The sequence below is a fragment of the Marinobacter flavimaris genome, from assembly GCF_002933295.1.
GTDB lineage: Bacteria > Pseudomonadota > Gammaproteobacteria > Pseudomonadales > Oleiphilaceae > Marinobacter > Marinobacter flavimaris.
The window spans coordinates 1-52,514 of record NZ_PSSW01000004.1 but is presented as its reverse complement, the minus strand read 5'-3'; the positions used below and the strand labels follow the sequence as shown (position 1 = coordinate 52,514).

Genomic DNA, 52,514 nt, shown 5'->3' with positions numbered 1-52,514 from the left:
TCTGTAAAGTTTGATTGGAACCGGGCTCGAGCCTTTCTCGTGACTGCCGAGGAAGGATCCCTCTCTGCTGCAGCAAAGGCTCTGGGGGTTTCGCAGCCGACCCTCGGAAGGCAGGTTGCGGCGTTGGAAGAGGAACTTTCTACGGCGCTGTTTGAGCGGGGAGGTCGTGGGCTGGAATTGACTCGGAATGGCCTCGAACTGCTTGCCTATGTCCGAGCGATGGGAGAGGCCGCAAGCAGCCTCTCACTTGCGGCAACGGGTCAGGCGAACTCCATTGAGGGCGAGATTGCGATTTCGGCATCTGAAATCACTGCCGCTTACATTCTGCCTCCAATTCTTCAGAGGCTTCGGTACCAGTATCCCGGAATACGTATCAACCTTGTTGCCTCCAATGAGGCCAGCGATCTTCGCCGCCGTGCTGCGGACATTGCCATCCGGAACTTTCGACCCACAGAACCCGATCTGATTGCCCGCAAGGTGGGGGAATTCTCGGCGACTCTCTACGCCAGACCCGAAATCCTGGCTGATCTGCCATCGCCGTTGACCGACGGTCTTTGTAAGGCTCCATTCATAGGCTTTCTTTCAAACAATGAGAGATACGTGGGAGCCCTGGCGCAGCGTGGCCTCAAGCTGCGGGAAGAGCAATTCGTTGCCAGGACGGACAGCCATCTGGTGCATTGGCAAATGGCTCGGGCTGGTATCGGTATTGGCATGATGCCCGTTGAGTTGGGTAATGCAGAGGCTGAAGTAGAGAGAGTCTTCGAGGATAAGGTTTTTGGCGGCGATGTCTGGCTCGTCTCCCACCGGGAGCTCAGGATGAACCTTCGGGTTCGGACGGTCTTTGATTTCCTCGCTGCTGAACTTACCGAGTACTTTGAACCACAAAAATAACCGATTGCGGCAATTGGCCCCCGGTTGAAGGTTCCCTGATCTCTCCCAACGTCAATCCCGTTTTCGTGAACAGGTTCAGCCAACTGGCGAGCGTTCGGAAGTACCAGGGAGCCGGATCGCCGAAATCGCCGGGAAGGCCAGCCCAGGTTCCGGGCTTCCAGCCAGTGGCGTATTCTCCTTCATGGAAAAAGGCGACAGGGTGGAGAGTCTGGATGACGCACGCACCACCGGGATTGAGAAGTTTGGGCAGGGCCTTGAGAAACGCGTTCACCGAGGTGTCTCCCAGCAAGGCAAAGTTGTTCACAACAAGATCAAACGTGCCCAGATCGGCATTTTCCAGTTGTTCGTAGTCGAGGACCCTGAAGTCTTCCTCTCCCTGTTGCCGGGCATATTCGATCAATTCCGGCACGGCATCTGTTCCGGTGCCTCGGTAGCCAAGGCGCGTTACTTCTCTGATCAACCAGCCCTCGCCACATCCTGCGTCGAGAATTGAGCCACCCGAGGGGGCGTAATCTTCAATCACTCTTAAAACACTGCTGCTGGAGAGGTTCCCCGGCGCTCGAATGCCCGCTTGTTCCACGGCCCTGATCCAGGGCGAGGCATTTGAGTTCCATGCGGTAAGAATCTGTTTTTCGTACTTTGATGTCATGGTTTGGTGAGCCCCGATCGCAGGGTGTTGACGCATTCTCTGATCTCGCGCTCGTTGGCGCTCGCAAATCCCATTACGAGGCCGGTTCTGGAGGAATCTCCCAGAAAGTGCGCGCTTAGCGGTGTACTGCCAAATCCCCTGGCTTTCAACCATTGGCTGAGCGCCAGGTCGTCAAAATCTCCTTCAAGTACCAGATGCATCCCCGCGCTTTCCGCCACCGGTTGAGCAAGCCCGCCGAGCTTTTCCGTAACCTCGCGCTGGAAGAGTTGCCACTTGTCCCGGTATAGCTGGCGCATGCGCCGCAGGTGGCGTGTGAACTGACCACTCTCAATGAATTCGGCGATGGTTGCCTGGGAAAGAAGGGGCGTCTCGCCACCTCTAATCTGTTTTGCCCAGAGTAAGGGTTCGACCACCGGCTCCGGGACCACCAGATAGCCAACGCGCAATGCGGGTAGCAGCGTTTTGCTGAAACTGCCCATGTAGAGCACGGGCGCATTCTCGAACAGGCCCTGGATGGCGGCGAAGGGCTTGTTATAGAAGTGGAACTCGCTGTCGTAGTCATCCTCGATGATCCAGCACTCATTGCGCTGGGCCCATTGAACCAGCGCCATTCGCTGGGACAGGTCCAGGATGCCGCCCATGGGGTATTGGTGCGTGGGCGTGCAGAACAGGAGTCTGGCTCTGGCAGGCTCAAGGCCTGGCAACGCTTCCACATCCAGGACCTGGTTCCTGAGGGGAATTGGAATCACAGGATTGCCTAGACGGCCCAGCGCGTTCCGGGCGCCACGGTATCCGGGATTTTCGCAGAGGACACTGTCGCCCCGTTGCAGAAAAACGTCGGCAAGCAGCGAGAGGGCCTGTTGTGCGCCGTTGGTGATGATGACTTGATGCTCTTCGCAGCGAACACCGCGGGAGGTTCGCAGGTAGGTGGCGATGGCGCGTCTCAGGGGCTTATACCCCTGGATGCTGTCATATCCTCGCAGTGTCCGCCGGCTTTCCTGGTGGTGCAGAATCCGGTTCCAGCTTCGGATGGGAAACGCATCCAGATCTGGCAAGCCCGGCTGAAATGGCAAACTGGCGTCTTCTACAGGCTTCGACTTTCCCCGTGGAAGTGCAGGTAGTGGTGGCAGTTTCATGGAATCGCCAACGGGGTTGTTCAGGCCTGGCCCTGAGGGGTTCACGGCTGATTTGATGTCTTCATGGACAAAGACACCCTTGCCGGCACGGCTTTGAAGAAAGCCCTCCGCTTTGAGCTGTTCATAAACAGCGTTCACCGTGTTGCGGCTTATGCCCAGGTCCTGAGCCATCTGGCGGCTCGGTGGCATCTGACGCCCGGGTGGGTAGCGCTGATCGAGTATCCGTTCGGACAATCGTTGATACAGCTGGTGTTGCAGCGGATCCGTGCTGTCTAGCCGGATATCGTCGATCACATCAACTGGTCCCATTAAAAGTCATAATCTGGATCTTTCGATGGTATCAGAAGTGCCTTTCAATAGAAGTACATTTTGTGAAGTGCAAGACCGGAAAGGAGCTTCTGATGACAACGACTGATTTGGCCGGGCCCAGCGCCTCCCCGCTGACTTTCTGTCCACGCAGCAGGGTGCAGAGGGCGGTAAAGCGAGCCAGCTATGACAGGGAAACAGCCTACCGGCTGATTGATCGGCTCAAAACGGCGCATCTAGGATTTGTGGAAGATGGCGAGCCTCGCATCATCCCGATCACGGCCTGGCGACTGGGCGACGACCTCTATGTGCACACGCTCAATGGTGGACGATTGTCCCGGCGTCTGGAATCGGGCGTATTGCTCTGCATTTCCTTCGCCGTGACAAATGAATGGGTGATGACAAAATCGGCGTTCAATCACAGTGCCAACTATGAATCACTGGTGTTGTTTGGCCATGCGGTTCCGGTAACCGATGATGCCGACTTTGATGCCGCGTTCCGCGCGATTATCAACCAGATTGAGCCAGGACGGTGGGAACAGGTGAGGTCACCGAATGACAAGGAGCGAAAAGCAACGGCGTTATTCCGGATACCGATTGAAGAAGGGGCGTTCAAAAGCCGTACCGGCGGTCCGAATGACGATCCGGAAGATATGGCTCTGCCCGTGTGGCACGGATTGATACCGACCGGTGTTTAACCTGTCGATGAAACTATAACTCAAGGGCCAGCCTGGTCTTTGGGAGCCATCTTCAAAAACAGGCCCAGGGATGCCAGCAGCAGGGCGGTGCTGACGATGATGGCAACGGGATAATAGAGGTTGCCGGCGAGTTCCAACTGACTGTATTTGATGATCATGATCAGCCCTTCAAGCGACATTGCAACACACACTGTTCCAATAAAACGCGGCAGCGTTCGTCTCATCATAGTTATGACGTCGTGGGATTCTGAACGCCCGCTGTATTCGGATCGGATAACCATTGCCAGCTCGTAGACAGCGAGAGCGATGATGCTGCCGTTAACGCCCTTGATCAGCGCCTGCATAAGCTGCTGGCCAGATTGAAGCGCGCTGATCACCTCCATTACAGTGGCACTGACCAAAGTGAAAGCAAGCACGAAAAAAACGAGTGAAAATAGTCGGGCGAATAGTGCCCTGACTGGAATAGCGGCCAGCATGTTGACCATATCGGTTAACCCTCAGCGTTGAGCAATTCAGGCGCAGGCTACTCATAAGAGAGGCAGATTTCGCTTAAGGATTGCTCATTCTCTGGTAATCTGGCTGAGCAAAGATGACAACCCTCGGAGCGAATCGGCCCCAATGTCTGAAGATCCCCTCAAAACCCTGTCCGACCTTGCCAGCGATGCCCATGCCCGCATTCAGGCCACCCACCAGCACATCAATCCGGTAGTGGAGGTTCGCCGGGGTATGCGTGATGCAGGTATACCAGCGGATGTGATGACCATTGACTGTCTGCGCACTCGCCGAAGAATTACGCTGATACTGCACGATGAACAGCCCGGCATTCTTCTGTACCAGTTCGTGACCATCGAAGATGAAGTGGGGAGCGACTTCCAGCAGATGGCGTTTGGCGATATGTCAGCAACCAAACTGTTCGAGTGGATTCAGGAGTATTTTGCCTGACTTACGCAGACTCTGGCCGACTCTGGAGTAAACTTGGGTTAACCAATAACAACAGCTCGATAGGTTCCCCGCATGCCTTCAGCCGTGAAGATTCTCCTTGTTCCTCTGTTAGGTATTGCGCTGGCCCTGACCGGGTGTGATTCCGGTCCGGATTCATCGGTAGCCAACAGTGCCGGACACACTGGGCCAACGGCCAGTACCGGCCAGGCAAATCGGCAGGTGCTGGACCAGCGGCCCTTCGACAATCGTGACGACTTCGAGAACGCCCGAAGGGGACTGATTGCCCAGGATCCGGAGCTGGTCATTGATCATCTTGACGGCGGCCAGGTCTGGAACATGCCGGCCTACGACTTTATCGATGAGAACGGAGAAAACGCTCCGGCTTCGGTCAATCCAAGCCTTTGGCGTCAGGCTGCCCTCAATAACATTCATGGTTTGTTCCAGGTTACCGACGGGCTTTACCAGATCCGGGGTTACGATCTGGCGAACATGTCGATTATCGAGAGCGATACCGGCTGGATTCTGGTGGATCCTTTGACCGCCCGGGAGACTGCCAGCAAAGCCTTCCTGTTTGCCAGGGAACACCTCGGCGAAAAGCCGGTGCGCGCGATTCTCTATACTCACAGCCACATTGATCACTTTGGTGGCGTGCAAGGCATTCTTCAGCACCTTTCGGATGAAGAAAAAGCCAATCTGCGCATTATCGCGCCAGCCGGATTCGAGGAAGAAGCAACCAGTGAGAACATCATCGCCGGCCCCGCGATGACGCGCCGGGCGATGTTTATGTATGGCAAACGCCTGGAGCGGGATGAACGCGGCCATGTTGGCACTGGCCTGGGTAAAGGGCCCGGGTTCGGCACCTTTGGTTTTGCGCCGGCGACGGATCTGATCAGCGAGACAGGCACTGAGCTGACGGTGGACGGCGTGCCGATGATTTTCCAGATTGTCTCCGGTTCCGAAGCGCCTGCAGAGTTCACCTTCTACCTCCCCGAACAAAAGGCCTTTTGCGGTGCCGAGCTGGTCAGCCGCAATATGCACAACATCTACACCCTGAGGGGCGCGAAGGTTCGGGATGCCCGTCTATGGAGCAGCTTTATCGACGAAGCAAAGACTCTGTTTGCCGACGCCGATATCTACTTCGGCAGCCATCACTGGCCGCTGTGGGGGCAAGAGAATATCCAGGACTTCCTGGCTGTTCAGCGGGATACCTACAAGTTCATTCACGATCAGACGGTGCGTTTGATGAACCAGGGTGCGACGCCCAGGGAGATCGCCGATCAGCTCAAGCTGCCGCCGGAGCTGAATCGGGCGTTCCATAACCAGGGGTACTACGGCACCGTGTCTCACAACGCCAAAGCGGTGTATCAGCACTACCTGGGGTGGTTTACAGCGAACCCGGCTCAGCTAGACCCACTTCCGGAAAGTGACTCGGCCCAGCGTTATGTGCAGATGATGGGTGGCGCTGAAAAGGTTCTGGAAAGCGCCCGCGAGGATTTCGAGGCGGCCTCTGCCATGGGGGCCAGTGAAGGGCGCGACACCTACCGGTGGCTGGCGGAATTGCTCAATCAGGTGGTCTTCGCCGAGCCGGGGAATGACGATGCAAAACAGCTTCTGGCCAACGTCTATGACCAGCTTGGCTATCAGGCGGAATCCGCACCCTGGCGGGACTTCTACCTGACGGGGGCATACGAGCTGCGCCATGGTTCGCCGAAAGAGGGCATCAAACCGGCGATGATGAGAGAAGTGCTGCTGAACACGCCGGTATCCCTGTTCTTCGACAGCATGGCGGTGCGGCTGAAGGCCGAAGACGCAGAAGGGGAGAGCGCCGTCATCAAGATTACCTTCACGGATCTCAAGGAAAGTTATCTGCTGACTTTGAAACATTCCGTGCTTCACAACCGTCTGGTTAATGAGGACACTCCCGCTGACGCCACATTGAATCTGACGCGGTCTTTGTTTGTGGATCTGTTGATCGGCCGTGCGGGGCTGAAGGAACTTCTGTTCAGCGACGAGATCAGCTTTGAGGGAAGCCGGCTCGACCTGATAGGCTTTTTCAGTATGCTGGACAAGCCTCAGGGCCGGTTCAATATCGTTACACCCTGATGAGTACTTTATGAAATCTGTTGCACTTCTCGATGGCGGCCTGGGCCAGGAAATCTACCGCAGGGCCATGAATGTTACGTCACTGCTCTGGTCAGTGGCGGTAATGCGGGAGCAGCCGGACGTGGTTACCGATGTCCATGCTGACTTTATCAGGGCGGGCGCCCGTACCCTGACACTGAACACCTATGCTGCAACGCCCACGCGACTGGCCAGAGAAGGCCTTGGTGACGAGATTGGTGCAATCCATCAACGGGCGTTTGAGGTGTTGGAGCGCGCCATCGCGTTAACGGGTGCCGACGTTGATATCGCCGGCTGCCTGCCGCCCCTGGTCGGAAGCTATCGGAGCCAGCCTGACCGGACGTTCGAGGATCTGAAATCGGAATTCGACATCCTTGTTAAATTGCAGAGTGGGGCGGACGTCTTCCTCATCGAAACCATGACCAACTCGCTGGAGGCGAAAGCCGCCTGTGCTGCCGCCAGTGAATCAGGCAAACCCTTCGGAGTGGCATTCAGACTGGAAGCCGATGGCAAGCTCCGGTCAGGGGAGACCCTCGCCGAGGCTGTTGAAGCGGTGAGGGCGTCAGGGCCAACGGCGATTATGCTCAATTGCTGCGATCCGGAAGTGATTTCGCAGGCAATGCCTGAATTGGCCGGCCTTTACCCCTGCACGGGTGGCTACGCAAACGCGTTCAAAACAGTTGAACCAATGGCCGGCGGAGCGCTCGTGGATGAACTGGAAGCCAGGCAGGACGTGTCACCCGGGGTGTATGGGCTTCAGGTGAAACAGTGGTTGGATGACGGCGCAGGTGTTGTTGGCGGCTGCTGTGAAATCACGCCTGAGCACATCAGCCACCTGGCCGATGTGCTGACAGGCGAGTATAACCTGATACGGTTCTCGGAATTGCCGCGCGGTTAGCCGGCGAGCCGAGGAGCTTTGGCTCTGCGCGCTTCCACAGCACGTCTGGAACGACGTGCCTCGATGTATTGCATTGCATCGTTCCGGATGGGAAGGTGCAAGGCGCCTTCCAGATCATGGCGGTCGTAGCCAAGATCTGAAAGCGTATCGTCTTTTTCTTTCAGCAATGACTCTGCCATACGGCGGAATTGCTGGCGTCTGGAATATCCCTCAATCCAGGAGGTGATCGGCTGCATTGCGGAGTGTGCCTGATGCTCTGTGCTCTTCAACATGTCTACGGCCCCGACTGTTGGTGAATGACTTGCAGCAGCTCGTTTGGAGACGTCTTGTAACTCGCCTACGGGTGCCTACAGCCGCTATTCTGGTATTCTCTCTGCCTTCAATCAAACGAAAAGAATTTAAGATCTTGTTCAGTTATGCTTAAGGCAGTTGCCGGCCATAAATCTATCCGTAGGGTCCGCCCATGAACATGCCTCTGCTTGATAACGATGTGCTCCGGAGTTTCGTTGCCATTGCGGAACATGGCACGTTTACCAGTGCCGCCAAAGCCGTTCACCGAACACCTTCCGCCCTGAGCATGCAGATCAAACAGCTTGAGCGGAACCTCGGGAAAACCCTGTTTGTTCGCGAACCCAGGCGTGTCACGTTGACCGCAGAAGGGGAGGTTCTTCTTGATTATGGGCGCCGATTGCTGCGCCTGAATGAAGAGGCCGTGCAGTATTTCGTTTCGCCAACCCTTGAGGGGAAAGTGGGTATTGGCACGTCTGACGATGTGGGTACCCGGATTCTGCCGGAAGTTCTGGCAGAATTTGCCAGATCCTATCCCGCCGTGCTGGTGGATGTCGTGGTTGGTTCGAGCAAACAGAATCTCGCTCGCCTGGACGCCGGGGAACTGGATATGACCCTGGTAACTGTGGCCGATGAGGGGCGTATTCCCCGCGGTGAGGTGGTGCACGAGGAACCGCTGGTCTGGGCCGGGCGAGAGGGCTCATCGGCCTATCAGCGTTCCCCGCTCCCGATTGCCATGGCCCATGAGGGATGTGCCTGGCGGCGTATGACCCTTCGGACACTGGACAAAGCGGGTATACCTTACAGGATTGCCTACACCTGTGAGCATTGTTCCGGCCAGGAGGCGGCAATGCTGGCGGACTTGGCCGTGGCCCCGTTTCCGCAAAGCCTGATCCGCCCGCCTCTGAAAGAGGTAGTCGGTGATACCCTCCCGCAAATCGGATTCTATCAGCTGGCTTTGGTACGGCGGGGTTCAAACCCCCTGAATGATGCGCTCGCGTCTCATGTGAAAGAAGCGTTCCAGGGTCTACGCTAAACGAAGGCGCCACGAATGGACCGTTGCGCACCCCTGGCCCCCGATTTTCAATCAAGGAAACCATAGATGACAGTATATTTCGTCCAGGCGTTTATCTACCTGGTCGCAGCGGTAATTGCCGTGCCCCTGGCAAAACGACTGGGGCTCGGCTCGGTCCTCGGCTACCTGGTGGCGGGTGTGGTGATTGGTCCTGTCACCGGGCTGGTAGGGCAGGAAGCCAACACCATCCAGCATTTTGCCGAGTTTGGCGTCGTTATGATGCTGTTTCTGGTAGGCATGGAGCTCGACCCCAAGGCGCTGTGGGCCATGCGGGTCCGTCTGGTCGGTCTTGGCGGACTGCAGGTGGTGTTGACCGCGGCCGCCGGTATGGCAGTGGCTGCCTGGCTCGGGCTTCAGTGGCAGACAGCGCTTGCGGTCGGCCTGATTTTCGCCCTGTCGTCCACGGCGATTGTCCTGCAGACACTCAACGAAAAGGGATTGGTTAAAACTGAAGGCGGTCGCAGTGCCTTCTCGGTATTGCTGTTCCAGGATATTGCGGTCATTCCCATGCTCGCACTGATTCCGCTGCTGGCGTTGCCGGAACTGATGGCGGCCGGTGGGGCTGCTGAAGACCATGGAAGCCGCTTGAGCCTGGTAGACAGCCTGCCAGGCTGGGCCCATGGGCTGGTTGTGGTGGCGGCCATCGCCGCCGTGGTTGTGGGTGGCCATTACCTGAGCAGGCCCCTGTTTCGGTATGTGGTGCAGTCCGGTTTGCGTGAAGTCTTTACTGCCACCGCGTTGATGCTGGTGATCGGAATTGCGGCCCTGATGAGCCTGGTGAATCTGTCTCCGGCGCTTGGGGCCTTCCTGGCCGGTGTGGTGTTGGCTAACAGTGAATTCCGGCATGAGCTGGAAGCGAATATTGAGCCGTTCAAGGGACTGCTTCTGGGCCTGTTCTTTATTACCGTGGGCGCGGGCATCAATTTTGACGTTCTGGCTGAGCAATGGGGCACGGTGGTGTCCCTTGCGGTGTCCGTGATTGTCGTCAAGGCCGCGATTCTGCTGGGCCTGGCGTTGCTGTTCAGGGTTCATGGCAGTAATGGCTGGCTGTTCACGCTATCTCTGGCTCAGGCTGGTGAATTTGGCTTTGTGCTTCTGACCTACAGCGTCCAGAACAACGTGATTCCTGTGGAAACCTCCCAGATTCTGTCCCTGGTAGTCGCGCTGTCCATGTTCCTGACACCGTTGCTGTTTATTGTCTATGACCGGCTGGTGTTGCCGCGCTACCGGCGATCCCAGAACGATGAGCGGGAGGCGGATACCATCGACGAGCAGGCGCCGGTTATCGTCGCCGGAGTTGGTCGTTTCGGCCAGATAGTCTGCCGGTTGTTGCGGGCCAACAATGTCCCGATTGTTGCGCTGGACCATGAGATTGAACAGATCGAGAACCTCCGGCAAATCAATATCAAGAGTTTCTTCGGTGACGCCAGCCGGCCGGATTTGCTGGAGACCGCCGGCATCGAACAGGCCCGCTTGCTTGTGGTGGCTATCGACGATCGGGACCGTTCGGTCCAGATGGTGGAGCACGTAAAGCAGTTTTTCCCCGGTGTCTGGGTGTTGGCACGGGCTTTCGACCGGGGGCACGGCTACCGGTTGAGGGAAGCAGGTGCCGATGATGTCGTGAGTGAAACCTATCATTCGGCACTTGAACTCGGTGGTCATGCCCTGACCGCCATGGGTGTGCACCCGATGCGTGCCCGTCAGATGACCTGGGCCTTCCTCGACAATGAAAAAGCCCACGAGGATGAGCTGTTCGACGCCTGGAAGGAAATCGAGGAGGGCATCCGGTTCAGCCCCCGCTACGGTGAGTTATTCATGAAGCTGGAAGAAGCACTCAGCAGTGCCATGCAGAGTGATTGGGATGAGCCGAAGCAGGAGGATGTCCCTGTCTGGAGACCGCCTGAACGCTGACATGGAGGCATCGCTGGGCTAAATTATTGTCTGGGCGCCTCGAGAGGTCAGTATGGTTTCCAGGAAAACGCTTGTTGTCTCGGGAATGGTTTTTGCCGGATCCTGCCTGGCCGCCGAATCGGGCCAGGGCGATTGTATTGCCAGCAGTATCCAGCCGGAAGCCATTGATCTGGACAAGCCGAGAGATCAGCTCGCCCGCCAGAGCGATCTGGTGATTCCCGAGGATGCACGCATCGCCAGCATCCGCGTTCTTCGCCGTCCCATCTTTGATACCACCGATCCTGAGCAGGACAACGCGCTCTATCGAACTCTTAACGCGCTCAACACGCCTACCTGGGAGTCCGCCCTGCGTGCCCAGTTGGTGTTTGAAGAAGGAGATGTCTTCAAGCCCGAGCTTATCTCCGAATCCGAGCGGGTGCTGCGCCAGCGTGAGTATTTGACCGCTGCCTGGGTAGGCGTAACCCGGGTTTGTGGCAACGAGGTTGAGGTAAGCGTGCTTACCAGGGATACCTGGACATTGTTCCCGAGCGTTGGGGTATCCCGATCCGGGGGCGAAAATACCACCAACTTCGGGTTGTCTGATCCCAATTTTGCCGGGTCAGGCAAGAGCCTCGGCATCGGCTATGCGAAGGACCCGGACCGCACCGAAACCAGTCTGTATTTTGATGACCCGAACGTACTGGGTTCGCATTGGCAGGCGGGGTTCTCGTTCGATGAGAGAAGCGACGGCCGGGGCCGAGGCGCCTACCTTGAGAGGCCTTTCTTCAGCGAGACCACCAACTGGCGTTTTGGGTTGAGCGGCATCGATGACGTAAGGGAAGAATCCCGCTATGTCGGCGCGGAGGCTATTGCCGATTATCGGCGCAGCCAGGAGTTCTTCAGTATCGATGGAGGCTGGCGCCTGGCCGAGAGGAACGATCGGCAACTGAGGTTGCTCGCCGGCTACCGCTACAATGCACTCATGTTCGACCGTTTGCCCAACGAACCCGATCTCGACATCTTTCCAGACGACAGGACCCTGAGTTACCCCTGGATTGGCTTTGATTACCGCCAGAACCGTTTCCGTGAAATGACCAACCTGACCCGGCTCCAGCGGGTGGAAGATGTGCGGGACGGTTTCGTTTGGCGGACCGAGCTGGGCTACTCGGGCAGCGGGTTGGGTGCCACGGAAGACCGGGTGGTTCTGAATATGGATTTCCAGGATGCGCTGCATGCCTCGGAGACCAACTACGCCAGCTATTCCCTCAGCCAGAGCGGCACCTACCGTCTCGACGAGGATCGGGTGGAAAACCTGCTGGGCACAGTGAGCGTTCAGTACTTCCATGGCGGCTCGGAGCGCTGGAACAGCTGGTACACCAATCTCGCGTTCACCGCAGCGCACAATCTGACAGCCGATCAGCAACTGCTGATTGGCGGGGAGAACGGCCTGCGTGGCTATCCCAGCGAATACCAGCAGGGTAACCGCAGGCTGCTATGGACCCTGGAGCGGCGCTATTTTCCGGACTGGCATCCGTTCAAGCTGTTTCGGGTTGGTGGTGTAATCTTCACCGACGTCGGCCGGGCCTGGTTCACTGACGAACGGAACAGTGGGCCGGACGAAGGTGTTCTGAAGGATGTTGGCTTCGGCATGCGGCTGGCGTCCAGCCGCATTGAGGTGCAGCGTATGCTGCACCTCGACTTCGCCTTTCCCCTGGATGGCGACGACAGTATTGATGATTTTCAGGTTCTGTTGCGGGGCAGAAGCCAATTCTAGAGCCCCCGCTCACCAGGTATCGACGAATTTCCCGCCTTCCCCAGACTGAATGCCGGAAGTGGAACTGAGCCCGCGTATCAACCACGCCCGCGTTTCCTGCGGGTCGATCACCGCATCAATCTCCAGATAACTGGCCACGTTGAGCGCCTTGCCTTGCTCATAGGCTTTGGCGACCAGAGTATCGAACATCTTCTGCCTTGATTCCTCATCAGGCTGGGCGGCCAGTTCTTTGGCAAAGCCCAGGCGCACGGCGCCTTCCCAGCCCATGGGCCCGAACTCACCGCTGGGCCAGGCGGCCGTGAAGAAGGGGGTGAGCATGCTGCCCGCTGCCATGGCCTGGGCGCCAAGACCGTACGCCTTACGCAGAATCACGGTGAAGAAAGGCACACTGAGCTTGGCTGCCGCCACGAACATACGCGAGATGTGGCGAATGGTGGCCTGTTTTTCGGCGTCAGGCCCCACCATGAAGCCCGGTGTGTCACACAGTGACAGGATCGGAAGGCTGTGGGCATTACAGAGCTGCATGAAGCGGGCAGCCTTGTCACCTGCGCTGGCATCGACCGCTCCGCCCAGGTGGGCCGGGTTGTTGGCGATCAGGCCCATGGGACGACCTTCAATACGGACCAGAGCCGTGATCAGGCCTGGCGCAAATTGGCTGCGGAGTTCCAGGACACTGTCCTGATCGGCCAGGGTTTCGATAACCTGACGGATATCGTAGACCCGCATGCGGTTTTCCGGAATCAGGTGGCGTAGCCGTCGTTGATCGTCGCACTGCCAGCCTTCCAACGTGCCCTGAAAGTAAGACAGATATTTCTTCGCCACACTGACCGCTTCAGTTTCGTCCTCGACCAGGACATCAATCACACCGTTGGGCCCCATGACGGACACCGGCCCCACTTGTTCCGGGCTGAACCGCCCAAGCCCGCCGCCTTCGATCATGGCGGGTCCCGCCATCCCCAGATTGGCGTCTCTGGTGGCAATGATGGTGTCGCAGCAGCCAAGCAGTGCAGCGTTGCCCGCATAGCAACGGCCGGACACAATACCGAGCGTGGGCACGACGCCGGAGAGCCGTGCCATGCTGACAAAGGTATGACAGTCCAGAAACGAAACGCCGTTGGCGTCGGTGTCGGATGGGCGACCCCCACCGCCTTCCGCGAATAGAACCAGGGGGATTCGCCATTGCTCGGCCAGAGCGAGAATTCGGTCTGCCTTGCGGTGATTTGCCAGCCCCTGTGTGCCTGCGAACACCGTGTAATCGTAGGCCATGGTGGCGCAACGCCCGGCTTCGGGGCCAAATGCCGGCGCGTTCACGGTGCCAATGGCGGTAATCAGGCCATCCGCCGGGCTCATTTCAGCCAGCTTGTCCGCCGAACGTCGGCGTCGCTGTGCCGCCAGTGCAAGAGCTCCGTATTCATTGAAGCTGTCGGGGTCGAGCAGGTCTTCAACGTTCTCACGAGCGGTTCGCTGAGCAGTTTTACGCCGCTTTGCGACCGCCTCCGGTCGGCGCTGGTCAGTCAGCAGGTCATGACGCTCCAGAACCTCGGCGAGATCGGCCCGGATGTATTCCAGATCAACCGTCTCTTCATTCTGAATGCCGCCGGCCTCGACATTGGCTGGTTCCAGATAGACCAGTGCCTGCCCGTCGTTCACCGTTGTCCCTGGTTCTGCGGCAATAGCGTGGATGATGCCGGAGTTGGTTGCCTTGACCACAAACTCCATTTTCATGGCTTCAAGCACCGCCACCGGGTCGCCGATGGCGACGGAATCTCCTGGTGTCACATCGATACTGACAACCGTGCCTGAACTGGGCGCCTCAATGCCGATGGTGCCCGCCGGTGCGGCGATGGCGCCCGGGCTTTCGTCGACCGCCGAGGCAGATGCGTTGCCAAAGTGCAGGTGCGGGTGAGCGGTTTTGGTCGCTTCCGGGATCAGGTGTTTCAGGTTGTCTTCGACAAAGCGGGTGGTAACAGCCCAGGTTTCCACGCCGGAATGGCGGACCAGATTCTGCAGCAGACCAATATTGCTGCTGACACCGGTTAGCCGGAATTCGCACAGGGCGCGATACAGCCGCCGAAGTGTTGAAGGGTAATCGCCGCCATGGGCAACCAGCTTGGCGAGCAGGGAGTCAAACGAAGGGCTGATGGTGTAACCGGTGTAACCGTAGCCATCGACCCGTAAACCCGGGCCAGACGGTGGCTCGTAGGTGCTCAGTGTGCCGGTGGAGGCGGTGGCATGACCATCGGCGTGGAGCGTTTCGCAGTTGATTCGCGCCTGAATCGCGAAGCCCCGCACGGTGGGTGCCGAATCAAGAGCCAGATCAGTGAGGCTTTGGCCGCCAAACAATTGCAGCTGGGTTTGAACGAGATCAACGCCGGTAATCTCCTCGGTGATGGTGTGCTCTACCTGGATGCGGGGATTGGCTTCCATGAAATAGAAACGGCCGGGGTGGTCCTCGTCCACCAGAAACTCAAAGGTGCCGAGACCACGGTAGTTAACGGCGCCGGCCAGTTTCAGGGCGCTGTCGATCATGGCATCCCGGATCGAGGCGTCCAGTAAAGGACTCGGTGCAATCTCGATCAGCTTCTGATTTCGCCGTTGCAGGCTGCAGTCGCGTTCCCAGAGGTGACTGACGGCTCCGGTACCGTCGCCGACTATCTGGATTTCGATGTGCCTTGCCCGAGCGATCAACTGCTCAACGTAAAGTGAGCCGTTGCCGAACGCTGCCTGAGCCTCGGACTGGCAGCGCTGGAAGGCCTGCTCAAGTTCTGTTTCGGCGTGAACCGCCCGCATGCCGCGGCCGCCGCCACCGGCAATCGCTTTGATCATAAGAGGCCCGTGCTCGTCCAGGAAGGCGCGGGCCTCGGTGAGGCTCACCGATCTGTTGATTCCCTTTATCAGGGGAACCTCGCAGCGCTCTGCCAGGGCCCTGGCAGCCGACTTGTCACCAAACCCCTCCAACACGTCGAGCGAAGGGCCAATAAAGATCAGCCCGGCCTGTTCGCATGCGCGGGCAAAACCGGCGTTTTCCGCCAGGAATCCGTAGCCAGGATGGACCGCCTCGCAGCCATGGGCCTTTGCGACGTCTATCAGTTGCGCTCCATCCAGGTAAGCCTTTACGCCATGGCCCGTTAAAGCCACCGCCTCATCGGCCATACGGGTATGCAGGCTGGCGTCGTCGTCTTCAGAGAATACGGCCACAGACCGCAATCCCAGTTCGCTGCAGGCTCGGGCAATGCGGATCGCGATTTCGCCGCGATTGGCAATCAGTACGGAGCGAAAAGTCATGGTGCCTTGTTCCCCGGGGTGTGATTTTTATTTTGGGCGACAGAAGCCACCATCCTAGAAACGGCATCCGGATCAGGCAAATGAATTTGTTTGAGGGTTGGTTATGAATGCGCTTGATGACTCAGGTTTCAGGGCTCGTTGGTTTCGTTCTGTTGCTTATCCGGAGCCCCAGGATAACCACGAGGGCGCCAAGCCAGATGCCAACTGAGTAGCGCTCGTTGAACCAGATTACGCCAATCAGTAACCCGAACATGGCGGCGACTGCGCCGAGCTGACTGTAGAAAACCGGATTGGAGCGACGCTGTAGTTCAAAGGCGCAGAGGTAGGTCAGCGCAGTTAAAAGGCCCTGCAGAATGACAATACCAAGAAGGTAAGATCCTGTGCCTACGGGAAAAATGGGCGTCCCAGCCAGACCTGCAAACAGACCAAGTGTCATAGCTGAAGCCAGCAATGTGCCTGCTGCGAGGACCATGGGCTTTACTGCATCAGGCCATGCCACTGAACGGTAGACGTTACCGATAGACAGCATGGCTGGGATGATCAGGCCCATGGCGAACCAGAGAAGGTTCGGGCTGCTGATCTCAGAATGACGTTGCAGCACGATCCAGGCGCAGGCAATGACCGCAATCGATAGCCCGGCCAGTTTGATCCAGCTGCGTTTTTCGAGCCCCATGCCAGTGGCGATCAGAAACGTAAATATTGGTGGCAGGGCATACATGATGCCCGTGAATCCTGCCCCCAGTTTTGTCACCAGATAAAACCCGATGACATTCGGGACCGCGATGCCGGTCAGACCGCTGATAAGAAAATAGCGGCTCAGGCGACGTTCCAACAGAGAGCGGCGTTTCTGGGAGAATACCAGCAGAACGGATCCTGCAATAAGCGTTTGCCAGAAAGCATAAGTGACGGCCGGCATACCCTGGGATGTTGCGGCTTTTGCCAGCGCCAGCATCAAGGCGATCAGGAATCCATTGGCCAGCAGGAGGCCCCAAACTGCGGCCTGGGGCGGGAAAAGCGAACGCTGCATAGAGGCTATCATCACTAAGTGCTCCGGGTTGTGAGGGGCATTACCGTGAGCCAGTTTGCCGTAATTGATTAAGTTGATAACTGGGCGCATTCGAACAATACTTCTTCCAAATCGGAAATAATCAGGAGCGTTCAGTGGCCACCGACAAGCTGGTAGCGATGAACATCTTCAGGCGAGTGGCGGAGCTGGGCAGTTTTACCCGGGCTGCGGATGACCTGGAGATCACTGCGGCGACGGTCAGCAAACACATCGCTTTTCTGGAACGGGACCTCGATACGAGGCTGATCAACCGAACCACTCGCCGAATGAACCTGACCGATGCGGGGTTTGCCTTTCTCAAGCGTACCCAAGCCCTTTTGGATGAACTGGAAGACGCAGAACTGGAGGCAAGAGGGTTTCAGGCGGAGCCAAAGGGGACAATAAGGCTGAATGTGCCAATGTCTTTCGGGCTGACCCACATCTCAGAGGCTATCGACAGTTTTCTGAACCGCTTTCCCGAGATCGATATCGATTTGCAGCTCAGCGATCGGGTGGTCGATCTGGTGGAGCAGGGCGTTGATATCGCCATCCGGGTTCGCAGTTCCCTGGCGGATTCGAGCCTGATGGCCAGACCACTCAGAAAGTCCAGGAACATCGTTTGTGCATCACCAGAGTATCTGAAGGATGTCCCGGAGATTCATGCCCCATCGGATCTGGCCAGGCATAATTGCTTGACGTTTACTCTCCATGACAGGCCGAGGGTTTGGAAGCTCGGTGATCAGGAAGTGATGGTCAGTGGCAACTTTCGAACAGACAGCAGTCTGGCAATCCGCCAGAGTCTTTTGAGTGGGGCTGGCATCGGTTACCTCCCACGCTTTTTGGTGCAGGAAGATATTGAATCAGGCTCCTTGATTCCTCTGCTTCCCGACTATCCACCCGAACCCTACACTGTATTTGCCCTTTTCCCACCCGGGCGTAAGCAACCCACGAAGGTCCGTCTGCTACTTGATCACCTCGATCAGCATCTGGGAGAGAAGCCGTACTGGGAATAGCGGCAATCTCGCGGCTAATCTTCTTTCTTTCCTTTATTGTTTCCGTTTTGGAAAATATATAGTTCTGTTCAGTCTGTTTTTTGGGCGTTTACGCACCCCTAGAGTTGCTACTTCAACCTGAAGGAGGCAACTCTATGAACCATCGCACTGCACTTTTCCAATCCACCTTTCTTGCCACTATTCTGGCACCGGCCATTGTGTTGGGCGCTGATGTGGCTTCGAGCCCCTGGGGGCCGAATGATGAAATTGGCCGCCTGAACATGATCACCCCGGAATCGCGAAAAGCGGCGCTCGATAACCTGAACCCAGAGAAAACCTATGACCTGAGTGTCGAGTATTACATCGGGATGCCCAGTTGGCAGGCAGCAGGGGATCCACATTTCCAGATGTGGATGACCCATACCCCTAAAGGCACCCAGGTGGACGACCCTATGTCGGTAGGCGACAAGATGAACGCGCATGTCAGTTATACCGGCTCAGCGTTTTCCATGTATGCGCATACCGGTACCCATATTGACGCGCTCAATCATTTCGGCCTGAACGGCAAAGTCTGGAATCATTTTTCCGCTGATGAGCATTTGGGCGACCGGGGTTGGAATCGGACAGGCGTTGAGAAACTGCCGCCGATTGTTGCCAGGGGCGTGCTGCTGGATATTCCCGCGGCAAAAGGCCTTGACGAGCTTTCGCCCGGCTATCGAATTACGCGGGAAGATATCAAATACACGTTGACCGTTCAGGGGACCGATATTGCCCCCGGAGACGTGGTGCTGATTCGCACCGGCCGCATGCGGCATTACAGCGATGGAAGCCGCTTTATGACCAATGCGCCCGGGCTGGGAATGGATGCGGCGCGCTATTTGGCCGGAGACAGACAGGCATTGTCGCTGGGCGCTGACAATCTCAGCTTTGAGGCATTTCCTTCCGAAGACAGCGAAAACTACGTGCCCGTGCACACCTACCTGCTGGCACAGCAAGGAGTAACGATTATGGAACTGGTCAACCTGGAGCAGCTGGCAGAAGACAAGGTGTACGAGTTCGCGTTTATTGGAACACCCCTAAAGATTCGTGGCGGAGACGCCGCGCCGTTGCGGCCCATTGCAATACCCTATACCTCTGCTCGTTAATCGCCGGTCTTTGACTCTTTACTGGAGATTTCACTATGAACATTCACGAAGCCCTGGACTGGCGTTACGCCGTCCGCGAATTTTCGCCCGAGAAGCTTGGTGCCCATACGGTGGAAACACTGGTTGATGCGGCTCGCAAGAGCGCCTCTTCCTATGGACTGCAGCCCTATAAAATTCTGGTCGTCGAAAGCAAGTCGGTTCGACAGGATTTGCTGGCCTACTCTTTTGGCCAACAGAAAGTGTTGGACTGCTCTCACTTGATCGTTTTTGCGGCGCAAACGGATATTGGTGACCACACGGTCGACAGGTATGTCACGCAGTTTGTGAAAACCCGCGACGTACCTGCCCAGGATATCTCCGGCTATGTGGCGCACATGAAAGAGGCGCTTGCAGCCAAATCCCGAGAAGAAAAACGGGTGTGGGCGCACCAGCAGGCCTATATTGCCCTGGGGACCCTGCTCACTGCGGCAGCTTCAATGCGAGTAGATAGCTGCCCGATGACCGGTTTCGATCACCAAGCCTACGATGACGTACTTGGACTGGCAAAACTGGGCCTTGAGACTACTGCCATCGTTGCTTTGGGTTACCGTAGTGCCCGTGACCGAACCTCCGGCTTACCGAAAGTACGTTTTGATTACGACGATCTGGTGATCAGCGTGTAAGTGATACCCGGTCGATTTGGTGGTCTGGCTGGTGTTCCTTGTCTATAGGGTATAGGTTCGGAAGAACGGCAACACATTTTCGAGCTTACTGCCGTTCAAGAGGAGCACCAGCTCTATGAAGGTTTTTTCCAACCCGGTTGGTTCCGGAAATCTGTGGTTTGACAATCTCACCACGGCACAGGGCACACCGGTCGCGTACGATCCACAGGCCAGGTCTTTCGTTCCGATGCCGCCCTTTTGCGCGAACCGGGACATCATCGGCTGCAACTGGATTGCGCCTGAACAGGGGGCCTTCTGTCGTTCCTGCGCGATGACTGCTCTGGCGCCCGACCCCAATATTCCTAACGCCATGCCCAATTGGGCCGAGACAGAAGCCTCCAAGCGCTGGGTGCTGGACAACCTCGGCCGTTGGCACTGGTTTCGCCCTGAGGATCCGGGCACGCGCCCGGTTTTCCACATGTTGGCCGAGGGGCTGACCCCGGTTGCCATGGGGCACGCGAACGGCGTGGTAACCATCAGCGTCGCAGAGGCGGATCCCGTGGTTCGTGCTACCCGACGGCAGGCCCTGGACGAACCCTATCGAACCATGGTCGGCCATATGCGCCATGAAATCGCCCACATGCTCTGGTGGCGCCTGAGCTTGCGTGAAGACTTTCTGGATGCGTTCCGGGAGATGTTCGGTGATGAACGCGCCGATTATCCGGCGGCCCTTGAGCATCACTACCATAACGGCCCGCCGCAAGACTGGCGACTGTTTTACCTGACCAGCTACGCCTCGGCACACCCGCACGAGGACTGGGCGGAGACTGCGGCACACCTGCTGCACCTGACGGACATCACCGACAGCCTGGTGTCATCCGGTCTGACCTCGCCCGAGGTGCCGAGACAGGGTTGGGATCCCTACTCGGAGCCCGACACGGCCATGCTGATCAATGTTGCTGCGTCACTGGCCATCCGGGTTAACCATGTGAACCGCTCCATGGGACTGTCTGACCTCTACCCGTTTGTCCTGTCCGAAACGGCGCAGCGCAAGCTTGCGTTCGTGCACGACTGGTTGCGCCGCGGGGCCCAGGGCCTCTAGTCCAGGTGAGTGCCGGTCAATCAGACCGGCGACACGCCAAAGAGCCACTGGTGGGCCCACACCACCATGACCACATACACGGCAAGGCCGCCAACGATCGCAATGACATCATTGGCTTTGGTCGCTGGCAACGTTGTGATGGCGCGCTGGGTTCTGCGCTTCATGGAGATCCGGTCGGCTACCGCCCAGGCAAGGAAGGAGCCGAACAGCAGAAGGTCGTGGAGCATCCCGTTCGCCAGAAGGTGAGCCAGAGCCCAGAGCTTGGCGGCAATGAGCATGGGGTGCTTCAGTTTTGCCTTGATCTTACCCGGCAGGTAGGTGGCAAACAGCAAAGGGAAAACAGGCACCAGAAGCAGGAAGGCCACATGCTTGAGCCAGGCGGGCGGCATGTAGATCACCGTCGGATCCATCCGGGCGGCGCCGTAACCCCAAACGATTAGAACCAGACCGACGATGGACACCACGGAATACAGTCCTTTGAAGGCTCCCTCGCCCATGGACGCGTTCAGTCGGTTGCGCAGGGGCTCGTTTACGATTGAAAGCGAATGCACGCCCAGAAACAGAATGAGACCAACGATCAGTGTGGTCATTTGCAAAACTCCTTTTGGCTTGAGCGACAGGGTTGTCTGATTGGCAGGACGCTTTCCTTGGAAAGCCCATTTGGTTGAAATCCAGATAAGTATAGGAAACCGGGACAGCAGATGCCTGAGCGTTTATGATCGGCGATCTGATTCACCGGATTGAAAAGGCGCCCATGAAGTCTCCCACGGTCACTGTTGTACTGGTATCTGCCGCCCTGCTGTTTGTTCTCTGGGACCAGACCCGCGAACAGCCCGACCCCATCGACGCAAGCCGCCTTTCCAACTTGCGGGCCAATCCCGTTGAACTCAGTGCTGCAGTCGACTGGATTTTCGGGCAGATTCCGGACTTCTGCTCGGATGTTACGGGCGAGGGTAGTGGCGCGACGGCCCAGTCTGATTGCGTCGAAAAAGCCGAAGCTCGAACCTCTACGTGTCGGCGGATGCTTTACGATAGATTCCCGAGTGTTGTTGCCTCGGAGGCGGTATTCCGGGATGTTTCGCTCACGGCCATGGCGTGTCTGGTGCCCCGATCAGGAATCGTGAACTAGCCAACGGTTCTTCCCGATAGTTACAGGATCCCAATTGCATGCCCATCTCTGCTCACTATGGTTTGACGGTACTGATCTGGGGGCTGACCTGGACAGCGATTCGGCTGCAGGTTGAAGCAGCCCCTGTCGATATCTCCGTGTTTTACCGGTTCGTTATGGCCTCTGTGGTGACACTGGTGGTTCTTGCCATCGCGCGCAAATTGGAGAGGCTTACCCTGAAACAGCACGGCTGGCTGGTACTGCAGGGAGCGACCCTGTACAGCATCAACTTCCTTCTGATCTATCGTGCGGCAGAATCGATGACAAGCGGTCTGCTGGCGGTGGTATTTTCCCTGGCCGCGCTGTTTAACGCCCTGAATGGCTGGCTCTGGTTGCGATTGCGGCCCACCGCTCGGCTGTATCCGGCAATCTCTCTGGGGATCACCGGTGTGGCCCTGCTGTTCTGGCACGATTTGCAGCTGGGTAACGCCACCGCCACCAGCATTTTGTTCGCCATTGCAGGAACTTTCTGGTTCTCCATGGGTAACCTGGTCAGCATCAAGGTGCGGATGTCACAGGTGCCGCTGTTCCTGGCCAACGCATGGGCCATGGTTTACGGCGCGGTGATTCTTGGCATCTGGTGCCTGTTGCAGGGTGTGGAATGGGTGGTGCCCACTTCAGCGACATTCTGGGGAGCGACTGTATTCCTGGCGGTGCCTGGCTCCATCATTGCGTTTTATTGCTACATCACGGTCATCCAGACTCTGGGCGCTGACAAGGCCGGCTACGCGACGGTGCTTTTCCCTGTGGTTGCCCTGAGCGTTTCGACCTGGCTCGAGGGCTTCGAATGGACAGCAACGGCTGTGTTGGGAGCATGCCTGGCGCTGTTGGGGAACTATGTTTTGTTTCGCTCCGCTAAGGCGTAGCGCTGGTGTAGCTCGCGGATGGCGTCTGCAAGAGCGGGGAAAGGACCCTCAGTAGGAACACCCGGCACCACCTGATTGATTGGCAAGGTTGCCACGGGTGGTGGCGCCACATGCAGCTCGTCCAGCCAGCTTGAAAGCTGCTCTGACGAGCTTGCATAAACAATGCGGCCGAGCCCCACCCAGCCATGAGCGGCTGCGCACATCGGGCAGTGTTCGCCGGAGGTGTATACCGTTGAGGCGGCTCGCTCATCCGGGGTCATGTTGGCAGCTGCCCAACGGGCTATTGCGAACTCGGGGTGCTGGGTTTCGTCTCCACCGGCAGTCTCGTTATGGCCCTCGTACCTGACGGCACCGGTTTCATCCACCAGCACGGAGCCAAAAGGCGGGTTTCCGCTGTCCACTGCCATTGACGCTAACTCCACACAGCGGGCCAGGTGTTTCATTTCGGTTTCGTAGATCACGCTGCCTCCTTCATTGACCTCGTGCGTCCAGGTAATGCATCCAAAGCATACGAGCGGCTACGGCTCGCCACGGCTTCCATTGTTCCGCAAAAACAAGTTGTTCATCTCTGGTTGGCCGGGCCTCCAGCTGTTTGATGTCCTGTAGCGCGGATGCCAGAGCCAGGTCTCCCTGAGGCCAGACATTCGCTCGCCGGAGCGCCATCATGTAATAGACGTCGACGGTCCAGGGCCCGAGACCCGGTATATCCAAAAGGTGGCTTCGGCCCTGCGCATCGTCAAGGGTGTCAAGCTTTAAGAGTTCCAGCGCACCGCTGGCAACCCGATTGGCGAGCTCGACGCAGTACCGGGCTTTTTGCCGTGTAAGCCCGACTTGCCTCAGCTCAGACTCGCCAGCCTTTTGGACCAATTCCGGGGTTACCGATCCTAGATGCGACGCGAGCCGCTGAAACATGGTGGCCGCGGCTTTGATCGAGACCTGTTGTTCCAGAATGATATGCACCAGTGAGGCAAACCCCGGCTCTCGAGCCCAGAGTGGCGGGTACCCAAGCCGGTCCCGGATCCTGTATAAATCGGAATCTCTCTCGGCCAGAACGTCAACGCCCATTCTCAAGGTTTCGTCATTGATCGTCTTTCGTTGCATAAACTCCTTTTTGCCTAATGGAGGGCCGATTGCTGGTCTCCGTTCAGGATCTGTTGTTGCACAAAGGAGCGAGCTTGCTCTGGCAGTGTATGCCGTCGATCTTTAGTTCCGCCATCATTCAATATCCGAAGACATGATGCCAATTTGTACGAAACAGCCCCTCCTTGGTTCTCAGGACCGAGCCCTGGCGAACCGGGGGCGTCATTCCCATAAGGATATGCCCTTAGAGTCGAAAGGAATCCTGGTATGGGTAGGATGCGTAACACTCAGTGCTTTCAATGACCAACCAATGAGGTGAAGTCACTATGAAATTAACGCTTAAACACACCGTTGCTGCAGTCGCACTCACTTTTATTTCTGGCGTTGCAATGGCGGCCGAACACGTCGTTGAAATGAAGAACTCCGGCGCTGACGGTGCCATGGTCTTTGAACCGGGATTTGTTAAGGCCGAGCCTGGCGATACCGTCAAATTTGTCCTGGTCGATCCAGCCCACAACTCAGTGTCCGTAGAGGTGCCTGAGGGTGCTGAAGGCTGGCAGGGAGCCATGAATGAGGGTATCACGATGACCCTGAACGAAGAGGGTGTATACGTTTATAAATGCACGCCCCACGCCGCGTTGAACATGGCCGGTGTCATTCAGGTAGGCGAAGCTGTCAACTACGACTCTGCGAAAGCCGCCGTGGATAAGCTCACTGCAGCCGCTGCAACGAACAAGGACCGTCTGACCGGTTACTTTGAGCAAGTCCAGAAGTAAGTCAATCGGGATAGAGGCCGCTCACATTACTGCGCGGCCTTTTCTATTTTAATCGAAGACAATTCGATTACGGCCGTCCCGCTTCGCTTTATAGAGTCGCTGGTCGACCAGATCCAGGAAATCGGCGATGCGGTCGTGGCGTGAGGGAATCACAGTGCCTATTCCCATGCTCATAGTAACCTGTTTACTGTGCGGGCTGTCTCCCTGGGGAAGTTGTTCCTCAAGAAGCAACTGACGGCAACGTTCAGCCACACTGATGGCAGCTGGCGTGTCCGTTTCGGGCAGGATGATCACGAATTCCTCACCACCGAACCTTGCCACGAAGTCGCGGGGCCGTTGGGCCCCGTTCTCCAGTAGCGTAGCGATTCGCTTGAGACATTCATCACCCTGCAAATGGCCGTTAAGATCGTTGTACGCTTTAAAATTGTCGATATCGAGCAGTATGACTGACAGAGAAGACTGGTGTCGGATGGCGTCGTTCCAGTTCTCGTTCATGACGGTATCAAACATTCGGCGGTTTGCGACGCCGGTGAGTCCATCCTTGTAAGAATACTCTTCCAATTTCTTCTGCAGAGCGACCAATTCGTCTTCGGTTTTCTTGCGCTCGCTGATGTCGAACATAAAGCCGATCAGAGCCTCGACATCACCGTTATCGTCACGCAGTACATGCACCACATCCCGCAACCAGACGTATTCTCCTCGTTCGGTGAGGGCCCGATAGTCCGCCTCATGATCGACTCCGGCCTCGGATTGCGATACGCAGAAATTGACGACCCGCTCCCGATCCTCGGGGTGCATGCGGGTGGCCCAGTCGTCTACGGTTAGCCAGCTGTCCTGGGGCCAGCCGAGCAAGGCTTCAATCTGGGGCCCTATGTACTCGAATCGCATGGTTCGCCAGTTGATTTTCCAGGGAATCGCTTTGGTTGACTCCAATAAGGTTCTGTAAACGGAGCTATCTTCAACCAGTCCAGCGGGGTTGTCACTCAATTCATTGTTCTCCGATTACCGAGCCAAAGCAGCTCTGTGTCTGCGTGATGAACGTAATAGAAACATTGTCTCCTACAGTTAAGATAAACCAGTCCCGGCAACAAAAATACCGCTTTTGGCGCTTCGCATGAGCACCAACCCGGGTGGCGATAACGTTGACAGAGACATCGTGCTGGGGACGCTGTTGTGCCTGGCGAGCGGTCAAGTAGCCACCAACTGGTTCGATCAGTTGGTGGACCACGAGGCGATAAAAGAGGGGGTGACCGCGCTGATCAGCGTGGCAACCGCTCCCAGATAGTCACTTCTGAGAGGGTATGCTGGAACTTGTGCTGGGTTTCGCGGATCACGAAAGGCACCTTTCTCGGCTCACTGACTAACCGGAAATGCTCTGAGAGGTGCTCCTTCAGGCCATCCAGCGTGGTGTGGTTCTCACCATCCTTTTTGAAACCGCCAATCCACTCTTCCTTCGGCGTGTGTTCCTCCAGCCAGGTGTAGGGTGAAGCAATAACCAACAGCCCACCGTCGTTGATTCGCTCGTGAATGCTGTCCAGAAAACGCCTTGGGCGGTAGAGGCGATCAATAAGGTTGGCCGCCAGAACAAGGTCGTAGCCCGAGTACTGCGGTTTCAGGTTACAGGCATCCCCCTGGTAGAAGCTCACGTTCTCAGAACATTCCTCGAGGCCAAGTTCTTTGAGCGTTCGGGTGTGATAGCTGACCAGTTCGCCTTCCTCTGCAAGTGCATAGCGAATGGAGCCTTGCTCGGCCATTTCCACGCCCAGCCTGATAAAGTTGGCTGAGAAATCGACGCCTTCCACCTGGTCAAAGCGCCTTGCCAGCTCGAAACTGGACCGGCCACAGGCGCAGCCCAGATCCACTGCTTTGCCGGTGGGCTTGCCATTCATGGCACCCAGGGCCAGATCCGCCAGGGCCTTCGGAAAGTTTTCCACGCCAAACCAGGTGTCACCGAAGTGGAGCTCCGCGTATTCAGTCAGCAACCGGTCGCTTTCGTAGTAGGCATTGGGTTGCACCGCTTCGCTTTCCGAGTCGATGTAGCGGAAGCCGGGCAGGAAGATGCTCCATGGTCCAGGTGCAGGTTGGCGTTGGCAGGGTCGTTGTCCACCTCTTTGATACCGGTTTCCTCCCGTTTCCACTCGCAAAAGGCTTTTGCTTCGTGGTAATTGACTTCCACCGGCCAGTCCCACGGCATCTCCACTTCCTCGGTCATCAGTCGCAGGTGCCACCCATTCTGCCAGCGCCAGAACGTTGGATGCCTGGCCTTGGCGAATTGGCGCCAGGCGCAACCTTCTTCACTCCAGAACCGGTCTTCCTGGTAACCGCCAGCTTCAACAAACGCCAGGAATTCCTGATTGCTGACCAGATACTGACTGGCCCTGAACTCATCGACCTCGGCTTCATGCTCGCCGTATTCATTGTCACAGCCGTAGTAGGCGTCATCGTAGGGTTTGCCGATTGAAACTGTGCCGGCTGGCACGGTGATCAGCTCGTTTTCCGGCGCTTCACCGGTTTCACGAATCGGGGCCCCTTCCGGCTGCGGGCGGACCATTGCCAGATCATGCTGGCGGATCAGTACAGACGAGGTCTCCAGATGGATACGCTCGTGCTCGACGCCCATGACGATGGGCCACCAGGGGCTCTCCCAATTGATTGGCAGGCTGAGCGGCAGTGTTTCGATCAACTCGAGAACGGTGGCCCGGACTTTGGCCCGGTAATCCATGACTTCGGCGACGGTAGGCCAGTCGTAATGGTCCTCGTCCAGATCGTCCCAACTCATCTCATCGACACCCACTGCAAAAATCGACTCCATGCGCGGATCGATGCGCTCGGGTAGCAGCTTGGCCAGAACCAGCTTGTTAACGAAGAATGGTGCGGTGTGGCCAAGGTAGAAAATGAGGGGGTGTCTCAGAGGGATCGACTTCTGGAAGTATCCGGCGTCCTCAGCAAACCTGTCGTGCGGCACGCCGCTCTGGATGAGAAGGCGGTTTCCGGTATTGGCACTGTCATTGTCGAACACGTCCTTTGTTTTTTTACCCACATGCATACGTTTCGATGGTCAGGGATGGTTCAATTCTCCCTGCAAACCGTTTAGAGCTTCCCTGTGGTCAAAATGTTACACGCCAGCTTCTTTCGCCAGGGCGACTGTCCGGGGCGCGCACCAGCTGCACCGAGGAGAATCGCCGTAGTAACGGACGGTTGATCAGGTTCAGGGCAGCCATGAACGCAATGTTGGCGGCGAATAGAATGGCAAACGTGCTGTTGGAGAGGCCAGACCATTCCTGGTAGATGAACGGGGAATGGGTGATGAACAACAGCATGGTGCTGAAACACAGAACCTGAATGCCGATAAAACGCATGGTGGTTTTATGTCTGAGCACCAGCAGGTAGTTGGTCACCAGGGACCGAATCGGTGTGGTGGTCGGGATTCGAGGCTGGGGCTTCGGAAAAAGCGCAACCTGCAGGGTCAGGACAAGAAACCCGGCGTAGCCCGCCAGCATGAGAAGTATCCACTGCCACTCGCCAAGCGCCAACATGAGTGACCCCAGCGAGGGTGCTGCAGCGGGCGCTATGAACGTGATCAGCCCAATGAGGCCGAACAGCCGGGCGGCATCCTGACCGCTGACCTCGTCCCGGATAATGGCGGGAACCGATACCGCACAGAACGCCCCGCCGATCCCTTGAGCGATCCGCCAGAACACCATGTCTGACAGAGTATCTGCCAGCGACACCATGACCGCACCGGCCATGAATATAAAGAGCCCGCCGAACAGCACGGGCGGCGGTTTTCATCGGAGCATGCGTATTTTCAGAAATCCCCGTGCATGAACCGCTCACTTCCTGTAGCCTGCGCGGCTTTTTCTTCCAGAGGCAGACCTTATGACCGTGCAATCCGAATCTCCCCCGCAAGCCAGAAGTGGGCCACTGACAGACAGCGATCCCGTTGTTCTGGTGCTAACTATCGGCTTCATACTTCTGTTCGTAGGGGCCTCAATATTCGACAGTAGCTATGTGGCCGACCTGATCGGAAGCGGGTTTGCGTGGACCGCCACCTATCTGGGCTCCTTTTTCCAGTTACTGCTGCTACTCACGTTCTTTATCGCCACTGGAACAGCCCTGAGCCGGGCCGGCGCCGCCCGAATCGGCGGACTGGATCGACCTGAAATTGGCCGTTTCCGGTGGCTGTCGATGATCATGTGTACCTTGTTGGCCGGTGGCGGGGTGTTTTTTGCCGCTGGTGAACCGGTTTACCACTTTGTTGTTACGCCTCCGGCTTTTAATACCGAAGCTGGCTCCGCCGCAGCGGTCGCCCCCGCCATGGCCCAGTCGTTCACGCACTGGGGATTCCTGGCCTGGGCCGTGCTCGGCTCCCTGACAGCTCTGGTCCTGACCCGGGCCCACTACGGCCAGGGCAAACCTTTGCAACCAAGAACGCTGCTGTACCCGGTATTCGGGGAGAAAGTCATCCAGGGGCGCGTCGGCGGTGTCATCGATGCCTTCTGTGTGATTGCCGTGGTGGCCGGCACCGTCGGGCCCATCGGTTTTCTCGCCACCCAGATGAGCTTTGGGTTGCATGAGCTGTTCGGAGTCTCTGACGGATATGGCACCCAGTTGACCGTGCTGGTGGTGCTGGCTGGCGTTTACATGACCTCTGCCATGACCGGTCTGCACAAGGGCATTCAGTTGCTGAGCCGTTTCAACGTGATATTGGCACTGGTCATTGCCGGGGTAATCTTTGTCTTCGGCCCCACGCTGTTCCTGGCCAATACCTACACCCAATCGATGGGTGAATACGTCACCTCGTTCTTTGCCATGGCCACTATGACCGCGGAAACGGCTCCGGCCTGGTGGATGAAATGGTGGACGGTGTTTTTCTTTGCCTGGTTCATTGGTTATACGCCGTTGATGGCCGTGTTCGTTGCCAGAATTTCCCGGGGCCGGACCGTTCGTGAAATGGTTCTGGCGGTGGCCGTTCTGGCCCCCATCGCGACCACCATCTGGTTCACCCTGCTGGGAGGCTCCGGCATCTATCACCAGCTTGCCGGTACCTTCGATCTGACCGAAGCACTGAACAACTTCCGCTTTGATATTGCCACACTGACCGTGGCGCAGGCCCTGCCCGGCGGCACCTGGATGGCGGCTGCGATTCTGTTGCTGACAACCATTTTCGTGGCCACCACCGGCGACTCCATGAGCTATTCCATTGCCATGGTCGGGGCTGGCCATGACGAACCGAACCCATGGATCCGTGTGTTCTGGGGTGGTGCCATGGCATTGATGGCGGCCATTCTTCTGTACATGGGCGCCGGCCAGATTGGTGTGCTCCAGCAGTTCATTGTGCTGACAGCCATTCCGGTTTCACTGATTATCCTCCCCTCGCTCTGGACCGGACCGAAAGCTGCCATGGCGATGGCACGGGAGCAAGGGCTGGTCTAGGCTTTTACGGGGCTGAGCGGAATACAGGGATGTGTTCGCCTGCCCACTTTTCTGATTGAAAGCTCGGGGAGGGCAGATGCTGGAATCGTTTGAAGCCGGTTTCAAGGCATGGTTGTGGCCGGGTTTTACGGCGATTCTCGCAGTTGCTGCGACCTATGTCGTGTACCGACTGGCTCTGGCAGTCTTTCGGCATTTTTCAGGGTCCAGGACGGTCATTCGCCTGTTCCTCGATGCGGCTGCCCGGGCGCTCGGTGTTGTTTTCTGTCTGCTCACCCTTGCAGGTTCGCTGGCGGCCGCACCACCGGATCTCCCGTTGATGGCGGCGATTCAGCAAATCACCACCCTTCTACTCATCCTTGCCATCACCTGGGCGGCCGTTCGACTGACATCGGCCATTGGCGAGGTCATTGTCGCGCTCAATCCAGTGCTGGAAGGGCATTGGAAGCGGGCGCGCAAGGTCGAGACCCAGACCCGATTCCTGGTCCGCGCACTTAATATTCTCATCGTGATCATCGGCCTGGGCGCTGCCCTGATGACCTTTGAATCGGTTCAGCACATGGGCGCCAGCCTTCTTGCCTCCGCGGGTGTCGGCGGCCTTATTCTCGGGTTCGCGGCCCGTCCTGTGTTGAGCAACCTGCTGGCCGGTATGCAGATCGCTCTGACCCAACCTTTCCGTATAGACGACGTGCTGTATGTGCAGGGCGAGTGGTGCTGGGTAGAGGAAGTGACAGCCACCTATGTGGTTTTGCGGGTCTGGGATCTGCGTCGCCTTGTAGTGCCACTGCAATGGTTTATCGAGAACCCGTTCCAGAACTGGTCCAGGAATACCGCAGAGTTGCTGGGAACAGTTTTTATCTGGGTCGACTACACCATGCCGGTTGAACCGCTCCGGCAGGAATTCACTCGTTTGCTCAATGAATCGGGGCTCTGGGATGGCGAATTTTCCTCGGTGCAGGTGACCGATTCCAGTGATCAGGCCATTCAGGTGCGTTTTTTGATGAGCGCCGCCAACTCCAGCAAGAACTGGGACCTGAGATGTGCGGTCCGGGAGGGCATGGTAACCTTCATTCAGGAACACTACCCGGCTCAGCTACCTAGGCTTCGAGCCCGAGTGGTTGAAAACTGAGCCTTGGTTGAGCGCTTGAAGGCCAGGCGAGATCAGAACTTATAATTTAGCCCCACCGCAAACAGGTACGAGGATTCATCGTAGAAGGTCAGGTTGGATTGGGTGTCGCCAAAGCCGGCAAAAGAAATAAACGACCAGTCCTTCCAGCCCATGAATTGCGGGTACTCGTAAGCTGCAAGCAGGCTGAGCTCATCATCAGAACGCTTTTATTGAACAACGTGCTGGCGCTGCCATCGACGTTAAAGTTGGACGTTGAAGAGATGATCCCCGCATTTAGCGAGACTTCACCACTGAATCCCTTTTGCGGAGGCGCCGGTTGCGCGAATACAGGCAACGCGATGCACAGGATCGGGAGGGCGAGGTACTTTTTCATTCGGATGCTCCGATTATTCTGAATTAGACGCCGTTTCGAGGTCTGACCTCAGTGATGCTCCTTTTACGCGTGAATAGTGTCTTGCGGTTCAGCATGGTTCTAGCGGTGCTGATTTTCCACGCCAAGATGAACTTTACTGGTGAATGGTTGCGAATCTCCCCGGAAATGTATCCCTTTATGCTCTTAGGCAACCTGGCCCTTGCAGCGTTGCTGATAATGTTTTGGATAAGCGGCCGCCAGTCTCCGCCAAATACGTGTTAGGCTCCGCCGAATACCGAAAAGCAAACGACTGGAGTGGCGTACCTGACATGAGCAGTGAAGACCTCAATCAAGTAATGGAAATGGATGGTGAAGAGCGGTACGACTACTTCCTGAGCCAAGTGGCCGAGGAACGGGAAATCTGGATCCTGGTTAACGGCCAGAGCCAATTCCTCAAGATCGCCTCGGACGATGGCGATGTGGAATACCTGCCCGTGTGGCCGGCTTCGGCGTTTGCCGCCGAGTACGCCAACGGCGGCGATGAGCTGACGCCCCGCAGTATTTCACTGCCGGACTTCTTCCGGAAATGGGTCCCCGGTTTAACGAAGGATGGCCTCGATGTGGGTGTATTTCCCGGCCCTGATAAAACGGTATGGATCACCGAACCGGCAGAGCTCAAGCAGGATCTTCAGGACGTAATGTCTGATTTCTAGTACAGTTTTCATCGCCTGGCCGCTTTGGCGAGACGAGTAATATGAAGCGCTGCTTGATTTCGTCTGGTCTGCCCTGATCATTTATCTCAGTACACAATCTGAGGGCAATCAATCATGACTGATATCCGACACCTGGTCTGTCCCCACTGCCACAAGGTAAATCGCGTGCCTGCGGATAAATTGTCATCTGGCGGCAATTGCGGCGCCTGCAAACAGCCGTTGTGGCCGGATCAGGTTCTGGAACTTACAGACCAGAGCTTTGCTAATCATACCGGGCGCAGTGATCTGCCGGTGCTGGTGGACTTCTGGGCGAGCTGGTGTGGCCCCTGCAAAATGATGGCGCCTCAGTTCGAACAGGCCGCGAGAGACTGGCGGGGCAAGGTACGTTTTGCCAAGCTAAATACGGAACAGGCCCAAGGCCCGGCCAGCCAGTTTGGCATTCGCAGCATCCCTACCATGATCCTGTTCCAGAATGGCCGGGAAGTGGCCCGCCAGAGCGGCGCCATGAATCAGGCGCAGATCAGCCAATGGCTGCAGTCGAAGGGTATTCGCTAGCCTGATAAGGCTGTTTATTCGCTGGCCGGTCATTAAAACGCCACAATGGCTGAGGCCCTGCCATTGCAGGGCTGAAGACACCTATCCGAGCTGTTCCCACAAAGTTATCCACAGTTTTTGTGGGTAAAGCTGACTTTGCAGCGACATCGACTTTCTTATGGTATGTAGCCAGAATTCGAGCCAAACTGTCTGTAACTCGAAAGGCAGAGTCGGGCAAGCGACGGCCTTACCCGGTTGATCACTCCAACGAGGACCGAATGAGAGCAGTCCTGTTTATCATCATGGCATTCTGGTTCCTTCCAGTTTCGTCCCAAACGCTCAAGATTATGGGTTCGGACGAGAGCTTTCTCCCGTTTTATTACGGCAATGATCTCAGCGAGGGCATTCTGGTCGAGGTGATCAATGAATTCACCAAACAGACCGGTATCGCAGCCGATTTCGTCCCGATGGCGCGTAAACGCCAGGCCTGGGCTCTGGAACGAGGACTGGCCAACGCGGTTTTCGCCAACCCGCTATGGATGCCTTTGCCGGACCAAATGCACGCCGTAGGGCCGTTGTTAACCTGGCGTGACCGCGTGTTCGCGCAACCTGGCCGGCGCCCGGACTCCTTCGATGACCTCAAGGGAGGTATCTGTCTTCGCAGATGGTTTGTCTACAGTGATGGGCTTGAGGGGCGGATCGGGAGCCATCTGGTGCGCCATGACGGCTACAATGCCCAGCAGATGCTGCAAATGTTTTTGCGCAAACGGTGCGATTACATCGTCATGAACGAAACGGAGTTCCGGTTTCTTGCAGAGCTGGGGGACGTAGATCCGGAACCTTATAGCACGGAACTGATAGACGCCGAGTGGCCGGTCTATCTTGGGATACTTGAAAACGAGACAGCTTTAATTGAAGCGGCGGAAGCTTTTTTCTCTACCTACACGATTGACGTGGAGGCCATGCTACCCAGACTGCCATGGCCGGACCGTTGAAGAGATTGATGGTCGGTTTGTCGATACGCCAGGCATGCGAGCGGCTTTCCAGGCGTCGTACCAGAATGTCCGCTTTGCAATCTAGCCGCATCCAGGGCACTACTAAACAAAAGCGGACATTCGCGACTCTCCACTGCGAGCCGGTTTTTGATCCAGTCTTGAAGAACGATGAACCGCTTCAATGGTTCGGCAATGCAAAACCATTAACGAAAAGGCAGCCCCATTTGTTCATGAAAGCTGTTCATACGCAGTATTTGAGTATGAATCCGTGAACCGTTCTCGTTAGTTTGGTTGTAGGAAGCTCAGCCAAGCCTTCCAAGAACTGGAAACGTCGACAACATCCATGACGCGAATAGAGTCATCTGACCGGTGAGCACCAACACGCCCATGACAACGAGTACCAGGCCTGCAAACACTCTCAGCAGTCGACTCCAGCGACTGAACCAGCGCACTCGTCGGCGAAAGTGCTCAATGAATAGGGCAGTTCCCAGGAAGGGAAGAGCCAGCCCTAACGAATAGGCAGCAAGATACAACATACCTGCCTCGGCATTGGCATGGGTGGAGCTGAGCGCCAATATAGCCCCGAGTATGGGACCTATACAGGGTGTCCAGCCGATGGCAAATGCTATCCCCAGAAGAAAGGCGGCAGTGGGACGTCCGCCTTCAAGTGACTGTCCAATGCGCCATTCGCGCTGCAACGCCGGCATGCTCCACCAGCCCAGCATAAACAGACCCATTAGAACGATGAGCACGCCGGCCACCAGGTTGGCCTCTTCACGATAGGCCATCAACCATTGCCCTAAAGCACTTGCGCTTGCTCCCAAGGCAACAAAGATCAGACTGAACCCCATCACAAAACACAGGCTCAGCCAAAGGGCCTTCAACCGATTCGAAGCCTCAGTCAGAGCACCTCCAGTAACAACCGACAGGTAGCCGGGAACCAGAGGTAGCGTGCAGGGTGAAAAAAACGATATGAGACCACCGGCAAACGCGGCGGCAATTCCCCAGGTTGCAAGATCCGGCATCTAGCCTCCTATTGCTGCGAGTGCATCAAGCCGCCCAGAAATCAAATTTGATGCCTTTCTTGGAAGTGCCCTTGTCGATAATGGCCCGCGCGCGCCATAGCATTTTGCCTGTACCGCACTCCGGCAGGGTAAAGGTTCCCTGGTAGACGCCCTGGGCATTCGGTACCAGCTGGGTGCGGACCACGCCCATGTACATTTCAAGCCCTTCAAAATCGACGATTAGGGAGTCTGCTGTCATGTTAGCGAGATGCACACGAATGGGAATTTCTGTCATAGATTCGATGGCTTCATTACCTAAACCGACTGTGATGGCTTGATTGTCCTTTCGCCCGATACACTGACCCTTGAAAGGTGCGCATCCCTCGGTGGCGTAAAAAGTGACACCGGCATCCAGATCTGGCTTCAGGTACTGCGGCAGCACGAAAATTGCAGCGACCATCAGACTGAAACCGGCGATACCGAATAACCATGACCATTTCTTGAAGTGCTGATTCAACGACATTTTCGAGTTACCCGAGATCTAGCGTGAGTGTTGTCTGGTGTCCGTGAGAAATCAGGAAGGACCCTCAGCCTAATTAACGTCCTGACTTTCGCTCCGTTGATAACGGCGCTGGTCTTCCGTCCATAGCGTTTTCAGGTACTCGATCACCAACTGAATTTCCTGGTCGGTGAGGATGTCCTTGAACGCCGGCATCGTCAGCCTATCCGTTTTATTGAAGGGATGTCGCCAGCCCTCGGCAATCATCCTGAACAACATGGCATCGCTGTGGCGCCAGGTGTGGCCTGTCTCATCGTGCGGTGGCGGGGGCATTTCGCCTTTCTCATCCGGTTTGGTCCAGTCGGCAGCACCCTCGCCCTGCCATCCGTGGCAGGCGGCGCAGTATTGCTCGTAAATCTGGCGACCCTCGGCCACCTCGGTCGGCCCACTGTCACTGTTTGGTGGCGCGCCCCCCGCCACCACAAGGGCCGGGGCAACGAGCAAGACCAGCGGGAAAGACCACTTATTCATGAACAGGTACCCATTCGCCAGAGGCGTTCTGCGAAAGCAGATCTCCATCCTCTGTGCCCACCACGAGTCCTTCCTTGAGTGAGAATGTCAGAGCGGTGACTGGCTCGGGTATCTTAAGGCCAGCCCAGCTTTCGCCACCGTCCGAACTGTGGTGAAGTTGCCCCTCGATCACGGCGTAGACGTTCTCCGGGGCAGAAGGATCGTAATCAATAGCAGTCACAGTCCCTCGTAATTCGCCGGCATCGCCCCAGAAGCAGAAACAGTCCATGGAGCGGGCAACGCCGCGGGTGGTGCCAGCGAACAGCCAGCCACTTTCCATACTGCCCGGCATATCCGAGTGCAGGAATGCCTGCACCGGCTCCCGGGGGCCACTGTCTACCTTCACCCATTCGGCACCGCCGTCCCTGGATCGGAACATGCCACTTTCACCGAGATAGACGTAAAGCGTTTCGGCTTGGGTGGCGTGGGCGGCAATCGCCGTGATTCCGAGATCCGGCAGGGTGTCATTGAGGGATTGCCAGCGCTTGCTGGCGTTGTCATAGCGCCAGATACCAAGGCCAGGCCCTGCCAGGTACAGACTTTCGTCCGCGCCCTTTGCCATGGACCGAGGGGGAGCGCCGGAATCGGACGGTGGCAGCGGGATCTCGGTAGTGCTCTGGCCTTCCACGGCAAGCAGGCCGCTATTCCGAAGCACCAGTAGGGCGCCGGAGGCGTCAGTCGTCAGCGCCTTCACTGCTTGGCCATCAGTCGCAGACTGGGCTTGAACCAGACCCGGCATGACGGCAATCAACGCGAACAGGAAAAGCCTGGAAACGCCAGAATTCAGGCGGTAAACCTTCGCTTTCATGGGGCTGACCTCAGTAATCCTTGTGTTCACGGAAAACACCCTGCTTGCCATTGGCGTTAAAAGCGATGACCTGATAATCGTCCTTCCGGCCGGTTTCCATGCCGGGGGTGCCATGGGGCATGCCCGGCACTGATAGCCCAATCGTATTGAACTGCGGGTCCTCAAGGTAGGCGACGATGTCATTGGCCGGCACATGGCCCTCAATCACCAGGTTTCCGATCAGCGCAGTGTGGCAGGACGCCATATCTCGGGGTACGTCGTACTTTTGCTTGATTTCATTAAGGTTGTTGGTTTCAACGATGCGGGTCTCAAAGCCATTGGCCGCGAGGTGCTCGGCCCAGTCCTGGCAGCAACCGCAATTGGGGCTTTTGTAAATGGTGATGGCCTGACCTGTCTTTCCACTCTCGGCTTGCGCAACCGATGACTGGTCAGATTCGTTGGTCTGGATGGCCAAGGTGGTGCCAGCGCCGATAACGACAGCGGCTATACCCGTATAAAGGGCGAGTTTCATGGTCTTCATGGAAAATCCTCGGTTGGAATCGCTTACATGTAGTGCAGGGCGCGGGGATGCACATGCGTCCCCGGCCCATAGTTTCAGTTCATGAGGGTGTCCAAATGGTTATTTGGTGCCGGTGTCTTTGTCTTTCATGCCATCGCCACCATGAGCCTGCATCATCTTCATGCACGCTTCGGTCATGGCTTTGCGGTCTTCTGGGGACATATCGGACATCATCCCCATCATGCCGCCCATACCCTCCATGCCTTGCGAGGACATCATGCCATTTTGCTCGGAATGTCCGGCCATCATGCCGGCTCCTTCGCCGTGGGCAACGGCAGAGAAGAGGGCAACACTGCCTGCCAGAACGGCGGCGGTTACGGTGAGGTTGATTTTTGAATTACGCATTTGATTTACTCCAGTTAAAGTCTCGTTACGGATGGACGGAAGTACGAGACTTTGTTGTAAGAATTAACGTTAAAGAGCTTGCCTCCTAGAGGCAAAAATCCGGGTTAAAACTCAGGAGTGGTGTTCTGGAGGGGGCGTAATAGAAGCCAGGAACGGATCCTGGTAGAAGGTTGATCGTGCGGTCAATACCGGGTGGGAGCCCGTATCGGTAAAACCGATGGAATCCCCCGGTAACAGGGCAACGCTGACGCTGACCCCGCATTTGATCAGCCCACTGGCGCTCGGGCAGGCCATGTCAGGGGCTGAGGCACAATCCGCTTCAGTGTCTGTTGAGGAGCCGGCGCTCTCAGCCTGAGCCATCATCATGGAACCACAATCCGGCATCGCAGTGTCCGCGTCGCTGTCCGCTATTTTGGACATAGCCAATGCCGGTCCGCTTATCACCAGAAGCAGTGATAGCAGCGCGGAAATAAATTGGCGGGTTGTTGCGGTCATCCTGATTCCAAGCACCAAGCTGTAAAGGTTCAACGCTGTGACACACAGCTCGACTTTCAGTTCACCAAATCCTAGCAGTTTTTATTTCAATGACACAACGCCATCGATATCCAAAGGCTCAAGGTGAATTCACTTTGACCATTCTGACAAAAGTCTTGACCTTAAACCGTGCTTCAACGTTATTTTCTCAAAAATGCTCAACTGCAACTGTTTACCGCATAAGCGGTGGAAATGAGCAACCAACAACCACGGTAAAAATGAGAGACGATAATGAGAGGAGGACCGGTGGGTTTGCTGACAGGGCCACGGCGTTGGTGGTTGTTTGGCGCCTTCGGGGTCATCGCGGGACTCACCTTTGGCTGGGAACAGCTGGTGATATTCGGGCTCGCTCCCATACTGATCAGCCTCCTGCCCTGCCTGATCATGTGTGGTCTTGGGTTGTGCATGATGAAGTGCAAGGACAAATCGGGCTCGGTGACAACGGTTGAGCAGACCAAGGAGACTGGTAGCGCTTAGCTTTGCACCTGAAAATAGCGCATCATCCCTGCATCCTCATGTTCCATGTTATGACAGTGGTAGATGTAAAGGCCGTCAAAGCGCTCGAATTTCATCGCCACCTGAACCGTTTCACGAGGCATAACCAGAACCGTGTCGTGCCAGCCACTGTCTACCAGGCCCTGCTGTAGACTGTCCGAGTTGCCGCCTCGTCGCCCTACAACGTTGAATTGCAAGCCATGAATATGCATCGGGTGAGGCATCGGTGTGCTGTTGTGGAATTCCCAGATTTCCGTGTCACCAAGGCGGACTTTTTCGTCATCAGCAACATTCGTTCCGTCAAACCGCCGGCCATTCATGGCAAATCCCCGCATCATAACCGGGCTTAACTCGAACGACCGGATTCGCGTATTGCTGTTTACCGGTATTTTTTGCCGCTGCACACCTAGCTGTGCCGGTAAAGGTTCGCTGGCCTTTAATGACTTGGACACCTCCAGCCTGGCCAAGGGGAATCGGCTGCCAAGGGGCAGGGCGTTGCTGCCCATCATGCCCATTCCGTCCATCATACCTCCGCTCATCATGCCTGCCCGGAAACGGTCACTGATAAGCTCCAGCGTATCACCCGGCTGGAACTCGGAAAGATCGCCCCATATATCAAGCCGCTGAGCCGGAGCCAGCACGGCGTAAGGCCTGTCTTCCGGTTCCTGAAGAAGGCCGCCGTCTGCACCGATAACGGTGACAGGTCGCCCGTCGCTCCAGGCCAGTTTGTAGATGCGGGCGTTAGAGCCATCAAGGACTCGAATTCTGTATGGGCGGGTGGCAACCTTGCGGGTGGTTGGAGGCGCCCCGTTAGCCAGCACTCTGTCCCCCAGAAAACCGTGCATACGGTCCATCATGGACCCCATGCCACGGCCCAAGTAAACCAGTTCATTGTTACCAGCAAAAGTGCGGTCCTGAAGCACCAGCAGCAGCTCGTTATCGCCCGACGGCAATTTGAGGTCCGCTTCTTCCTCGTCTTCAACGATCAGGAGTCCGGCCAACCCTGCGTAACTTTGAAATCCTACGCGACCACCTTGCTTGCCGTGGGCATGAGAGTGGTACCAGAACAGTCCGGCCCGGTCCAATACCTCGAAGCCAACAGTCATTGTCTCGCCTGGGCGGATCGGTAGTCTTGGCTGTCCGTCTACGTCGGACGGCACGTGAAGTCCGTGCCAGTGGACGGTGGTGTCCTCTGGCAGCTCATTGTGAATATGGATTTTGACGGTTTGGCCGCGGCGTAGCCGGATCGTTGGGCCGAGGTAACTGTCCGGATTTTCGGAGACTGTGTTTTTTGGACCTTTCAGCAATTCCGCCCTGTAGCGCCACACTTCACTGGGGGCGCCCGGGCCCATCAGCGAATGCGAAAAGGGACGGGAAAAGTCCTAACATCAGCGTAACCAGCCTTTCAAAACCCTTCATTACAGTGTCTCCGTCTTTTCGCCCCACTTGACTCAAAACGGGGGACCTTGGGTCAGTTTGGTGTACCGCCACCGGTCTGACAAAGCATGAAAAAATGCCTTGACCTTAAAGTTCACTTTAAGGTTATGGTTGGCATCAGTCATTGATCACTTGTTTTGAGGTGCAAGAATGAAAACGTTCAATATTGGCGAACTCTCTGATAAAAGCGGCGTGGCCAGCCATGCCATTCGCTTTTACGAGCGGGAAAATCTCATGCCCGAGCCTGCCCGAACCCAATCGAATTATCGTCGTTACCCCGAGGATGCGATCGCCAGGCTGCAGTTCATCATCCACGCCAAGCAGTGGGGTTTCACTCTTGATGAGATTCGTGAACTCCTGATGCTTCAGGACGCCAATGGCGACCGTGCCGAGGCCAGGCAAATTGCAAAGAAGCAACTGGAAAAAATCCGGCATCAGATTCAGAGTCTGTCCCGCATCGAGGCCGTCCTGTCTGAAACACTGAAGGAATGCTCCGGTGAGGGGCCGATGGATGGCTGCCCGATTGTTGAAGCTATAGCCCAGCAAGGGTGAAGCTGGCAATCGCCTGCGGATGCATTGATTTAGAGGCACACAGTTATCTGTGCCGAGGAGCTAAACGGGTATGCAACGAATAGAAATTCGTGTTGATGGAATGTCTTGCGCTTCGTGCGTCGGACGGATTGAAAAGGCGCTCATGGGTCAGCGCGGCGTTGCGGAATCCCAGGTGAATCTGGCGACCGGAAAAGCCACCGTGAAATTTGACCAGCCGGCCACGCCGGCCACGCTAATCGACTTGATTAAGGAGGCGGGTTATCAGCCACGAGTACAGTCGGCTGAAATTCCGGTCATCGGAATGACCTGTGGCTCCTGCGTATCCCGGGTTGAGCGGGCATTGAACAAGCAACCCGGCATGGTCAAGGCCAGTGTCAATCTGACTACCCAGAAAGCGTTTGTGGAGTTCCTGTCTGACACCTTGTCAGTGCCGCGAATTCATCAGGCTATCCGCGACGCAGGGTATGAACCTCAGGAGCCGGACGCCAATAGCGAAACGGAAGAGCAGGACAGGGAGGGCATCGACCTCCGCCGGAAAGTGATCTTCGCTGCGGTGTTGACCATTCCGGTAGTTCTGATTGCCATGGGTAAGATGATCCCCGCTCTTGAATCTCTATATTCCAGCCTTTTGCCCCATCGGGGGTGGATGGCTATTGAGTGGCTACTAACCACGCCGGTGTTGTTTTATGCCGGATTGAGGTTTTTCCGGTCCGGGTACACTGAATTGCGCCATGTCAACCCTGGCATGAACAGCCTGGTTATGATCGGCACCAGCGCTGCCTATTTCTACTCCGTCGCAGCACTGCTGGTTCCAGGATTCTTTCCCGCCGGTACCGCCGAGAGTTATTTCGAGGCAGCGGCAGTAATCGTGACGCTCATTCTGCTGGGACGCTACTTTGAGCACGTCGCCAAAGGCCGGACGTCGGAGGCAATCAAAAAACTTCTGCAATTGCAGGCCAAGACCGCCCGTGTCATTCGGGATGGGGAAGCCGTCGAAGTGCCCATCGAAGCCGTGGTACCTGGTGACCGTATCCAGGTGCGCCCGGGAGAGCGGGTTCCTGTTGATGGCGTGGTGGAGGAAGGCCAATCCTACGTGGACGAGTCCATGATCAGCGGCGAGCCCGTTCCCGTGGCCAAACAGAAAGACGCCGAGCTGGTGGGTGGAACCATTAATAAGAACGGTTCCCTGACGTTCCGGGCTACGAGGGTCGGTGCGGACACCGTTCTGGCACAGATCATCAGAATGGTGGAATCGGCCCAGGCTGATAAACCCCCGATTCAGGCGCTGGCCGACAAGATAGCGGGAATTTTCGTTCCCATTGTGATTGTGCTCGCGATTCTGACGTTCATCACCTGGTTCAGCTTCGGGCCCGAGCCGGCCCTGTCCTTTGCCTTCGTCACGACGGTCAGCGTACTGCTGATTGCTTGTCCCTGCGCGATGGGACTGGCTACGCCAACAGCCATTATGGTCGGAACCGGTAAGGGCGCCGAAATGGGCGTGCTGTTCCGCAAAGGCGCGGCCCTGGAGACACTGTCTCGGATGGACACCATCGTCCTCGATAAAACCGGCACCCTGACTCGGGGCCAGCCTGAGCTGACAGATTTCATACTGGTGGAAGGCCGCGAGGATGAGGTCCTGGCCTGGGTTGCGGCTGTGGAGACCGAAAGTGAACATCCCATCGGGGAAGCCATCGTCAAGGGCGCAAGGGATCGGGGCCTCACGTTACCCGCGATCAGTGAATTCCAGGCGGAGCCGGGCTACGGCATCCAGGCACAGGTGGCCGGACGCCGGATCAATGTGGGCGCGGACCGTTATATGCGCCGCCTCGGTATCGACCTGGCCAGCGTCGCCGACGATGCGGTGTCACTTGCTGAAAAAGCCAAATCCCCGCTGTATGTTGCCGTCGACGGACGCCTCGCCGCGCTGATTGCCGTGGCCGATCCGCTCAAGAACGGCTCGGTGGAAGCGATTGCTGCGCTCAAGTCATCAGGGCTCAGCGTGGCCATGCTCACCGGTGACAACCGCGCCACCGCCGAGGCGATTGCGCGGCAAGCCGGTATCGAACGGGTGCTTGCGGAGGTATTGCCGGACCAGAAAGCGTCCGAAGTGAAGCGCCTGCAAGAGGAAGGTGCCCGGGTTGCTTTTGTGGGTGACGGTATCAATGACGCACCGGCCCTGGCGCAAGCCGATGTGGGTATCGCCATCGGCACCGGTACCGACATTGCCATCGAGGCCGGCGACGTGGTTCTGATGCGCGGCGACCTCCGGGGCATCGTGGATGCTGCAGCGCTCTCCCGGCGCACCCGCAAAACGATTCTTGGCAATTTTGTCTGGGCCTACGGATACAACCTGGCACTGATCCCCGTGGCCGCAGGTGTTCTGTTCCCGTTTACCGGTTATCTGCTCAACCCCATGCTGGCTGCGGGTGCCATGAGCCTTTCCAGTGTGTTTGTGGTGACCAATTCCCTCCGACTGGGCCGGTTCAAATCCGATAGCGGAAGCTCCGTGGAGAGCAGTATCAGCGAAAGCGGAGCCGCACAGGCCAGTGTCTCGTAAGAGGCCTGGCACACACAGAATCAGGAGATTGACATGATGACGAATGAGGCATGCATGTTTGGAATGGCGGGAAGGGGGTTGATATCCCTTTTGCTCATCGTCGCCTTGGTACTTGGCGTCGCAGCCCTCGGCAAGTACCTGTTTTCGAAAAACAGGGACGATTCTGGACGCGCGAGTAAGAACGCCAGAGGAGACTATGACTACCACCCTGAACCATGAATTTCATCGGGTACCCATGGCAGGCATGGGAGTTAGACCGAACGCAAAAGCAAAAGTAGTCGGGGTTCTGCTCTTGCTGGTTGCACTGGCTGCGATCTATTGGGTCATGCTGGAGACCGGAGCATTGACCACCGTGACCAACAAGGCGGCCTTGTCGGAATGGATTGACCAACTGGGGTATTGGGGGCCGGTGGGTATCATTGGCCTGATGATCACGGCCATTGTCCTGAGCCCGATCCCCAGCGCCCCGATCGCCATGGTTGCCGGTGCGGCCTATGGATCGCTATGGGGAACAGTCATCGTAGTTATCGGTGCTGAGGCCGGCGCACTGATCGCTTTCGCCATTGCTCGATCCTTGGGGTACGACGTTATCCATCGCTGGAGGCGGGTACGTCCGGTATTGAATTGGCTGGGCAAGGACCGCTCCCAGGGCGGGTTGATGCTTGTCATTTTTGCGTCGCGATTGGTGCCCTTTATCTCCTTCGATGCCGTCAGCTATGCAGCCGGCCTGACACCGATCGCGTTCTGGCGATTCGTGGTCGCAACTCTGGCCGGTGTTATTCCGACAGCGTATTTGATCACAGCGTTTGGTGGCTTGCTCATGGCATCTGAGTCCGGGGTGGTGACCGGGCTTCTGATCCTGGTCAGTGGCATTACCCTGTTACCGATTGTTGCCAAGCTGCTCATGGCTCGCCTAAGGCACCAGAAAGCGTCCGAACTTGCATGATAGAGGTTGGGTTGAAGGCGCCTTGGCAAATACTCATCCCGCACAGCAGGACAGCTGTTTCACGTCTTTGGTGAAGGTTTGCGCGCAGAGCTTGAGGCCTTCCACCATGGTCAGATAAGGAAACAGTTCATCGCCGATGTCCTGCACGGTCATCCGTGACCGAAGTGCAATGACTGCCGTCTGGATCAGTTCACCGGCTTCCCCGGCTACCGCCTGCACCCCCAGCAAGCGTCCCGAATCGCGCTCGGCCACCATCTTAATAAAGCCATGGGTGTCGAAATTCACCAGCGCTCGCGGCACGTTTTCCAGATCCAGCAGACGGGTGTCCACATTGTAGCCCTGCTTGAGCGCTTCGGCCTCTGTCAGGCCAACTGTGGCGACCTGAGGGTCGGTAAACATCACCCCCGGCATGGCGCTGAGATCCAGGGTGGCCTCGCCTCCCGTCATGTTGACCGCAGCCCGGCTGCCCCCGGCAGCGGCGACGTAGACAAACTGCGGCTGATCGGTGCAGTCACCGGCGGCATAGACACCGGGGACCGTGGTTTGCAGTTGCCCATCCACCTGAATCGCGCCACGGGAGGTTTCCACACCGATGCCCGCCAGGTTCAGGTTTTCGGTATTGGGTATCCGGCCGGTCGCCACCAGCAGTTGATCAGCTCGTAAGGTACCGGCATTGGTCTCGATAACGAATTCATTGTCGGTATAGTCCACACGGCTGGCCTGGGTCTGCTTGAGCACCTCGATGCCCTCGCGCCTGAACGCCGCCTCTATGGCCTCACCGACGGCGGGTTCTTCACCGGATAGCAGGCGGCTGCGGGCCAACACGGTGACCTTGCTATCCAGCCGGGCGAACGCCTGAGCCAATTCCAGGGCAACAAAACCGGCGCCGATAACGATCAGCCGTTCAGGCACAGTAATTAATGCCAGCGCACTGGTGGAGGTGAGATAAGGCGTCTCAGCCAGCCCCGGTATCGACGGCTCTGCGGGGCGGGCGCCAGTGCCAATAAAGGCGCGATCGAAATGGACGTTCTGCTCGCCGCCCTCGTTCAACTGGACCACCAGGTTATTGCCATCGACAAACCGGGCTTCACCGTTCAGGACCGTGATTGCCGTCTGGTCGCGCAGAATCCCTTCGTACTTGGCGTCGCGCAGTTCCTCGACACGCGTCTGCTGTTGCTGAAGCAGTTTCGCCCGGTCCACCTTCGGTATCTGGGCGCTGACGCCCCCGTCAAATGGGCTCTCCGTGCGCAGATGCGCGATATGCGCGGCACGAATCATGATTTTCGACGGCACGCAGCCGGTATTCACGCAGGTACCACCAATAATGCCGCGCTCGATCAGGGTGATGCGGGCGCCACGCTCCGCGGCCTTCAGGGCAGCCGCCATGGCTGCGCCGCCGCTACCAATCACAGCGATATGCAGGTTTTTGTCACTATTCATTCCGAGTTCCTTGAATTACTGGGGCATTGTCACGGCAGGCGCCGAGTCGCGTGTAACAGAGGGCGCCTGGAGTCCTTTATCACAACTCACTTACTGTCCGTTTCCAGGGATTTCAGGGTGGAGGGATAGCCGACATCGCCCGTTGCCTGGGTTAAGGCTTCCACCGATGTTCGTGTGTCGTCAAAGGTAATCATGGCTTCTCGATCCGGATAGCTCACGTCGACTTGTGAAACACCGTCCACCTTGTTCAAGGCCAGCTTGATGGTAATGGGGCATGCGGAACAGGTCATCCCCGGAACCGAAAGCGTCACTGTCTGCATGGCGGCCCAAGAGGGCATGCTGAGCAGGGCGAAAAGCAACGTCATGGCAAAGCGCATTTTCATGGGACAATCTCCTTTCAATAAAACAGAGGAAGAGCATAGGGAAACAACAGGGCGACCAGTATCAGTGCCGTTACTGCCCAAAAGATCACCTTATAAGCCGTTCGCACCCGTGGTACGGCACACACTTCACCGGTTTGACACTGTTCCACTGGCCGGAAGATTCGACGCCAGGCGAAGAACATGGCCACCAATGCAACGCCGATGAAAATCGGGCGGTAAGGTTCAAGAGCCGTGAGGTTGCCCATCCAGGCACCGGAGACACCCAGCGCGACAAGTACCAGCGGTCCGAGGCAGCAGGCCGAAGCCAAAAGGCCCGCAATACCTCCCGCAGCCAAGGGGACACGCCCCGATTTGGAATTCGACATAACGCCGACACCTTTCATGGTTTCATTCGATGAGATAAGATTACTTCCGTAGTCAGCTACGGAGTCAAGGGGTATGCCGGATAAAGCGAATTCATTGACCATCGGTGGCCTGGCGAAGGCTGCCAACGTCCATGTCGAGACAATCCGCTATTACCAGCGGCGACGTCTAGTACCGGAGCCGGAACGTCCTCCAGGTGGTATTAGGCGCTATGGTCCAGCTGATATCGAGCGGTTAATGTTCGTGAAAACGGCTCAGCAGCTGGGCTTCAGTCTTGTCGAAATCAGTGACCTGCTACAACTTGAAGATGGCGCTCACTGCCAGGAGGCCAGCGCTCTGGCCGAGCACAAGTTGCGGGACGTGCGTGAGAAAATCGACCAACTGGGGAGAATCGAGAAGGTACTGGGCGAGATGGTTGAGCAGTGCCATGCCCATCCGGACAATATTACGTGCCCATTGATTGCATCATTGCATGAGGGGGCAATGGGGGAAACGATCAACGTGAAAGAACATGATTTTCACTCGACTGAGGACTCGAGGGAGAGCGGATGTTTTATCCCCGGATAGTCCCCACACCCAAGCTTCTGAGGAACTTATGTGCGCCGCCAACATCTTACTCTGGTAGCCGCATTGGCGGATACGGTGATGGAGCGTGTCTGTTTGCACCTCCGTCAATGTAGGTTAAAGTGGACGATTATCTTCCCACGCGGAAGATGTTTTAGCTGTTCTGTAATCAGGATATCAGTGCGATGACCACACGGCTTATGGGACTGGCAGTACTACTGCTCGTGGCTCTTCTCCCCGTTGCACAGGGAGTTGCCGCGACCTCTTTTGAGGCGGAACCCATGGCCGAGGCTTGTGTCATGTTGCCAGACACCCAGGTGATGCATGACTGCGCCGGGCTCAATGCCGAGGGCAGCTGCAGTAGCCCGTGTTCAACGTCCCATGTCGGGAAATCTGCAATTAGAGACTCGGTAGTGCTGTTATCTTCCCCCTGCCCGAAAGGCTATTATTCTCATTCCGGCCGTGTACTTTCTGGCCCAGACCCTTTTCCTCCCAAGTATTCAACAGTGTCCTGAACCTTTGATTACCAGAGGCTTTCGCTTCGAGTGCCTGTCGTTTGGCCTTGCGCGGTAGACCACCACGTAGGCAGCTTTGCTGGTGATTTTATCGACTGATGAATACATGAAAACGGGAACGTATCTGTGATGTCATTCTATCTGGAATACCTGGTGCGCGGCATGACCGTGCTCTGCCATAAGCTTTCGGGTTTCAGCGGGACGCCAGGGCTGCTGTACAAGGATTCGAGCGGACAATGGCGGGGCCAGACTGGTGTGCCCAGCCAGGAAGCGCTCGGCAGGATGCTGGGAGTCACTGAGTAATGGATCAGCTGCCCTCATTACTCATTGCCGGCCAGATCATGATGGCGGTTATGGCAGGTCTACTGCTGAACCTGACGCCCTGCGTGCTGCCCGCGATCCCCATCAAGGTCCGGACCATCCTGCGGGAGGCGGGCGGCCAGAGGTCCCATCGGGTGCTGGCCGCGTTGGCATTCACGGCCGGAACACTCACCTTTTTCCTGACGCTGGGCGGCCTGACCGCACTGCTGCAGTGGAACTGGGGCACGTTGTTCCAGTCAACGCTATTCGTGGCCGTCCTGGTTGCGTTAATGGTCGGGTTTGCGGTGATTACCTGGCTCGATCTGCCCATCCCCGTCCCGACATTCGCCGCCTCGGCGCATGGCCGGCGTTACTTTGAAGCCTATGTATCCGGGCTGTTGAGTGCGATTCTGGCCGCGCCCTGCGCAGGCCCTTTCTTGGGGGGCGTACTGGCCTTTGCCGTTACCCAGCCGGCGCCGGTCATCATGGGGATATTCGGCAGTATCGGGCTGGGGCTGTCGTTGCCCTATGCGGTACTGATGCTCAGGCCCGAGTGGCTGAGTCGTTTGCCCAAGGCGGGCCCCTGGACCGTAGCCATTCGTGAAGTGCTCGCGCTGATATTGCTGGCCGCCGCCGTCTTTTTCAGCGCGAGCCTGGTGCCCAAAGCGGTATACCCCTGGCTGTGGTGGGCCTGGCTGGCGCTGGTGCTGGTCTGGGGTCTCCGCCGCTTCGTTCAGGGGAACGGTGCCGTGCGCGTGATCACTGCAACGGCGACAGGCCTTGCCTTGGTGGTGACAGTGGTATTCGCATCTCCGTTGGGCAGCGGCGAAGACGAGCTTGTCTGGCAACCCTACTCAGCAGAACTCCTGGCGGACACAAAAGCCCGTGGCACACCGTATTTGCTGGAGTTCACTGCGGACTGGTGCATCAACTGCAAAGTCCTGGAGCGCACCGTGTATAAAGAGCCCGCTGTGGCCGAAGCCGTGGAGCGAGCCGGCATGGTGCCGATTCAGGTGGACGTGACAGCAAGCGATCCCGAAAAAGACGCATTGTTAACAGCAACGGGAGGGCAAGCTTTGCCTTTTGCGGCGATTTTTGACGCTGACGGCACCGCTGTCGCCCGTTTCACGGGGCTCTTTGATACCGACAGCCTGGTCGAGGCGATCAACCGTACCGAGAATTCACAACGCTAGATACTGGAGATGAACCATGACAACCCGAACCAAAGTATTGCTGACCGGCGTAGCGGTTTTTCTGATCGCGATCGCGGCGTTCATGTTGATCGGCACCAATTCCGGAAAGGCTCCTGGCTCAGCCCAGTCTGAACAAGCCAGTTCCGACCCCCAGGCGCCAGTTGCCCGCACGGGGTTGGCAGATTCTTCCGATAAGGTCCGCCTCAAGCTTGCGGAAGGCGGCAAAGCCCTGATAGGGGAGACCGGTGAAATCGTTCTGACACTGGACATTGAACCGGGCTGGCACGTGAATGCGAATCCAGCCTCCATGGAGTTTCTGATCCCCACCGTCGCCAAGTCTTCGGCTGGCGGCCAGTCGCTCGATATTCCGACGGATTACCCGCGCGGCCGGGTCAGTGACATTGTGCTGGGTGACACCGCCCTGGAGGTGTACGACGACGGTGCAAGCATCCGGCTGCTGCCAGATGAAAAACAGACCGCCGCGCTGAAAGAGGCAGGCAAGCTTGACATGACAGTGCGGGTGCAGGCCTGCAGTGACGAGGGCATTTGCCTGGCACCAGCTGACCTGCCCGTTGCGCTGAATCTGGACGAGACCAAGCCACAATAACCCGGGACTCCCTTCGGAAAACAACTCAAATGGAGAATGACTGTGAACAGTGTATTCAGAGTATTGCTGATTGCCATGGTTGCCCTGGGTAGCACCAATGCCATGGCCCATTCCATGGAGGATGTTGAGGCCTCGTTGAACGAGAAAGAGCGGTATGCCCAGTTTGTGGATCAGCCGGCCCCTGAATTTGATCTTACAGGCGTTGATGGCAATACCCTTTCCCTTGCCGACTTAAACGGCAAAACCGTTGTGCTCAATTTTCTCTACACGCGCTGTACCGAGGCCTGCCCTTTTCATATGAACCTGATACGGCAGTTGCAAACCGGGGTTGAAGAAGAAGGGCTGAGTGAAGAGGTGGTGTTCATCACCATTGCCACGGACCGGGAAGATGTTGCCGGGACCCGGGACAACATGCGCGCGTATGGCGACAATTTCGACCTGAACCCCGATAATTGGCACTTTCTGTACCGGGGCGAAGGTGAACCGCCCGGGTTGACGTCGGAGCTCGCCAAAGCCTACGGCGTTCAGTTCAGGGATACGGGCGAGGGGGTACAGGTCCATGGTGTGGTAACCCACGTGATTGACCCGGAAGGGCAGATGCGGGCCCGGTTCCATGGATTGAAATTCAAGCCTGAGCATCTGGTGACCTACCTGACGGCCATTGCCAAAGGCCCCAACGCGGCAGCCGGTGATGGGTTCTGGGGCCGGCTGCATGGGCGCATTGAAGCGTTGCTACAGAGCGAGTAACGCGTGGGGCGCCATGCGGGCAGCAAACCGACCACTTTAATCAGGAGAAATGTCTAATGAGTCACCAGCGCATATCCGCCGCCCGTGGAATCGCCGTAGTCCTTTTCGCGCTTGCTATTTCCATAGCCGCTCCAGTTATGGCTGCAGGGAAAGTTCCGAAGTCCGTGGGGCCCCAGGGGTTCCTGATCTGGGAGTCCCCTCGCACTCTGCCCGAGCTGGCTTTTGAGGACGAAGACGGCAGGCCGCTGACACTGGCTGACTTTAAGGGTAAGGCGATATTGCTCAATATCTGGGCGACCTGGTGCCTGCCTTGCCGTGAGGAAATGCCGACGCTGGACTCACTTCAGGCTCAACTGGGCGGCGAGCAATTTGAAGTGGTCGCGCTGTCCGTTGACCACTCAGGCATCAGCGTTGTTGAAAAATTCTACCGGAAAACCGGCATCCAACATCTACGCCAGTATATTGATCCGTCGACACTGGCGACCTCAACACTGGGCATAGAAGGTGTTCCTACAACGCTGCTGATTGATCACGACGGTCGCGAAATTGGCCGTCTGGTCGGTGCCGCGGAATGGGACAGCCCGGCCATGGTGGATTTGATGACCCGCACCATTGAAGGGGTTCCGGACTGACTGGATTTACGCAATTGAAAAGGCAGGTGCGTAATGCTTCAAGCTACTACTGCATGCTTCCTTCGCTGAGCCCTTCGAGAACCCCGCAGGCCTCAATTTCCCGATCATCGTTACAACTCGCTCGCAGCGACACAAGTTGTTTCTCCAGTACCTGCAGATCGGTTATCTGAGACCGTACTTGAGCGATGTGATCATCAAGCAAGGTGTTGATGGCCCTGCAAGGCTGATGGGGCGCGCCCTGATAACGCTGTAACTCGTGAATTTCAGCGAGTGACAGCTCGAGTATTCTGCAGCGCCGGATGAAGGCCAGTCGCTCAACATGCCGTTCAGTGTAAATACGGTAGCCGTTGTCCTGACGATCCGGCGGCGGTAACAAGCCCTCTCGCTCATAGAAACGGATGGTCTGGGTGTCGACCCCTACGGACCGTGCCAACTGACCAATGCGCATCGGGTTTCTCCTCAACAGATGGTATCTGCTTTATTGACCTTATAGTGGCTATATGGTTTTAAATCATAATCCGACAATACTCAAGTGGAGCCGTATCATGAGTAAACCCTGTGAAGACGCCTGTGGCTGCGAAGCAACACCCGCCGAGGGTAATGCCGGGTCGGGGGCCTCTGAAGCGTCCGGCAACTGGATCAGTGTGTATACCGTACCGAAGATGGATTGTCCTTCGGAGGAACGGATGATTCGACTGGCCCTGAACGGTTTTGAAGACATTCGCGGGCTGTCCTTCGACCTGTCTGATCGGCGGTTGAAGGTTGTGCACGATGGCGAGGCTGAGCCTATCACCGCGAAGCTGGCAACCCTCGGGCTGGGAGCTTCGCTTCAGGAAACGGCCGCTGCCGACCCTGAGTCAATCAAGGCGCTCGGGGGTACGGCTATCTCGGCCGAGCAGGAGTCCGGCACCCTGCGTTGGTTGCTCGGTATCAATGCCGTCCTGTTTGTGGTGGAAATGACGGCCGGCCTGATCGCGCACTCCACCGGTTTGATTGCAGAATCCCTGGACAATTTTGCCGACGCGGCCGTGTATGGGCTCGCCCTGTATGCGGTTGGGCACAGCGTGAAAATGCAGGTGCGTGCGGCGCATCTTGCGGGCGTACTCCAACTGATACTGGCTGTGGGCGTACTTGCAGAGGTGGTGAGGCGCTTTGTCTTCGGCAGTGAGCCTGAGTCGCTGGTAATGATGGGGATTGCGTTCATCGCATTGATCGCCAATACCACCTGTCTGCTGCTGATATCCAAACATCGGGAGGGCGGTGCCCACATGAAGGCGAGCTGGATATTCTCAGCCAACGATGTGGTCATCAATCTGGGGGTCATTACCGCTGGCGCCCTGGTCGCGTGGACTGGCTCCAATTACCCGGACCTGATCATCGGCAGCATTGCGGGGATTATCGTACTCAACGGTGCCAGGTGCGTATTCCGGCGAACGTGACCGGTCATTCCGGGGATCGTGACCGATTTGCACACGGCCATCACGCTGGAGTGAGTTTTGTACTCTGAGCGGTCACGATGGGTCAACCGATTCCGGTTTTT

59 protein-coding genes (1 of these 59 running past the window's edge) are annotated in these 52,514 nt (G+C 57.0%); 33 read left to right on the top strand and 26 right to left on the bottom strand.

The window, feature by feature from the left end; genetic code table 11:
• On the top strand, positions 1-891 hold the 3' portion of the coding sequence (locus MDHKLMBL_RS08645; RefSeq protein WP_053112828.1) for a LysR family transcriptional regulator. It extends 12 nt beyond the left edge of the window; only the last 891 of its 903 coding nucleotides appear in the window; its start codon lies off the left edge, out of view; the stop codon is at positions 889-891.
• Here MDHKLMBL_RS08645 and MDHKLMBL_RS08640 read toward each other — a convergent pair.
• Positions 863-1,540 carry a class I SAM-dependent methyltransferase gene (locus MDHKLMBL_RS08640; RefSeq protein ID WP_053112827.1) on the bottom strand — a complete coding sequence of 226 codons (678 nt, stop codon included), beginning with the start codon at positions 1,538-1,540 and terminating at the stop codon, positions 863-865. The two genes, MDHKLMBL_RS08645 and MDHKLMBL_RS08640, sit on opposite strands and share 29 nt — an antisense overlap.
• The gene (pdxR, locus tag MDHKLMBL_RS08635; protein ID WP_241956206.1) at positions 1,537-2,985 is read right to left on the bottom strand and encodes a MocR-like pyridoxine biosynthesis transcription factor PdxR; all 1,449 of its coding nucleotides are present in this window, start codon (positions 2,983-2,985) and stop codon (positions 1,537-1,539) included. Before pdxR ends, MDHKLMBL_RS08640 begins: the two co-directional genes overlap by 4 nt.
• A 92-nt stretch (positions 2,986-3,077) precedes the next feature.
• On the opposite strand from pdxR, the gene MDHKLMBL_RS08630 reads away from it, so the two are divergent.
• Entirely contained in the window at positions 3,078-3,680 is a 603-nt protein-coding gene (locus MDHKLMBL_RS08630; protein WP_104270615.1) for a pyridoxamine 5'-phosphate oxidase family protein, read from the top strand.
• A 20-nt stretch (positions 3,681-3,700) separates the two neighbouring features.
• Here the strand turns inward: MDHKLMBL_RS08630 and MDHKLMBL_RS08625 are convergent, their stop codons facing one another.
• Positions 3,701-4,165, bottom strand: a complete 465-nt coding sequence (locus MDHKLMBL_RS08625; RefSeq protein ID WP_104270614.1) for a hypothetical protein — start codon at positions 4,163-4,165, stop codon at positions 3,701-3,703.
• A gap of 133 nt (positions 4,166-4,298) precedes the next feature.
• Between MDHKLMBL_RS08625 and MDHKLMBL_RS08620 the strand changes: the two genes are divergently transcribed.
• The 3 genes from MDHKLMBL_RS08620 (at position 4,299) to MDHKLMBL_RS08610 (ending at position 7,641) form a co-directional block, all read left to right on the top strand.
• A complete protein-coding gene (locus MDHKLMBL_RS08620; RefSeq protein WP_104270613.1) occupies positions 4,299-4,622 on the top strand; it encodes a hypothetical protein in 324 nt (107 codons plus the stop codon).
• Between the two features lie 72 nt (positions 4,623-4,694).
• The gene (locus MDHKLMBL_RS08615) at positions 4,695-6,725 is read left to right on the top strand and encodes an alkyl/aryl-sulfatase (protein ID WP_104270612.1); all 2,031 of its coding nucleotides are present in this window, start codon (positions 4,695-4,697) and stop codon (positions 6,723-6,725) included.
• A 10-nt stretch (positions 6,726-6,735) separates the two neighbouring features.
• Positions 6,736-7,641 carry a homocysteine S-methyltransferase family protein gene (locus MDHKLMBL_RS08610; RefSeq protein ID WP_053112821.1) on the top strand — a complete coding sequence of 302 codons (906 nt, stop codon included), beginning with the start codon at positions 6,736-6,738 and terminating at the stop codon, positions 7,639-7,641.
• Here the strand turns inward: MDHKLMBL_RS08610 and MDHKLMBL_RS08605 are convergent.
• The gene (locus MDHKLMBL_RS08605) at positions 7,638-7,913 is read right to left on the bottom strand and encodes a hypothetical protein (protein ID WP_227497794.1); all 276 of its coding nucleotides are present in this window, start codon (positions 7,911-7,913) and stop codon (positions 7,638-7,640) included. The two genes, MDHKLMBL_RS08610 and MDHKLMBL_RS08605, sit on opposite strands and share 4 nt — an antisense overlap.
• 191 nt (positions 7,914-8,104) lie before the next feature.
• Between MDHKLMBL_RS08605 and MDHKLMBL_RS08600 the strand changes: the two genes are divergently transcribed.
• From MDHKLMBL_RS08600 to MDHKLMBL_RS08590, 3 genes are all read left to right on the top strand, one after another.
• Positions 8,105-8,965 (top strand): LysR family transcriptional regulator, encoded by an 861-nt coding sequence (locus tag MDHKLMBL_RS08600; RefSeq protein ID WP_104270611.1) that lies wholly within the window; start codon positions 8,105-8,107, stop codon positions 8,963-8,965.
• A gap of 66 nt (positions 8,966-9,031) precedes the next feature.
• Positions 9,032-10,915, top strand: coding sequence for a monovalent cation:proton antiporter-2 (CPA2) family protein (locus MDHKLMBL_RS08595; protein ID WP_104270610.1), 1,884 nt, complete (start codon positions 9,032-9,034; stop codon positions 10,913-10,915).
• A gap of 52 nt (positions 10,916-10,967) precedes the next feature.
• A complete protein-coding gene (locus tag MDHKLMBL_RS08590) occupies positions 10,968-12,668 on the top strand; it encodes a BamA/TamA family outer membrane protein (protein WP_104270609.1) in 1,701 nt (566 codons plus the stop codon).
• 9 nt (positions 12,669-12,677) lie between these two features.
• On the opposite strand, the gene MDHKLMBL_RS08585 is transcribed toward MDHKLMBL_RS08590, so the two are convergent.
• Entirely contained in the window at positions 12,678-15,953 is a 3,276-nt protein-coding gene (locus tag MDHKLMBL_RS08585; RefSeq protein WP_104270608.1) for a carboxyl transferase domain-containing protein, read from the bottom strand.
• Positions 15,954-16,074: 121 nt separating this feature from the next.
• On the bottom strand, positions 16,075-16,992 hold the full coding sequence (locus MDHKLMBL_RS08580; protein WP_227497797.1) for a DMT family transporter: 918 nt from the start codon (positions 16,990-16,992) through the stop codon (positions 16,075-16,077).
• A 122-nt stretch (positions 16,993-17,114) separates the two neighbouring features.
• Between MDHKLMBL_RS08580 and MDHKLMBL_RS08575 the strand changes: the two genes are divergently transcribed.
• From MDHKLMBL_RS08575 to MDHKLMBL_RS08560, 4 genes are all read left to right on the top strand, one after another.
• Positions 17,115-18,011: a LysR family transcriptional regulator gene (locus tag MDHKLMBL_RS08575; protein WP_104270607.1), complete on the top strand. Its 897-nt coding sequence runs from the start codon at positions 17,115-17,117 to the stop codon at positions 18,009-18,011.
• A 134-nt stretch (positions 18,012-18,145) separates the two neighbouring features.
• Positions 18,146-19,135, top strand: a complete 990-nt coding sequence (locus MDHKLMBL_RS08570; protein WP_062781477.1) for a cyclase family protein — start codon at positions 18,146-18,148, stop codon at positions 19,133-19,135.
• A gap of 35 nt (positions 19,136-19,170) precedes the next feature.
• Entirely contained in the window at positions 19,171-19,797 is a 627-nt protein-coding gene (locus MDHKLMBL_RS08565) for an NAD(P)H-dependent oxidoreductase (RefSeq protein WP_104270606.1), read from the top strand.
• A gap of 115 nt (positions 19,798-19,912) precedes the next feature.
• Positions 19,913-20,878 (top strand): zinc-binding metallopeptidase family protein, encoded by a 966-nt coding sequence (locus MDHKLMBL_RS08560; protein WP_104270605.1) that lies wholly within the window; start codon positions 19,913-19,915, stop codon positions 20,876-20,878.
• A gap of 20 nt (positions 20,879-20,898) precedes the next feature.
• On the opposite strand, the gene MDHKLMBL_RS08555 is transcribed toward MDHKLMBL_RS08560, so the two are convergent.
• Complete coding sequence (locus MDHKLMBL_RS08555) at positions 20,899-21,468, bottom strand: NnrU family protein (protein WP_104270604.1); 570 nt, start codon at positions 21,466-21,468, stop codon at positions 20,899-20,901.
• A gap of 125 nt (positions 21,469-21,593) precedes the next feature.
• Here MDHKLMBL_RS08555 and MDHKLMBL_RS08550 point away from each other — a divergent pair, with 125 nt between their 5' ends.
• Positions 21,594-22,007, top strand: a complete 414-nt coding sequence (locus tag MDHKLMBL_RS08550; protein WP_104270603.1) for a hypothetical protein — start codon at positions 21,594-21,596, stop codon at positions 22,005-22,007.
• Between the two features lie 38 nt (positions 22,008-22,045).
• The gene (locus MDHKLMBL_RS08545) at positions 22,046-22,912 is read left to right on the top strand and encodes a DMT family transporter (protein WP_053112811.1); all 867 of its coding nucleotides are present in this window, start codon (positions 22,046-22,048) and stop codon (positions 22,910-22,912) included.
• Here MDHKLMBL_RS08545 and MDHKLMBL_RS08540 read toward each other — a convergent pair.
• Positions 22,882-23,373, bottom strand: a complete 492-nt coding sequence (locus tag MDHKLMBL_RS08540; RefSeq protein WP_176443066.1) for a nucleoside deaminase — start codon at positions 23,371-23,373, stop codon at positions 22,882-22,884. The genes MDHKLMBL_RS08545 and MDHKLMBL_RS08540 overlap by 31 nt on opposite strands.
• 10 nt (positions 23,374-23,383) lie before the next feature.
• Positions 23,384-24,013 carry a DNA-3-methyladenine glycosylase family protein gene (locus tag MDHKLMBL_RS08535; RefSeq protein WP_053112810.1) on the bottom strand — a complete coding sequence of 210 codons (630 nt, stop codon included), beginning with the start codon at positions 24,011-24,013 and terminating at the stop codon, positions 23,384-23,386.
• A 305-nt stretch (positions 24,014-24,318) separates the two neighbouring features.
• Here MDHKLMBL_RS08535 and MDHKLMBL_RS08530 point away from each other — a divergent pair, with 305 nt between their 5' ends.
• Positions 24,319-24,768 carry a pseudoazurin gene (locus tag MDHKLMBL_RS08530; protein ID WP_104270602.1) on the top strand — a complete coding sequence of 150 codons (450 nt, stop codon included), beginning with the start codon at positions 24,319-24,321 and terminating at the stop codon, positions 24,766-24,768.
• Positions 24,769-24,816: 48 nt separating this feature from the next.
• Here the strand turns inward: MDHKLMBL_RS08530 and MDHKLMBL_RS08525 are convergent, their stop codons facing one another.
• On the bottom strand, positions 24,817-25,755 hold the full coding sequence (locus MDHKLMBL_RS08525) for a GGDEF domain-containing protein (protein WP_053112808.1): 939 nt from the start codon (positions 25,753-25,755) through the stop codon (positions 24,817-24,819).
• Between the two features lie 127 nt (positions 25,756-25,882).
• On the opposite strand from MDHKLMBL_RS08525, the gene MDHKLMBL_RS08520 reads away from it, so the two are divergent.
• On the top strand, positions 25,883-26,053 hold the full coding sequence (locus MDHKLMBL_RS08520; protein WP_176443065.1) for a hypothetical protein: 171 nt from the start codon (positions 25,883-25,885) through the stop codon (positions 26,051-26,053).
• Here MDHKLMBL_RS08520 and MDHKLMBL_RS20975 read toward each other — a convergent pair.
• The 3 genes from MDHKLMBL_RS20975 to MDHKLMBL_RS08510 form a co-directional block, all read right to left on the bottom strand.
• Positions 26,028-26,783: a putative 4-mercaptohistidine N1-methyltransferase gene (locus tag MDHKLMBL_RS20975; RefSeq protein ID WP_199185496.1), complete on the bottom strand. Its 756-nt coding sequence runs from the start codon at positions 26,781-26,783 to the stop codon at positions 26,028-26,030. The genes MDHKLMBL_RS08520 and MDHKLMBL_RS20975 overlap by 26 nt on opposite strands.
• A complete protein-coding gene (gene ovoA, locus MDHKLMBL_RS20970; RefSeq protein ID WP_199185495.1) occupies positions 26,744-27,808 on the bottom strand; it encodes a 5-histidylcysteine sulfoxide synthase in 1,065 nt (354 codons plus the stop codon). Before ovoA ends, MDHKLMBL_RS20975 begins: the two co-directional genes overlap by 40 nt.
• Before the next feature lie 67 nt (positions 27,809-27,875).
• Positions 27,876-28,544 carry an MFS transporter gene (locus tag MDHKLMBL_RS08510; protein ID WP_227507813.1) on the bottom strand — a complete coding sequence of 223 codons (669 nt, stop codon included), beginning with the start codon at positions 28,542-28,544 and terminating at the stop codon, positions 27,876-27,878.
• A gap of 103 nt (positions 28,545-28,647) precedes the next feature.
• Between MDHKLMBL_RS08510 and MDHKLMBL_RS08505 the strand changes: the two genes are divergently transcribed.
• Together MDHKLMBL_RS08505 and MDHKLMBL_RS08500 are read left to right on the top strand one after the other, a co-directional pair.
• Positions 28,648-30,204, top strand: a complete 1,557-nt coding sequence (locus MDHKLMBL_RS08505; protein WP_104270601.1) for a BCCT family transporter — start codon at positions 28,648-28,650, stop codon at positions 30,202-30,204.
• A 76-nt stretch (positions 30,205-30,280) separates the two neighbouring features.
• Positions 30,281-31,330 (top strand): mechanosensitive ion channel family protein, encoded by a 1,050-nt coding sequence (locus MDHKLMBL_RS08500; RefSeq protein ID WP_053112807.1) that lies wholly within the window; start codon positions 30,281-30,283, stop codon positions 31,328-31,330.
• Between the two features lie 32 nt (positions 31,331-31,362).
• On the opposite strand, the gene MDHKLMBL_RS21340 is transcribed toward MDHKLMBL_RS08500, so the two are convergent.
• On the bottom strand, positions 31,363-31,482 hold the full coding sequence (locus MDHKLMBL_RS21340) for a DUF2860 family protein (RefSeq protein ID WP_008172339.1): 120 nt from the start codon (positions 31,480-31,482) through the stop codon (positions 31,363-31,365).
• A gap of 529 nt (positions 31,483-32,011) precedes the next feature.
• Between MDHKLMBL_RS21340 and MDHKLMBL_RS08485 the strand changes: the two genes are divergently transcribed.
• The 3 genes from MDHKLMBL_RS08485 to MDHKLMBL_RS08475 all read left to right on the top strand — a co-directional run bounded on the left by MDHKLMBL_RS08485 (position 32,012) and on the right by MDHKLMBL_RS08475 (position 33,924).
• A complete protein-coding gene (locus MDHKLMBL_RS08485) occupies positions 32,012-32,395 on the top strand; it encodes a DUF2750 domain-containing protein (protein ID WP_008172335.1) in 384 nt (127 codons plus the stop codon).
• 114 nt (positions 32,396-32,509) lie between these two features.
• A complete protein-coding gene (gene trxC, locus MDHKLMBL_RS08480; protein ID WP_008172333.1) occupies positions 32,510-32,950 on the top strand; it encodes a thioredoxin TrxC in 441 nt (146 codons plus the stop codon).
• Positions 32,951-33,207: 257 nt separating this feature from the next.
• Positions 33,208-33,924, top strand: coding sequence for a substrate-binding periplasmic protein (locus tag MDHKLMBL_RS08475; protein ID WP_104270600.1), 717 nt, complete (start codon positions 33,208-33,210; stop codon positions 33,922-33,924).
• Positions 33,925-34,226: 302 nt separating this feature from the next.
• Here MDHKLMBL_RS08475 and MDHKLMBL_RS08465 read toward each other — a convergent pair whose 3' ends face one another.
• From MDHKLMBL_RS08465 to MDHKLMBL_RS08435, 7 genes are all read right to left on the bottom strand, one after another.
• On the bottom strand, positions 34,227-34,949 hold the full coding sequence (locus tag MDHKLMBL_RS08465; RefSeq protein WP_104270599.1) for a cytochrome c biogenesis CcdA family protein: 723 nt from the start codon (positions 34,947-34,949) through the stop codon (positions 34,227-34,229).
• 25 nt (positions 34,950-34,974) lie between these two features.
• Positions 34,975-35,451 carry a hypothetical protein gene (locus MDHKLMBL_RS08460; RefSeq protein WP_053112804.1) on the bottom strand — a complete coding sequence of 159 codons (477 nt, stop codon included), beginning with the start codon at positions 35,449-35,451 and terminating at the stop codon, positions 34,975-34,977.
• 69 nt (positions 35,452-35,520) lie between these two features.
• Entirely contained in the window at positions 35,521-35,958 is a 438-nt protein-coding gene (locus MDHKLMBL_RS08455; protein ID WP_008173721.1) for a c-type cytochrome, read from the bottom strand.
• Complete coding sequence (locus MDHKLMBL_RS08450; protein ID WP_053112803.1) at positions 35,951-36,805, bottom strand: beta propeller repeat protein; 855 nt, start codon at positions 36,803-36,805, stop codon at positions 35,951-35,953. The genes MDHKLMBL_RS08455 and MDHKLMBL_RS08450 overlap by 8 nt, the downstream gene beginning before the upstream one ends.
• A gap of 10 nt (positions 36,806-36,815) precedes the next feature.
• Entirely contained in the window at positions 36,816-37,325 is a 510-nt protein-coding gene (locus MDHKLMBL_RS08445; RefSeq protein ID WP_008173723.1) for a DUF411 domain-containing protein, read from the bottom strand.
• 99 nt (positions 37,326-37,424) lie between these two features.
• Entirely contained in the window at positions 37,425-37,709 is a 285-nt protein-coding gene (locus MDHKLMBL_RS08440) for a hypothetical protein (RefSeq protein WP_008173724.1), read from the bottom strand.
• Between the two features lie 111 nt (positions 37,710-37,820).
• Entirely contained in the window at positions 37,821-38,204 is a 384-nt protein-coding gene (locus MDHKLMBL_RS08435) for a hypothetical protein (protein WP_008173725.1), read from the bottom strand.
• Between the two features lie 270 nt (positions 38,205-38,474).
• Between MDHKLMBL_RS08435 and MDHKLMBL_RS08430 the strand changes: the two genes are divergently transcribed.
• Entirely contained in the window at positions 38,475-38,720 is a 246-nt protein-coding gene (locus MDHKLMBL_RS08430; protein WP_053112802.1) for a hypothetical protein, read from the top strand.
• Here the strand turns inward: MDHKLMBL_RS08430 and MDHKLMBL_RS08425 are convergent.
• Complete coding sequence (locus tag MDHKLMBL_RS08425) at positions 38,717-40,090, bottom strand: multicopper oxidase family protein (RefSeq protein WP_075267580.1); 1,374 nt, start codon at positions 40,088-40,090, stop codon at positions 38,717-38,719. The two genes, MDHKLMBL_RS08430 and MDHKLMBL_RS08425, sit on opposite strands and share 4 nt — an antisense overlap.
• Before the next feature lie 235 nt (positions 40,091-40,325).
• Between MDHKLMBL_RS08425 and MDHKLMBL_RS08420 the strand changes: the two genes are divergently transcribed.
• The 4 genes from MDHKLMBL_RS08420 to MDHKLMBL_RS08405 all read left to right on the top strand — a co-directional run bounded on the left by MDHKLMBL_RS08420 (position 40,326) and on the right by MDHKLMBL_RS08405 (position 44,230).
• Positions 40,326-40,727, top strand: coding sequence for a MerR family transcriptional regulator (locus MDHKLMBL_RS08420; RefSeq protein WP_053112800.1), 402 nt, complete (start codon positions 40,326-40,328; stop codon positions 40,725-40,727).
• A gap of 70 nt (positions 40,728-40,797) precedes the next feature.
• Positions 40,798-43,284, top strand: coding sequence for a heavy metal translocating P-type ATPase (locus MDHKLMBL_RS08415; RefSeq protein ID WP_104270598.1), 2,487 nt, complete (start codon positions 40,798-40,800; stop codon positions 43,282-43,284).
• Between the two features lie 33 nt (positions 43,285-43,317).
• Positions 43,318-43,503: a hypothetical protein gene (locus tag MDHKLMBL_RS08410; protein WP_008173735.1), complete on the top strand. Its 186-nt coding sequence runs from the start codon at positions 43,318-43,320 to the stop codon at positions 43,501-43,503.
• Entirely contained in the window at positions 43,481-44,230 is a 750-nt protein-coding gene (locus MDHKLMBL_RS08405) for a TVP38/TMEM64 family protein (protein WP_104270597.1), read from the top strand. The genes MDHKLMBL_RS08410 and MDHKLMBL_RS08405 overlap by 23 nt, the downstream gene beginning before the upstream one ends.
• Positions 44,231-44,263: 33 nt before the next feature.
• Here MDHKLMBL_RS08405 and merA read toward each other — a convergent pair whose 3' ends face one another.
• The 3 genes from merA to merT form a co-directional block, all read right to left on the bottom strand.
• Positions 44,264-45,670, bottom strand: a complete 1,407-nt coding sequence (gene merA, locus MDHKLMBL_RS08400; protein WP_008173739.1) for a mercury(II) reductase — start codon at positions 45,668-45,670, stop codon at positions 44,264-44,266.
• Positions 45,671-45,756: 86 nt separating this feature from the next.
• The gene (merP, locus tag MDHKLMBL_RS08395; protein ID WP_008173740.1) at positions 45,757-46,053 is read right to left on the bottom strand and encodes a mercury resistance system periplasmic binding protein MerP; all 297 of its coding nucleotides are present in this window, start codon (positions 46,051-46,053) and stop codon (positions 45,757-45,759) included.
• Between the two features lie 14 nt (positions 46,054-46,067).
• Positions 46,068-46,418 (bottom strand): mercuric ion transporter MerT, encoded by a 351-nt coding sequence (merT, locus tag MDHKLMBL_RS08390; RefSeq protein WP_008173743.1) that lies wholly within the window; start codon positions 46,416-46,418, stop codon positions 46,068-46,070.
• A 73-nt stretch (positions 46,419-46,491) separates the two neighbouring features.
• Here merT and merR point away from each other — a divergent pair, with 73 nt between their 5' ends.
• The 6 genes from merR (at position 46,492) to MDHKLMBL_RS08360 (ending at position 50,974) form a co-directional block, all read left to right on the top strand.
• Positions 46,492-46,983 carry a mercury resistance transcriptional regulator MerR gene (gene merR, locus MDHKLMBL_RS08385; protein WP_053112798.1) on the top strand — a complete coding sequence of 164 codons (492 nt, stop codon included), beginning with the start codon at positions 46,492-46,494 and terminating at the stop codon, positions 46,981-46,983.
• 641 nt (positions 46,984-47,624) lie between these two features.
• Positions 47,625-47,798 (top strand): hypothetical protein, encoded by a 174-nt coding sequence (locus MDHKLMBL_RS08380; RefSeq protein WP_008173750.1) that lies wholly within the window; start codon positions 47,625-47,627, stop codon positions 47,796-47,798.
• Complete coding sequence (locus MDHKLMBL_RS08375; protein WP_104270596.1) at positions 47,798-48,988, top strand: protein-disulfide reductase DsbD family protein; 1,191 nt, start codon at positions 47,798-47,800, stop codon at positions 48,986-48,988. Before MDHKLMBL_RS08380 ends, MDHKLMBL_RS08375 begins: the two co-directional genes overlap by 1 nt.
• 16 nt (positions 48,989-49,004) lie before the next feature.
• Positions 49,005-49,595: a protein-disulfide reductase DsbD domain-containing protein gene (locus MDHKLMBL_RS08370; RefSeq protein ID WP_104270595.1), complete on the top strand. Its 591-nt coding sequence runs from the start codon at positions 49,005-49,007 to the stop codon at positions 49,593-49,595.
• A gap of 42 nt (positions 49,596-49,637) precedes the next feature.
• Positions 49,638-50,342, top strand: coding sequence for an SCO family protein (locus MDHKLMBL_RS08365; protein WP_008173753.1), 705 nt, complete (start codon positions 49,638-49,640; stop codon positions 50,340-50,342).
• A 56-nt stretch (positions 50,343-50,398) separates the two neighbouring features.
• Positions 50,399-50,974, top strand: coding sequence for a TlpA family protein disulfide reductase (locus MDHKLMBL_RS08360; protein WP_008173754.1), 576 nt, complete (start codon positions 50,399-50,401; stop codon positions 50,972-50,974).
• A 46-nt stretch (positions 50,975-51,020) separates the two neighbouring features.
• On the opposite strand, the gene cadR is transcribed toward MDHKLMBL_RS08360, so the two are convergent.
• Positions 51,021-51,422, bottom strand: a complete 402-nt coding sequence (gene cadR, locus MDHKLMBL_RS08355) for a Cd(II)/Pb(II)-responsive transcriptional regulator (protein WP_008173755.1) — start codon at positions 51,420-51,422, stop codon at positions 51,021-51,023.
• A 97-nt stretch (positions 51,423-51,519) separates the two neighbouring features.
• Here cadR and MDHKLMBL_RS08350 point away from each other — a divergent pair, with 97 nt between their 5' ends.
• Positions 51,520-52,413, top strand: a complete 894-nt coding sequence (locus MDHKLMBL_RS08350; RefSeq protein WP_104270593.1) for a cation efflux transmembrane domain-containing protein — start codon at positions 51,520-51,522, stop codon at positions 52,411-52,413.
• The last annotated feature ends 101 nt before the right edge of the window (positions 52,414-52,514 follow it).

Excerpts from the sequence above, each read along its gene's own strand:
- MDHKLMBL_RS08640 (WP_053112827.1), bottom strand. The coding sequence starts at position 1,540 with ATGACATCAAAGTACGAAAAACAGATTCTTACCGCATGGAACTCAAAT.
- pdxR (WP_241956206.1), bottom strand. The coding sequence starts at position 2,985 with ATGGGACCAGTTGATGTGATCGACGATATCCGGCTAGACAGCACGGAT.
- MDHKLMBL_RS08630 (WP_104270615.1), top strand. The coding sequence starts at position 3,078 with ATGACAACGACTGATTTGGCCGGGCCCAGCGCCTCCCCGCTGACTTTC.
- MDHKLMBL_RS08625 (WP_104270614.1), bottom strand. The coding sequence starts at position 4,165 with ATGGTCAACATGCTGGCCGCTATTCCAGTCAGGGCACTATTCGCCCGA.
- MDHKLMBL_RS08620 (WP_104270613.1), top strand. The coding sequence starts at position 4,299 with ATGTCTGAAGATCCCCTCAAAACCCTGTCCGACCTTGCCAGCGATGCC.
- MDHKLMBL_RS08615 (WP_104270612.1), top strand. The coding sequence starts at position 4,695 with ATGCCTTCAGCCGTGAAGATTCTCCTTGTTCCTCTGTTAGGTATTGCG.
- MDHKLMBL_RS08610 (WP_053112821.1), top strand. The coding sequence starts at position 6,736 with ATGAAATCTGTTGCACTTCTCGATGGCGGCCTGGGCCAGGAAATCTAC.
- MDHKLMBL_RS08605 (WP_227497794.1), bottom strand. The coding sequence starts at position 7,913 with ATGTTGAAGAGCACAGAGCATCAGGCACACTCCGCAATGCAGCCGATC.
- MDHKLMBL_RS08600 (WP_104270611.1), top strand. The coding sequence starts at position 8,105 with ATGAACATGCCTCTGCTTGATAACGATGTGCTCCGGAGTTTCGTTGCC.
- MDHKLMBL_RS08595 (WP_104270610.1), top strand. The coding sequence starts at position 9,032 with ATGACAGTATATTTCGTCCAGGCGTTTATCTACCTGGTCGCAGCGGTA.
- MDHKLMBL_RS08590 (WP_104270609.1), top strand. The coding sequence starts at position 10,968 with ATGGTTTCCAGGAAAACGCTTGTTGTCTCGGGAATGGTTTTTGCCGGA.
- MDHKLMBL_RS08585 (WP_104270608.1), bottom strand. The coding sequence starts at position 15,953 with ATGACTTTTCGCTCCGTACTGATTGCCAATCGCGGCGAAATCGCGATC.
- MDHKLMBL_RS08580 (WP_227497797.1), bottom strand. The coding sequence starts at position 16,992 with ATGATAGCCTCTATGCAGCGTTCGCTTTTCCCGCCCCAGGCCGCAGTT.
- MDHKLMBL_RS08570 (WP_062781477.1), top strand. The coding sequence starts at position 18,146 with ATGAACCATCGCACTGCACTTTTCCAATCCACCTTTCTTGCCACTATT.
- MDHKLMBL_RS08565 (WP_104270606.1), top strand. The coding sequence starts at position 19,171 with ATGAACATTCACGAAGCCCTGGACTGGCGTTACGCCGTCCGCGAATTT.
- MDHKLMBL_RS08560 (WP_104270605.1), top strand. The coding sequence starts at position 19,913 with ATGAAGGTTTTTTCCAACCCGGTTGGTTCCGGAAATCTGTGGTTTGAC.
- MDHKLMBL_RS08555 (WP_104270604.1), bottom strand. The coding sequence starts at position 21,468 with ATGACCACACTGATCGTTGGTCTCATTCTGTTTCTGGGCGTGCATTCG.
- MDHKLMBL_RS08550 (WP_104270603.1), top strand. The coding sequence starts at position 21,594 with ATGATCGGCGATCTGATTCACCGGATTGAAAAGGCGCCCATGAAGTCT.
- MDHKLMBL_RS08545 (WP_053112811.1), top strand. The coding sequence starts at position 22,046 with ATGCCCATCTCTGCTCACTATGGTTTGACGGTACTGATCTGGGGGCTG.
- MDHKLMBL_RS08535 (WP_053112810.1), bottom strand. The coding sequence starts at position 24,013 with ATGCAACGAAAGACGATCAATGACGAAACCTTGAGAATGGGCGTTGAC.
- MDHKLMBL_RS08530 (WP_104270602.1), top strand. The coding sequence starts at position 24,319 with ATGAAATTAACGCTTAAACACACCGTTGCTGCAGTCGCACTCACTTTT.
- MDHKLMBL_RS08520 (WP_176443065.1), top strand. The coding sequence starts at position 25,883 with ATGAGCACCAACCCGGGTGGCGATAACGTTGACAGAGACATCGTGCTG.
- MDHKLMBL_RS08505 (WP_104270601.1), top strand. The coding sequence starts at position 28,648 with ATGACCGTGCAATCCGAATCTCCCCCGCAAGCCAGAAGTGGGCCACTG.
- MDHKLMBL_RS08500 (WP_053112807.1), top strand. The coding sequence starts at position 30,281 with ATGCTGGAATCGTTTGAAGCCGGTTTCAAGGCATGGTTGTGGCCGGGT.
- MDHKLMBL_RS21340 (WP_008172339.1), bottom strand. The coding sequence starts at position 31,482 with ATGGGCTGGAAGGACTGGTCGTTTATTTCTTTTGCCGGCTTTGGCGAC.
- MDHKLMBL_RS08485 (WP_008172335.1), top strand. The coding sequence starts at position 32,012 with ATGAGCAGTGAAGACCTCAATCAAGTAATGGAAATGGATGGTGAAGAG.
- trxC (WP_008172333.1), top strand. The coding sequence starts at position 32,510 with ATGACTGATATCCGACACCTGGTCTGTCCCCACTGCCACAAGGTAAAT.
- MDHKLMBL_RS08475 (WP_104270600.1), top strand. The coding sequence starts at position 33,208 with ATGAGAGCAGTCCTGTTTATCATCATGGCATTCTGGTTCCTTCCAGTT.
- MDHKLMBL_RS08465 (WP_104270599.1), bottom strand. The coding sequence starts at position 34,949 with ATGCCGGATCTTGCAACCTGGGGAATTGCCGCCGCGTTTGCCGGTGGT.
- MDHKLMBL_RS08460 (WP_053112804.1), bottom strand. The coding sequence starts at position 35,451 with ATGTCGTTGAATCAGCACTTCAAGAAATGGTCATGGTTATTCGGTATC.
- MDHKLMBL_RS08455 (WP_008173721.1), bottom strand. The coding sequence starts at position 35,958 with ATGAATAAGTGGTCTTTCCCGCTGGTCTTGCTCGTTGCCCCGGCCCTT.
- MDHKLMBL_RS08450 (WP_053112803.1), bottom strand. The coding sequence starts at position 36,805 with ATGAAAGCGAAGGTTTACCGCCTGAATTCTGGCGTTTCCAGGCTTTTC.
- MDHKLMBL_RS08445 (WP_008173723.1), bottom strand. The coding sequence starts at position 37,325 with ATGAAGACCATGAAACTCGCCCTTTATACGGGTATAGCCGCTGTCGTT.
- MDHKLMBL_RS08440 (WP_008173724.1), bottom strand. The coding sequence starts at position 37,709 with ATGCGTAATTCAAAAATCAACCTCACCGTAACCGCCGCCGTTCTGGCA.
- MDHKLMBL_RS08435 (WP_008173725.1), bottom strand. The coding sequence starts at position 38,204 with ATGACCGCAACAACCCGCCAATTTATTTCCGCGCTGCTATCACTGCTT.
- MDHKLMBL_RS08430 (WP_053112802.1), top strand. The coding sequence starts at position 38,475 with ATGAGAGGAGGACCGGTGGGTTTGCTGACAGGGCCACGGCGTTGGTGG.
- MDHKLMBL_RS08425 (WP_075267580.1), bottom strand. The coding sequence starts at position 40,090 with ATGGGCCCGGGCGCCCCCAGTGAAGTGTGGCGCTACAGGGCGGAATTG.
- MDHKLMBL_RS08420 (WP_053112800.1), top strand. The coding sequence starts at position 40,326 with ATGAAAACGTTCAATATTGGCGAACTCTCTGATAAAAGCGGCGTGGCC.
- MDHKLMBL_RS08415 (WP_104270598.1), top strand. The coding sequence starts at position 40,798 with ATGCAACGAATAGAAATTCGTGTTGATGGAATGTCTTGCGCTTCGTGC.
- MDHKLMBL_RS08410 (WP_008173735.1), top strand. The coding sequence starts at position 43,318 with ATGATGACGAATGAGGCATGCATGTTTGGAATGGCGGGAAGGGGGTTG.
- MDHKLMBL_RS08405 (WP_104270597.1), top strand. The coding sequence starts at position 43,481 with ATGACTACCACCCTGAACCATGAATTTCATCGGGTACCCATGGCAGGC.
- merA (WP_008173739.1), bottom strand. The coding sequence starts at position 45,670 with ATGAATAGTGACAAAAACCTGCATATCGCTGTGATTGGTAGCGGCGGC.
- merP (WP_008173740.1), bottom strand. The coding sequence starts at position 46,053 with ATGAAAATGCGCTTTGCCATGACGTTGCTTTTCGCCCTGCTCAGCATG.
- merT (WP_008173743.1), bottom strand. The coding sequence starts at position 46,418 with ATGTCGAATTCCAAATCGGGGCGTGTCCCCTTGGCTGCGGGAGGTATT.
- merR (WP_053112798.1), top strand. The coding sequence starts at position 46,492 with ATGCCGGATAAAGCGAATTCATTGACCATCGGTGGCCTGGCGAAGGCT.
- MDHKLMBL_RS08380 (WP_008173750.1), top strand. The coding sequence starts at position 47,625 with ATGTCATTCTATCTGGAATACCTGGTGCGCGGCATGACCGTGCTCTGC.
- MDHKLMBL_RS08375 (WP_104270596.1), top strand. The coding sequence starts at position 47,798 with ATGGATCAGCTGCCCTCATTACTCATTGCCGGCCAGATCATGATGGCG.
- MDHKLMBL_RS08370 (WP_104270595.1), top strand. The coding sequence starts at position 49,005 with ATGACAACCCGAACCAAAGTATTGCTGACCGGCGTAGCGGTTTTTCTG.
- MDHKLMBL_RS08360 (WP_008173754.1), top strand. The coding sequence starts at position 50,399 with ATGAGTCACCAGCGCATATCCGCCGCCCGTGGAATCGCCGTAGTCCTT.
- cadR (WP_008173755.1), bottom strand. The coding sequence starts at position 51,422 with ATGCGCATTGGTCAGTTGGCACGGTCCGTAGGGGTCGACACCCAGACC.
- MDHKLMBL_RS08350 (WP_104270593.1), top strand. The coding sequence starts at position 51,520 with ATGAGTAAACCCTGTGAAGACGCCTGTGGCTGCGAAGCAACACCCGCC.